Below are 56,880 nucleotides of genomic sequence, written 5' to 3'. Positions count from 1 at the left end.
TCGGCAGCCGGGGCCGGATACTGCTGCGGCAGTGAATCACTCGTATTCGGACCGGCGGGCGGAGCTCCCGGACCACGCTGCGGCGGTGCGCCAGCACCCGGCTGCGGCGGCGGGCCAACGGGACCCGGCGGGCGGCCACGATCCCCCGGCCCCTGAGGTGGCGCGCCACCCGGTCCCTGCCCCGCTCCGCCCGGACCTCTCGCAGGTCCACCCGGACCTTGCGGCGGCCCGCCCGGACCTTGCGGCCGCTGTGGCGCACCGGGATATCACGGACTCGACGGATACGGATCCTGCGGATGCCCCGGACCCCGAGGCCCCTGCGGGTACGGCGCACCCCCCGGACCCTGTGGCCCCGATGGACCTCCCAGCCCCTGGGGACCGTGCGGGCCGCCCGGGCCCTGGGGTCCGCCAGGGCCCCCTTGCGGCCCACCACCTGGACCCTGGGGCCGACCGGGCCCCTGCGGGTTTCGCGGCCCGCCCGGATGCTGCGGTTGTCCCGGCCCACCCGCCTGCCGAGCCTGCCCGGCATCACTGGAATGCTGCGGTGGCAGGTCCGGGCCGCCCGAGATCCGGATCTGCCCCGGATCGCCGAGACCGCGCGGATACGGCGCGTCGCCAGGCCCCGGAACGGAATTCGACCGCGGGTTGTCCGCGCCCGGACGCCGCTGTTCATTGGGCGGGTACATGTTCGCGGGCTCCCCCCGGGTCGATTGACGGTCTCTCGCATTCTGTCCTCGCCACGCGCGCGACGCCACTCTGTTGGCCCCCACCTGGTCGAAGTCCGATGGTTTTCCGCTCCGAGTAGGCTCGCCCGCAATGACCGAGAGCGCTCTCGCACCCGACTTCGACGCCGCGATCGTCTACGCCATTCCGCTGCGAACCCGGTTCCGCGGGATCATGGTTCGCGAGGGCATGCTCATACCCGGCCCGAACGGCTGGGGCGAGTTCTGCGCCTTTCCCGAATACGACGACCGCGAGGCCGCCGCCTGGCTGGCGACCGCCGTCGAGCAGGCAACCGTCGGCTGGCCGGAACCGGTGCGGGATCGAGTACCCGTCAACTGCATCGTCCCCGCCGTCGGCCCCGAACGCGCCCGAGAGATCGTCACCGCCTCGGGCTGCCGCACCGCCAAGGTGAAGGTCGCCGACCACCCCGATTCGCTGTCCGAGGACCTCGACCGGGTGGCGGCCGTGCGCGAGGCCCTCGGCCCCGACGGCGCGGTCCGGGTCGACGCCAATGCGGTCTGGGATGTGGACACCGCCGTCGAACGAATCAAGCAGATCGACAGGGCCGCAGGCGGTTTGGAATACTTCGAGCAACCCTGCCGAACGATCGAGGAACTGGCCGCCGTCCGCCGCCGCGTGGACGTCCGCATCGCCGCCGACGAATCCATCCGCCGCGCAGAGGATCCGCTCCGCGTCGCGGTAGCGGGCGCGGCCGACGTCGCGGTCCTGAAATGCACTCCCCTCGGTGGCGTCCGCCGTGCACTTCAAGTCGCCGAAGCCGCCGGTCTCCCCTGCATCGTCTCCTCCGCCCTCGAATCGAGCGTCGGCCTCGCGGCCCAGATCGCCCTGGCCGGGACGCTGCCGGAACTCGACTTTGCCTGCGGCCTGGACACTTTGTCCCTGTTCACCGGCGATCTGGTGACCGACCCGCTACGTCCGACGAACGGCTACCTCGAAGTCCCCCGACATTCGCCGATGCCCGCCCCGGAACTGCTCGACCGCTACCGCCACCCAAACCCGGACCGCATCACCTGGTGGCACAACCGCCTCACCCGAGTCCGCGCCCTCCTCCCCCGATAACGCGCGTGGAATGTACTGGTGCAGGCCACTTCTCGGCGTTTGCCTGCACCAGTACCTGCTCGCTCAGTCCACGACGAGGGTGGTGCGGTTGGGGGCGGTATGTTCGCGTTGGCGGCGGATGAGGTAGCGGCCGGGGGCTATGCCGCTGCCGCCGTGTTCGGGGTGGAGGAGGTAGGCGATGGCGGTGGTGTCGAGGCAGTCTAGGGACAGGCCCTGTGGATCGCGGACTCTCGTTGTCCAGCGGCAGCTGCCTGGATCGGCGACCAGGACATGCGGATTCGCACCGCTACCGCCGCGGATGATCTCGATTCCGGCTGGGGGCACCTCGGTCCAGCGCCCATTGTGGGGGCTTACCTGGGGAACTTGCTCGAGAGGTATGACGATCAGGTCACCCTGGGCCTGCATGCCCGCGATGACCGGTATACCGGCCTCGCGGTCGACATGGTCGAGGACGTCCACACCGGTTCGGGCGGTGAGATCGGCGACGGTCGGGGACATGAATGTTGAAGTCACGGTAATCACCTTGGGTAGGTCGATGTTTCGGGTTCAGGTGCGGCGCTGCAATTGCGCGTACTGCGGGCCGGTGAGTCCGTAGGTCCAGCCCGCGGCCGCGAGGGCGTCGTCGGCGCTATGGGGGACATTGAGGCCGTAGCGGCGGCGGGCGCCGTCGCGCTCGCGGGAGCCGTTGACCACCAGCAGGAGTCGAGTCGCGCCTCGCCAGCCCCGGTCGGGAGATTCGTAGAGTCGCAGTTCGGCACCCGGATTGCCGGGGTCGGGAGCCTGTGACAGCAGGGTGAGTCCGGTCTGTTCGATATAGGAATCCCAGCCGATGCGTTCGATGGCGGCGCGCCGGACTTCGATATTGGGCGTATCCCGAATTCTTTCGACGGTCGGTTCCGTGATCACCCATTCGGGCACCGGAGTTCCGTGCAGCACGAATATGCCCGCCCCGTCGGAGTATTCGATTGCCCGCCGATGCTCGTGATGCAACCGGGTCTCACCGAACATCGCACCGGCCTGCGGCTCGGTATGCACGGCGGCGGGACGCTCGACCATGACGCACCGGCGTGGTCCCGGCCACCACCAACCGGCGGTCCGGCCGAGAGCGGCCCATTGTTCCAATTGATGCGCGTCGTCACGCCGGTAACCGAAAATTCCGGCAGCCTGGACGATATCGAAGAATGCGGTCGCCCAGGTGTCGTACCGCTCGTACCCCAGCGGGCCGCCATTGCGCCCTTCGTCGCCGAGGAATTCGATCCGCTGCGGCCGATACACGCCGTCGAACAGGGACTCCCGCAATGGACGCTGCAATACGGTCTCCAGCACCCGCCGGACGGATGCACCGGCGGTGACCATCTCGCGCGGTGTCATGGTGGCCAGCTCGCCCAGTGACACGCCCGCACCGTGCGGCGCCCACTCGCGCTCCCGCTCGATGCGCGCGGTAATGCGATGTCGCATACCAGATTTCAGGGCGGCGAGCCGCTGCAGCAGTGGCCATTGCCGCACCGGTTTGTCACTGTCCGGCAGCCCCAGCCCATCCGGCGGTCCATCCGGGTCCGACCGCAGCACGTCGACGGCAGCCGCAGGTGAGGGAACCCATTCGAATGCTGGTGGCGATTCGCCGAGTAACCGGTACAACTCGATGACCGCGCTTTTGGCGGCGTCCCGATCGGCCGGTTCTGTGGATAGTCCGATGCGCAGCCATTCATCCCGAAATCGACATGCGGTTTCGACTCGATCGGCCAGAGGAATCCCGCGGGCCTTGCGCCGCTGCGGGGATGACACGGGGGTCACCGCTTCGAGGCGGTGGCCGCCTTTCCGTTGAAGGAGATCATGTTTTCGATCATGACATCGGAATCGAATTCACGCAATCCGCGTCAGGCGATGCGCACGCCGCAGGAGTACATGGTGGTGCGCAACAGCAGCGCCGCTTCGGGGCCGATGATGCCGTCCACCAGATCCAGGTAGCGGGCGCAGAATTCGGGGCCGTGCGGGGCATTCTCGGAGCGGGCGGGTTCGAGGTGGTGCGCGAGTTCGTGCAGCACCACCAATTCGCGCAGGGCCCACGCATTTCGGCGGTGCACGACGCTGTCCGCGCGATTGTTCCGGCGCAGCGGCACGGCCAGCACCGCGCCCTCGACCTCGTAGTGCGCGGCATAGGTCCCGGCGCGGGCGCGGACCGTGACCGGCTCGACGGCCCGATCCCATTGCGCGCGTATCCAATTCAGCGCCAGCACCCGATCGACATAGGTCTGCACCGACTCCACCGAACCGAACCGGCGCTCGATCGGCAGCGTCAGATTCGACCCGTGCAACTCGACGGTGCGCGCACCGAACTCGTCGGCCCGGTCGAACATGCGCCGCACCAGCTGTTCGGCGTCGTAGACCCGCGCCCGCTGAGAATCCCTGGGGCTCATACCGATGCCGCCCGGTTCTCCCGCACGGTCAGCCGCCCGCGCCGCGCGGGAGCTGGCCGCGCGCACCGCCCAATTCGGCGGAATCGCTGAGGCGGGCGGCGCGGCCCGCGCGGTCGCCCGCCCGGCGGGCGGCGGCGGAGTATCCGGCGGATTCCTGCGGGCCTCGCCAGGTGCCGCGCGCCTCGGACGTGCTGCTGTGGAAGTCGACGAGCTCCAACTCCTTGTTGCGCAGGGCCAATGCGGTGCCGGTCGTGGACGCGGTGTCGGTGCGCACGGCTTCAGCCTCCACCTCCGCCTTCACCTCGGCGAGGCGGCGGCCGATGCGGTCGGCGAAGGCCATCTGGAAGTTGAGACGGGCGGTGACGGCCGCGACGGGAGCCTGCACCTTGCGCTGGACCTTCCGGCCCCAACGGGATTCGACCACGATCTTCTCGGTGGTGGCCGTCCGGTACGACCCGGACTTGATGTACTGGTCGGAGGCCCGCACCATCTGCACCAGCAGGCTGGCGTACAGCGACTCGCAGGTGTCGAGATCGGTGTCGAAACCGTAGGCGTACACCGTGGTCGAGGTGCGGGTCACATCACAGCGCACATCATTGGCGGTGGCGATGGCGACGAACAGTTGCACATAGGTGCGCAGCCCGCGCTTACCGGCCTCGCCGATGGGGACGACCCGCTGCACGGGCGTGGGCCGCCGCTCCCGGCTCGCGATATGGGCCCGCGCCACCGTCAGATCGATGGCCGAGCGAGTCGCCAGCTTCTGCGCCGCCGCGAGGAAGGCCCCGGCTTCGTGTGCGTTGTCGGTGGATTCGGCCTGCCGCAGCAATCCGCCGATTCGGGTGAGGAGTTTGTCCTGGGAAGCCATCGGCACCCAGCCTAGCTGGGCCGATACGCGCTTACTGTGCGGCGAAGTACGAGGTAGTACCGGCGCGGGGAACCTCCACCATGTATCTTCCCTTGTGCAACCGGCTGAGTGTGCCCCCGCTCACGTCTCGATCTGGAGTGTCCGCGATGGTTTTGAAGAAGGTGTCGTCCCTACGATCGTCGCTCGTGCCACGTGCCGCCATAACGGTCGCGTCGGCGGCGCTGCTGACGGCGACATTCGCCGCCGGCTGCTCCAGCGACAGCGGGAGCAGTCCCACCTCGCAGAACCTCACCGGCCGCGGGCCCATCACCTATGTCGAGGGCAAGGACACCACCGAGACCGGTGCGGTCAAACAGCTCATCGAGCGCTGGAACGCCACGCATCCCGATGAGAAGGTGACGTTCAAGGAGCAGTCCAACGACGCCTCCCAGCAGTACGACGATCTGGTCCAGCATCTGCAGGCCAAGTCGGCGGACTACGACGTCATCGCCATGGACGTGCCGTGGACCGCGGAGTTCGCCGCCAAGGGCTGGATCCAGCCGCTGAAGGACTCCTTCGCCATCGACACCTCGACGCTGCTGTCGCCGCCGGTCGCCTCGGCCACCTACAACGGCACCCTCTACGCCGCGCCGCGCAATACCAATGGCGGCCTGCTGTTCTACCGCAAGGACCTGGTGCCCGAGCCGCCGAAGACCTGGACGGAGATGCTGTCGCACTGCCCGCAGGCCAAGGCCGAGGGCATCGGCTGCTACGCCGGGCAGTTCGCGCCCTACGAGGGTCTGACCGTGAACACCGCCGAGGTCATCAATGCCTTCGGCGGAAGCTTCGTGGGCCCGGACGGCAAGTCGCCCACCGTGAACAGCCCGCAGGCCCGCGCCGGTCTGCAGACCCTGGTCGACTCCTACAAGAACGGCGACATCCCGAAGGAAGCCATCTCCTTCAAGGAGCCGGAGTCCCAGCAGGCCTTCGTGACCGGCAAGCTCATGTTCATGCGCGGCTGGCCGTCCTCCTACGGTGACGCCGGTTCGGACGCCTCGGCCGTGAAGGACAAGTTCGGTGTCGCCCCACTGCCCGGCAAGGACGGCATCGGCGCCTCGACCCTGGGTGGCTACAACGCCGCCATCAGCTCCTTCTCCAAGAACAAGGCCACCGCGCTGGACTTCCTGCGCTTCCTGATCAGCGAGGACGCCCAGCACATCGTGGCTTCCGGTGCGCTGCCGTCGGTCCGCGCCTCGGTCTACGACGATCCGGCGCTCATCGCCAAGATGCCGTACCTGCCCGCGCTCAAGGAGTCCATCGCCTCCGCCGTGCCGCGGCCGGTGACCCCGTTCTACACCGCGGTGTCGAAGGCCGTGCAGGACAACGCCTATGCTGCCCTGACTGGAACAAAGTCCGTCGACGACGCGATCATCGGCATGCAGAAGGGCATCGAGACCGACGGGTCGTAGTCCGGATCTGCCCCGACGGTCTGTCGCCAGCAGGAGAAGAGAAAAGGTGTCACGTCCTTCGGGAGCGGCCGATGTCGAGCCGCCCGGCATGACCAAGCCGTCCGCGAAACCCGAACGATCGCAGCGCAAGCGCCGAGCCGCCATGGGCGACTCGGCCAAGGCGTGGCTGTTCGTCACCCCCGTGCTCATCGCGCTGGCGGTGGTGATCGGCTATCCGGTCGCCCGCGCCCTGTACATGTCCTTCCAGAAGGACTCCGGGCTCGATCCCGCGACCGGCATGTTCGTGGAGGGCGGCAACGCCGGGTTCAGCAACTACACGCACTGGCTGCTGCAGCAGTGCACCAACAGCCTCGGTGAGACGGTCAGCTGCCCGACCGGCAATCTCGGCTCGCAGTTCTGGCTCGCCATCGGCGTCACCCTGTTCTTCACCGTGGTGACGGTCACGCTGGAGGCCACCATCGGCCTGGGCATGGCCGTCATCATGGGCAAGACCTTCAAGGGCCGCGCCCTGCTGCGCGCCGCCGTGCTGATTCCGTGGGCCATCCCGACCGCCGTCACGGCGCGGTTGTGGGAGTTCATGTTCCAGTACGACGGCGTGGTGAACCGGGTGCTGGGCACCCACATCCTGTGGACCGCCGATGCCTGGCCCGCGCGGTTCGCCGTCATCATCGCCGATGTGTGGAAGACCACGCCGTTCATGGCGCTGCTGATTCTGGCGGGCCTGCAGGTCATTCCGGAGGACGTCTACGAGGCCGCCCGGGTGGACGGCGCCTCGGCCTGGCAGCGGTTCGTGCACATCACGCTGCCGCTGCTCAAACCCGCACTGCTGGTGGCGATTCTGTTCCGCACCATGGACGGGCTGCGGCTGTACGACCTGCCCGCCATCATGACCAACAACCTCCCGGCCACCCGCCCGATCTCGGCGCTGGTGGTGGATCAGGTGCGGGTCGGCGCGAACAGCGCCTCGGCCTTGTCGGTGATCACCTTCTTCCTGATATTCGCGGTGGCCTTCCTGCTGGTGAAGGTGCTGGGCGCCAATGCGGTTCGCACCCAGGAAGCACAGCGGGAGGCGCACTGATGAGTATCGACATGGCTAAGGGACCCGGCGTTCCGAGTGCGAAAGCCCGCGTGCCGCAGCCGGTTCCGTGGACCAAGAAACTCGCCAACGGGCGGGTCTACCTGGGCGCGCTGATCGTCCTGATCTGGGGCCTGGGCCCGTTCTACTGGATGGTCGTGACCGCGCTGCGCGATCCGGTCTACCAGTTCGACAACACGCCGTGGCCGACCCACATCACACTGGACAACTTCCGCGACGCCTTCGACACCAGCCGCGGCAACAACTTCGGGCGCGCGCTGGGCAACAGCGTGATCATCGGATCCATCACCACGGTGGTGGCGCTCATCATCGGCGTCATGGCGGCGTACGCGCTGGCGCGGCTCACCTTCAAGGGCAAGTACGTGGTGTCCGGGCTCATCCTGAGCGCGTCCATGTTCCCCGTGGTGGTGCTGGTGACGCCGCTGTTCCAGCTGTTCACCAATATCGGCTGGATCGGCGAGTACCAGGCCATGATCATCCCGAACATCTCGTTCGTGCTGCCCATGACGGTCTACATCCTGGCGTCGTTCTTCACCGAGCTGCCCTGGGAGCTGGAGGAGGCCGCGCGCATCGACGGCGCGTCGCGCTTCCAGGCCTTCCGCCTGATCATGCTGCCGCTGGCCGCCCCGGCGGTGTTCACCACCGCCATCCTGGCGTTCATCGCCGCGGTCAACGAATACCTGCTGGCGCGACTGCTTTCCAGCGATGCCACCGAGCCGGTGACGGTGGCCGTGGCCCGGTTCTCCGGTAACAACCCGCAGGTGCAGCCGTACGCGGCCATCATGGCGGCGGGCACCATCGTCACCATCCCCCTGGTGATCATGGTGCTCATGTTCCAGTGCCGCATCATCTCCGGTCTGACCGCCGGTGGCGTGAAGAGCTGACGGGCCGTCGTCGGGCCGTAGGGGTCCCGGAGCTTTTGCTCCGGGACCCTTTCAATTCCCCGGACACCGTCGGTGTGTCGTCTAGCATGGGTCGCGCCGCACGGTGATTCGCGGCGTCCTGAAGCAAAGCAAGCTTTTTCGACGCTCCGAAAGGGGATGCTCGTGAGCTCGTCCCGCAAGCGGCGCCGCGGCGAACCGGCGCCGTACGCCACCATGGCAGGGTGGAACGAGCTGGCGACACAGGCATCGAGGCGACCGGCCGCGCACAGTAAGCCGCGGCAGCGGCCCAAACCACCCAAACAGCCCGCGTCGGCGCTGCGGCCGGGGAAGACGCGCGGGCAACGCGTGCGGCGAGTGCTGGTGGCGCTGTTCTGCATCTTCTTCCTGATGCCCGCGCTATTGCTGGGGCTGGCCTACTGGAGTGCCGAGATTCCGGATCCGGAGGCGGTGCAGACCAATCAGATCGCCACCATCCTCACCTCGGACGGGCAGTCGGTCATTGCCAAAGTCGTTCCGCCGGACGGCAATCGCACGCCGGTACCGCTGAAGGACGTGCCCGAGCACATGCGGCTGGCCATGCTCTCGGCCGAGGACCGCAACTTCTACACCAATCCCGGCTATTCCGCCTCGGCCTTCGTGCGCGCGGCCCGGGACAATGTCATGGGCAAGGAGGACGCGGGCGGCGGCTCCACCATTACCCAGCAATACGTGAAGAACGCCTTCCTCAGTTCCGAACGGACGCTGAGCCGCAAGATGCGCGAGCTCATCATCTCCGCCAAGATGGCGCGCCAATGGTCCAAGGACGACATTCTGGCCGCCTACCTGAACACCATCTACTACGGTCGCGGCGCGCACGGCATCGCGGCCGCCGCCAAGGCGTACTTCGCCAAACCGGTCCCCGAACTCACCCTCGCCGAGAGCGCCATCCTGGCCGCCGTGGTGCGCACCCCGTCCATTCTGGATCCGGAAACCCATCTCGAGCAGTTGCGCGCCCGCTGGGTGTACGTGCTGGACGGCATGGTGGAAATGGGCGTGCTGAACCGGAACGAGCGGGCCGCCACCGCATTCCCGGACATCGTGCCCGTCACCGAGCTCAACGACAGCATTCCGCGCGGGCCCGAGGGCCTGATCCGCGCCCAGGTGCTGCGCGAGCTGCGCGACTCGGGCATCTCCGAGTACGAGCTGAACACCGGTGCGCTCCAGATCATCACGACCATCGACGCGCGCGCCCAGCAGGCCGCCCTCGATGCCGTCGGCGGGGTGCTGGGCGGGCAGCCGGGGGAACTGCGCACCGCGGTGGTGTCCATCGATCCGCGCAGCGGCGCGGTGCGCGCCTACTACGGCGGGCCGGACGGTATCGGCTTCGATTTCGCGCAAGCCCCCTTGCAAACCGGTTCGGCATTCAAGACCTTCGCGGTGCTGGCCGCGCTGCAACAGGGCATCTCGCTCAACTACAAGATCGACAGTGAACCGCTCACCGTCAACGGTCAGAAGATCCAGAACGTCCAGGGCGAGACCTGCGGCACCTGCTCACTGGGCGAGGCCTTCAAACGCTCGCTCAACACCAGCTTCTACCGCCTCACCCAGGCCCTGTTCGAAGGCCCGAAGGCCATTGCCAATGCCGCCCACCAGGCCGGTATCCCCGAACAGATCCCGGGCGTGCCGGGCAAGACGCTCACCGAGGAGGACGGCCCGCCGCTGCCGTCCATCGTGCTCGGCGCGTATTCGGTCCGCCCCATCGACATGGCCTCGGCCTATGCCACCCTGGCCGCCTCCGGCGCCTATCGCGCCCCGTACTTCGTACAGAAGGTGATCACCGGCGACGGCCGCGTCCTGCTCGACCGCGAAGCCGATCCGCAGCGCTCCGAACAGCGCATCACCCCCGCCGTGGCCGATACCGTCGCCCAGGCCATGGGGCCGATCGCCGCCTACTCCGGGAAGCCGCTGTCCGGCGGCCGCGCCTCGGCGGCCAAGACCGGCACCACCCAGCTCGGCGAGACCGGCGACAACAAGGACGCCTGGATGGTGGGCTTCACGCCCTCGCTGTCCACCGCGGTGTGGGTGGGAACCGAACAGTCCCAGCCGATTCGGACCGCCCGCGGCGGCGCCGTCTACGGTTCGAGCCTGCCCGCCGACATCTGGAAGCAGACCATGGACGGCGCGCTGGACGGCACGCCCGCCGAAGCCTTCCCGAATCCGGAGGCCATTCCCGGCTCGCCGCCCAGCAATGCCAACTTCGACATCCTCAATCCCGGTCCGGGGGCGCAGCAGGAGCCGATCGTCATCATTCCGCCCGCTCCGCCGCCGCGTCAGGTGGAAATCTTCCCTGGCCTCAGCATCCCGGTTCCGGGTTAGATGTATTCGCCCACCCGAATTCGGGGGTGCAGGGCAGCGGCCCGCGCAGTTGATCATGAAATACAACAACGCACCCCTGTGCGCCCATCGGCGGATACTGTGGAAACCGGCCACCGGTGCCATCGACTCCGGACGACGGTGGCAGGATGCGGGTTGGAGCAGGGTGGGGTCGGAGACAGCACGAGACATAGGGGCGACGCCGGTGGATCTCAATGTCGTTGAACGCCACGAGACGCTGGTAGCCGGAACGGTGCTACGCAGCCCGGCGCTCGCGGTCGAAAGACCGCGCCGCGCCAAGGTCGAGGAAGCGTGGAAGCGCAACCTCGCCCGCAGCCTGCCCGGACCACCGGCCACCGCGTATGTCGATCACGCACCCGAGATCGGCTCCTATCTGACCCATATCGTCGGCTACCGCCTGCGCAACGGCCTGGCCGATCTGCAGCCCGGCGATGTGCTGGCCCGCATTCCGGCGGGCAAGTTCGCCCGCTTCACCCGCAGTGGTGACAATCTGGGCGACACCATCGCCTCCATCTGGCGCATGGTGTGGGATCTGGAGGCGTCGGGCACGCTGGTGCGCGCCTATACCGGGGATTTCGAGCGCTATCCGGACGTCCGGACGGTGGAGGTTTTCGTGGCGCTCGATCCGATCGTGGAGGGGTAGGGGCTGTGGACTTCGAAATCGTCACCCTGGACGCGTTCCTCGTCGGCGGGCTCACCATTCCGCTGGCCGGGCGCGAGGTGACCGCCCGCGATCTGGATCTGGTGAACTTCACCTGGGACCGCTATCTGGCGCGCGAGAAGAAGGCCGAGCGCGTCGCGGCCTACATCGGCCAGAACGATCACGCGGTCGCGGTACTGGGCTACGAACTGACCGACCTGGACGGCCTCGACATCGGCGATGTGATGACCCGCATCCCCTCGGGCCGCTACGCCAAATTCGTTGTGTCCGACAAGCCTTACGACCTGCTGCGCACCGCGTGGGCAAAGGTCGCCAAGGCCGAGAACGCGGGCACCATCACCCGCTCCCACGCCGCCGAGATCGAGCGCTACACCGGCCCGACGTCGGTCGAGGTCTACGTCTCCCTCGACTGAGGTAGGAGAAGATTCTCGGGGGCAAGCCCCCGAACCCCCGAAAGACCAAGGGCGGGTTCGCGAATCGCGAACCCGCCCTATCGGGGTTTCAAGGGCTTGCCCCTGGACTCTCCCCCTTCACGGGATTTCAGGGGTTTACCCCTGAGAGTTACGAGAGTTGTTATTCAGCCCCGATGATGAACGCCTCGAGCTGCTCGCGGGCGACGTCGTCGGCGAGCTGCTTCGGCGGGGACTTCATGAGGTAGGCCGAGGCCGGGATGACCGGTCCGCCGATGCCGCGGTCCTTGGCGATCTTCGCCGCGCGGACGGCGTCGATGATGATGCCCGCGGAGTTCGGGGAGTCCCACACCTCGAGCTTGTACTCCAGGTTCAGCGGCACGTCACCGAAGGCGCGTCCCTCGAGGCGCACGTAGGCCCACTTGCGGTCGTCCAGCCAGCCGACATGATCGGACGGGCCGATGTGCACATCGTTGGCGCCCAGTTCCTTCTTCAGGTTGCTGGTGACGGCCTGGGTCTTGGAGATCTTCTTGGACTCCAGGCGCTCGTGCTCGAGCATGTTCTTGAAGTCCATGTTGCCGCCTACGTTCAGCTGCATGGTGCGGTCCAGCTGCACGCCGCGGTCCTCGAACAGCTTGGCCATGACGCGGTGCGTAATGGTGGCGCCGACCTGCGACTTGATGTCGTCACCGACGATCGGGATGCCCGCGTCGACGAACTTCTGCGCCCACACCGGATCGGAGGCGATGAACACCGGCAGCGCGTTGACGAAGGCCACGCCCGCGTCGATGGCGCACTGCGCGTAGAACTTGTCGGCCTCCTCCGAACCCACCGGCAGGTAGGAAACCAGCACGTCGACCTTGGCGTCCTTCAGGGCCTTGACCACGTCGACCGGCTCGGCATCGGACAGCTCGATGGTCTGCGCGTAGTACTTGCCGATGCCGTCGAGGGTCGGGCCGCGCAGCACGGGCACACCGGACGGCGGCACGTCGGAGATCTTGATGGTGTTGTTCTCGCTCGCGAAGATCGCGTCGGAGAGATCGAAGCCGACCTTCTTCGCGTCCACGTCGAACGCGGCGACGAACTTCACATCGCGCACGTGGTAGGGACCGAACTTGACGTGCATGAGGCCGGGAACGGTGGAATTCTCGTCCGCGTCCTTGTAGTACTGCACGCCCTGAACCAGCGACGAGGCGCAGTTACCCACACCGACAATGGCCACGCGAACTTCGGTGGCGCCCTCAGCCGTGTTGATTTCACTCATGGCCGATATTTCCCTCTTTCTGTGGTGCCGCCTTCGTCGATTGCTCCGCAGCAATCAACTCGTTGAGCCAGCGCACTTCGCGCTCGCTTGATTCGAGACCGAGTTGATGGAGCTGGCGGGTGTAGCGATCCAGTTGCCCGCTGGCGCGTTTGATCGCTTCCCGCAGTCCTTCTCGGCGCTCCTCGACCTGCCTCCGCCGCCCCTCCAGGATCCGCATCCGCGCTTCCGCGGGGGTGCGGCTGAAGAAGGCCAGATGAACGCCGAAGCCGTCGTCGGTGTAGTTCTGTGGTCCGGTATCGGCCAGCAGTTCGGCGAACCGCTCCCGTCCGATGTCAGTCAGTTGGTAAACCCGCCGGGCTCGCCGTGTCGCCAACCCGAGTGGGGTCTCTTCCGCGATGAGGCCGTCGGTCTGCATGCGCCGCAGGGTCGGATACAGCGACCCGTAGGAGAAGGCCCGGAACGGGCCCAGCAGACCGGTCAATCGCTTGCGCAGCTCATAGCCGTGCATGGGCGATTCGAGGAGCAGCCCGAGGATTGCCAACTCGAGCACCGGGCCTCACCTCCCTGACTGTTGTCTTCAGATCTAACCGATGGATGCGATTCCAAACTATATCGCGCCGATATAGTTGCGCTACTTGTCTGGCGGGACGGGCGGGGCGCAATGGAGACAGAACGACTCCGTGAGAACCCTGAGAGTCGATCGGGGGCGTGCGGGGGTCGTACCCCCGCAAGTACTCTGGGTCGCGTGCGAATACAGCGGCAGGTAGTGGACTATGCGCTTCGGCGCCGGTCGCTGCTGGCCGACGTCTATGCGGGGCGGGTGGACGTCGCCGAAGTCTGCGATGCCAATCCCTATCTGTTGCGTGCGGCCAAATTCCATGGGCGGGGGAGCGAGGTCACATGCCCCATCTGCAGGAAAGAGCAGCTCACCCTCGTAAGCTGGGTCTACGGCGACGGGCTGGGACCGGTCGTCGGCTCTGCCCGCACACCGGAGGAACTGGTGCGGCTGGCCGAGACTCGCGAGGAGTTCTCGGTGCACGTCGTGGAGGTGTGCCGGACCTGCAGTTGGAATCATCTGGTGCAGTCCTATGTGCTGGGCATGGCCCCGGCACCGACCGGACGCCGCCGGGTCGGCACGCGCCGCACGGCCGCCGAATGAAAGGCCACGTCGACTGCTGATCCGCGGGCACGCACGACGTGCCCGCCGCGGTGTACGTGACCGCATCGAGCCCACAGGACCGTATTTCGAGTAGTTATTGGAGATCCAGGCTGTGACATCGCCCTATGACGACGGACCGCACGGCGGCCGCCCCCAGCGTGGCGGTTCGCACTCCGGCCCCGGCGGCTACCCGTCGCCTCGACCGGCAGGTCCGCCGCCCGGGGCGCGGCAGCCAATGGGTCATCCAGGGCAGGGTCCGGGTGCGCCCGGTCGCGGTCCGGCGCAGGGGCCAGGCGGGGTGCCGCCGCGCGCGCCCAACGGGCAGCCGCCGCGGGGGCCGGTGCCGCCGCAGGGTGGTCAGCCGCGCCGTCCCGTACCGCCGCCGCCCGCGCAGCGCGCGAGCAATCCGGACGCGACGCGCAAGCTACCCCACCCCAATTCCGATGCCACACAAAAGGTGAACACGGGAGCGCGACAGGCCGTGCCGGATCATATTCAGCGCGCCGCCGCCTCCGATCGCTCGCAGCGCGCCGCGGATCGCAGTGTGCGCGCGGCCGGTACCGGTACGCGTCCGCGTCCCGCCGACGATCGCACCCGCCCGCCGACGGGACCCAATACGGCCGCGCGCCGGGCACAGGCCGCGGCGCCCGGCGGCCCGCCGCCGCGCCGCCCCGGGGGCGGTAACGGCTCCGGCAGGTCCGGCCGGGGTGGGCGTCCCGCGGGCACGCCGAAGAAGCGGTCGTGGTGGCGGATTCTGCGGCGCGTCTGCTACGTCGGGCTGGCGCTGTTCATCGTGGTGCCCAGCACCGCGTTCCTGATCGCGTACTCGACGGCCAGCGTGCCGCAGCCCGGTGACCTGAAGACCAATCAGGTGGCCACCATCTACATGTCCGACGGCACCTCGGTGCTGTCCAAAGTCGTTCCGCCGGAAGGCAACCGGACCGACGTCTCGATCGACCAGATTCCGCCGGCGGTGCGCCAGGCGGTGATCGCGGCCGAGGACCGGGACTTCTACACCAATCCGGGCTTCTCCATCTCCGGCTTCGCGCGCGCCCTGCGCGACAATGTGCTGGGCAAGGCCAGCGCCGGTGGTGGTTCCACGATCACCCAGCAGTACGTGAAGAACGCGCTGGTCGGCAATGAGCGCTCGCTGACGCGAAAGCTCAAGGAGCTGGTGATCTCCGCCAAGATGGCGCGCGAGTGGTCCAAGGACGACATTCTCACCGCGTACCTGAACACCATCTACTTCGGTCGCGGCGCCTACGGCATCGACGCGGCCGCCAAGGCCTACTTCGGCAAGCCGGTGGGCGAACTGAGCGTGACCGAGGGCGCGGTGCTGGCGGCCACCATTCAGCAGCCGTCCAATCTGGATCCGGAGAAGAATCCGACCGGCGCCAAGACGCGCTGGGAGTACGTGCTCGACGGCATGGTGAAGGCGGGCAATATCTCCGCCGCCGACCGGGCGGGCATGCAGTATCCAGAGGTGATTCCGGCCTCGCAGGCCGCGGGCGACAAGACCCTGGACAGCGGGCCGGAGGGCCTGATCAAGACGCAGGTGCTCAGCGAGCTGTCGGCGGCCGGGATCAGCGAGCACGAGCTGAACACCGAGGGTCTACAGATCACCACGACCATCGATCCCAAGGTGCAGAGCGCCGCGGTCGACGCCGCCACCAGCAACATGCAGGGTGAGCCGGACAATCTGCGCACGGCGGTGGTGTCCATCGATCCGCGCACCGGTGCGGTGCTCGGCTACTACGGCGGCACCGACGGCCAGGGCTTCGACTTCGCGAATGCCGGTCTGCCCGCGGGCTCCTCGTTCAAGGTGTTCGGCCTGGCGGAGAATCTGGAGCTCGGCAAGTCGCTGTCCACGCTGTACGACTCCGCGCCGGTCACGGTGAACGGCATCAAGATCACCAACGTCGAGGGTGAGCAGTGCGGCAACTGCACCATCGCCGAGGCGCTCAAGCGGTCGCTGAACACCAGCTTCTACCGCATGATGCTGGACATGCCGGGCAACGGCCCGCAGAAGATCGCCGATATGGCGCACAAGCTCGGCATCCCGGAATCCATTCCGGGCGTGGGCAAGACGCTCACCGAACCGGACGGCAACGGCCCCAACAACGGTGTGGTGCTGGGTCAGTACCAGGTGCGGCCGCTGGATATGGCCTCCGCCTACGCGACGCTGGCGGCCTCGGGCATGTACCACGCGCCGCACTTCGTGCAGAAGGTCGTGACCTCCGACGGCACCGCCCTGCTGGATCGCGGCGAGGTCGCCGGTGAGCAGCGCGTCTCGGCCGCCGTGGCGGACAATGTGACCGCCGCCATGAAGCCCATCGCCGCCTGGTCGCGCAACCATCAGCTGGCCAACGGCCGCGAATCCGCTTCCAAGACCGGCACCCACCAGCTCGGCGACACCGGCCAGAACCGGGACGCCTGGATGGTCGGCTACACCCCGTCGCTGTCCACCGCGGTCTGGGTCGGCACCGAACAGGGCGATCCGCTGCGCGGCACCAGCGGCATGATCTACGGCTCCGGCCTGCCGTCCGACATTTGGAAGGACACCATGGACGGCGCGCTGCAGGGCTCGCCGAAGGAGGACTTCCCGAAGCCGGGCGCCATTGCCGGTCAGGCGGGTGTGCCGTCCTGGTCCGCGCCGTACACGCCGAACTCGACCACGAACGCGCCGCTGGCGCCGCCGGTGATCACGCAGTCGCAGGTGGAGATCCTGCCGGGCATCACGATTCCGGTGCCGGGGCTGGCCCCGAATCCGCAGAATCAGCGGGCCCAGGAGCCGCAGCAGGACACGCAGGAGGGCGGTCCGCTGCCCGGCCAGCCGGTGCAACCGTCCGATGGGGCGCCGCTGACCACGGTGCCGACGACGCCGAACGGAAACGGGGGAACCGGTAATGGGAACGGCACCGGTAACGGCAACGGACGCAATCGATAGCCTGCACCTGTGATCGAGCAGGAACTGGTGAACCGGCCGACGGCCCCCGGGGCGTCGGCCGGTCGCGCACCACAACCGGATAGTGTTGCGGAACTGTATGTTTCGCCCGCGCCGCTGGCCGCCGATCTGCGCTCCGCGGACGACCGGGACAAGCCCAGCCGCACCGATGCGCTGACCTCGCAGCTCGCCGATGTGATCGGCGGACCGGTCGGCGATCACGCCGTCATCGGGCGGGTCCGGTTCTGGACGCCCATGCGCGTGCTGCTGGCCTTCGCCGTGGTGTTCCTGGCGCTGAGCTGGTTCGGCAAGGCGGGCTGCATTCAGCAGACCAGCACCGACGGCGCGCTGGGGCTGGACTGGAACGACGGCCGCCAGTACACGGCCATGTGCTATTCGGACACGGTGCCGCTCTACGGTGCGGAGCACCTGAACGAGGGCGCGTTCCCGTACAAGAAGAAGTGGACCGAATTCGACGGCAATGGGCGCCCGCAGGTCCGGTACATGGAGTATCCGGTGCTGTCGGGCCTGTTCCAGTACGGGGCCATGGGAATCGCCAAGGCGTGGAAGCAATCTCCGCTGCCGAGCGCGCTGGAGTTGGTCATCTACTTCAATGTGGTGGCGGTGCTGCTGTCCATGGCCTGGCTGGTCACCATCTGGGCCTCGGCGCGGCTGGCGGGCGGGCGCCGGGTGTGGGATGCCGCGCTCATCGCGCTCTCGCCGCTGGTGCTGGTGCACGCGTTCACCAATTTCGACGCGCTCGCAACGGCTTTCGCCGCGGGCGGGCTGCTGGCGTGGGCGCGGCGGCGGCCGGTGCTGGCGGGCATTCTGCTGGGCTTGGGCGGGGCCGCCAAGCTGTATCCCCTGCTGCTGCTGGGCCCGATCCTCATCCTGTGCCTGCGCGCCGAGCGCCGCGGCGAGGATGCGGAGGTCTTCGGCGGATTCGGCCCGCTGCGCGCCGGTGGGGCGACGGCCGCGGCCGCGGTCATCACCTGGCTCACGGTCAACGCGCCCATCGCCGTGCTGTACCCGAACGGGTGGCGAGAGTTCTTCCGGCTCAATACCGAACGCCACGCCGACCCGGACTCCATCCACAACGTGATCACCTCGTTCACCGGCTGGACAGGCTTCGACGGCGTGCTGAAACCCGGTGAGGCCCCGTCCATCCTGAACGTGATCTCACTCCTGCTGTTCGCCGCGGCCTGCGCAGGCATCGGCTGGATCGGCCTCACCGCCGCCCGCCGCCCCCGCCTGGCCCAACTGGCCTTCCTCGTCGTAGCGGCCTTCCTCCTCACCAACAAGGTATGGAGCCCCCAGTACTCCCTCTGGCTGGTCCCCCTGGCCGTCCTGGCCCTCCCCCAACGCCGAATCCTCCTGGCCTGGATGACAATCGACGCCCTGGTCTGGGTCCCCCGCATGTACTACTACCTAGGCACCGACAAAAAGGGCCTCCCCGAGCAATGGTTCACCGGCACCGTAATCCTCCGCGACCTAGCGGTAATAGCCCTGTGCGCCTTGGTAATCCGCCAGATCTACCGCCCCGCCGAAGACCCCGTCCGCCGCGACGGCATTGACGACCCCTCCGGCGGCATCCTCAACCGCGCCCCAGACCCCACACTCCCCTGGCTGCCGCCCCTCCTCCGCCCCCGCACCCCGGTTCCAGTGAGCTGAAACAACTCTCGTAACTCTCAGGGGCAAGCCCCTGAAACCCCAAGGGGCAGAGGCAGGGCGAGTCCCGCCCCCAAGGGACAGACGCTGGGCAGCCCCGACACCCCAAGCGGCAGAGGCTGGGCGAGTCCCGCCCCCAAGGGACAGACGCTGGACCAGCGCCGACACCCTCGAGGGGCAGAGGGTGGGCAAGCCCTGATACCCCGAAGTGTGAGAGGAGCCCCGCGCCTTCGGGCGCGGGGCTCCTCTTATCCGGGGGTTCGGGGGTGAAGCCCCTGAGAGTTACGAGAGTTGTTGTCCTACATTCCGAGGAAGCGGCCTAGTTGGGGGACAGCTTCGCCGGGGTGTTTGGCTTGGAAGCCTTCGCCTATGGCTTCCATTTTCCAGTCGTTGGTGCCGCCAGCGCGGTAGACCTTGGCCATGGCCATGGCGGTGAAGGGCATGCCGCCCGCGAGGGTGTAGCGGGCCAGTTCGGCGTTGTTGGTGCCGTCGATCAGGCGGCAGAAGGCGTTGGCGACCTGTTCGAAGGTGTGGCCCTTGTAGGAGGTGACGATGAACAGGAGGGTGGTGATGTGCTGGGGGATGCGGGTGAGGTCGACCTGGATGACCTCGTCGTCGCCCGCGCCTTCGCCGGTGAGGTTGTCGCCGGAATGGCGGACGGAGCCGTCCTTGGAGGAGAGGCTGCCGTAGTAGACGACATCGGCGGGGTTCATGTCCGCGAAGAGGATGACGGAGGCGTCGAGGTCGATATCGACGGCGCGGCTGCCGAACATGCCGCCGCGCTTCACCGGATCCCAGCCGAGGCCCATCTTCACGAAGGTGAGCGCCGCGCCGCCCTCCTTGCGGAGGTTGACGCGCTGGCCCTTGACCAGGCTGACCGGACGATCCTTGGACAGGTTGATATCGCCGGAGGGCGCGGCCTGCTGACCGGGCGGGGGCGCGTAGCCGCCACCCTGCGGCGGCGGATAACCCTGGCCGGGCTGCGGGAAGCCCTGGCCCTGGGGCGGAAAGCCTTGTCCCGGCGGCGGATAGCCGCCGCCCTGCGGCGGGTAGTCGGGGGCGGGCGGCGGATAGCCCTGGGTCGGCGGGGGATAGCCACCGGCGGGCGCGAACTGTTCGGTCGGCGGCGGGTATCCGCCCGTGGGCTGCGCGGGCGGCGGGTAACTCGCGGGCGCGGGAGGCGGCGGCGGGGGAGCGGCCTGCGTCTGCGGCGCCTCGTTCACCGTCACGCCGTGATCGGTGACCAGCGCCGCGAATCCGCCCGCATAGCCCTGCCCGACCGCGCGCACCTTCCAGCTGCCCTGGCGCCGGTACAGTTCCAGCGCGATCACGATGGATTCGCTGCTGAGCCCCTCGATCCGGTACTCGAACAACGGATTTCCGCCCGCATCGGAGACGAAGACGCTGGGCGCGCTGATGCGCCCGAAGCTGTTGCCGGGATCGTCGAGGGTGATGACCGCCCGGACCTGCTGAATGTCGGCGGGCACAGCGCCCAGCGACACCAGCAGCGAGGCGGGCTGCCCGCCCGGTCCGGGCTGCAGGTTCACCCCCGGCCCGCTGGGCTGGTTGAAGAACACGAAATCGGCGTCCGACCGGACCTTGCCGCTCTCGGTGACCAGCAGTGCGGAGAGATCGGCGGGCGCGGCGATCTGCATGCTGATCACCACGTCATTGACATTCAGAGGGCCGTTCTGGCCCTTCACCAGTGCTGCGGACAAGGTCGACCCTTCGCTTGTCGGTGCGTTCGCTGCCACTCTACGAGAAATCGGGGGCACCAGCCGCCGACCGATCGGTTAGGGTGGCGGCACAGTTCGGAATACGGGGCGGTCGATGGCGCAGCTGTTCGAAAAATCGAAGAAGGTGATCGAGGCTCATCTCGCCGGAACGAGTATCCGTGCGATTTCGGGGTCGATGGTCGCCTATGAGGGCAATGTCCAGTTCAAGAGCGCCGGTTTCGGCGGGGGCGACGGAGTGATCGCGGGCCTGAAACGCCGCGCCACCGGCGAATCCCTCTCGCTCATGGAGTGCACCGGCAACGGCCGGGTGTTCTTCGCGGTGAACGGTCAGCATGTCACGGTGGTGAACCTGAACAACGAGACGCTGCAGGTGGAATCACAGCAGCTGCTCGCCTTCGCCGGAAACCTGCGCACCGATGTGTCTTTCGCGGGCCTGCGCGGCGCGTCGACCGGACAGGGCCTGTTCACCACCACGGTGAGCGGCGTCGGTCAGGTGGCCTTGCTGTCGGCGGGCGGTCCGCTCATTCATCTGGAGGTCTCGCCGCAATATCCGCTGGTGGTGGATCCGGATGCGTTCGTGGCCGCGCGCGGGCAGCTCAATCAGTCGTTCATCACCGATGTCGGCTGGCGGTCCGTAATGAGGCAGGGCGGCGGAGAGGCCTTCTCGCTGCGCTGGGACGGGCAGGGCGCGGTGTTGATCCAGCCCGCCGAGCGGTGAGGTAGAGCGAATGTTCGAGCAGGTCAACGGAAAAGTCGTCAAGGTCAATGTGGCGCAGGCCGGGGGCGTGGTCGCGCGCACCGGCGCCATGCTGTTCTACACCGGCGATGTGTCCTTCTCCCCGCATCAGGTGCCCGGCGCGGGCCAGATGGGCGGTATGGGCGGGCTCATGGGTATGGCCGGGCGCATGATGGCCGGTGAGCACGAGCGCACCATGATGGCGCAGGGGCACGGCGAAGTGCATTACGGCTTCGCGGGTCTGGAGACCCATATCGTGCACATGCAGCCAGGAGCGGTGCTGCGCGTGGAAGCCTCACGGCTTCTTGCCAATACCGCAGGCTTGCAGAGTTCGGTTGTGTCCGTGGCGAGTTCGGGCGGCGGGCAGGGCGGCGGCCGTGGCGGCGGGCTGATGGGCGCGCTGCGCGGTGCGGCGGCCGGGGTGCTCACCGGCCAGGGCATGTTCACCACGCAGATCTCCGGGCAGGGCAGCGCGGTGCTGCTCGGGCACGGCGGGTTCATCGAATTGCCGGTGGGCGGCCAGTATCCGGTGTCGTGGATCCGCAGGCGTTCGTGGCCGCGTACGGCAATGTGCAGACGGAATTGAAGTCGACCATGAGCTGGCGGGATGCGGTCGGGCGCGGCGCGGGTGAGGCCATGCAGTTGCACTGCGTCGGCCAGGGCGTCGTGTATGTGCAAGCCTCGGAACAGAAGCTGTGAGTGTGCGATGAGCCAGATCCTGAACCCGATGAATCTCGGTGAGAGCGACAATATTCCGGGCAACGACTACGCCTTCTGTATTGATCTGCGCAAGCCATGGTTCATGCGCAAGGGCGCCATGATCGCCTACTACGGGCAGATGCAGTTCCAGGCGCTCACCCACGGCCTCCAGGGCGGGCTGATCCACATGGTGTCGCAGCAGTTCTCGGCGCCGCTGTTCACCAATGACTATGTGGTGGCCGAGGGCCAGGGCAAGCTGGTGATCGGCGATCGCGGCTACAACATCAACTCGTTCGACCTGGACAATGGCAATCTGACGGTGCGCGCGGCCAATCTGCTGGCCTTCGAACCGGAGTTGTCGCTGAACCAGTCCATCGTGCCGGGCTTCCTGACGCTCATCGGCACCGGTAAGTTCCTGGCCTCCTCCAACGGCCCGGTCATGTTCGCCGAACCGCCGTTGCGGGTGGATCCGGAATCCCTCGTCGGCTGGGCGGACTGCCCGTCGCCGAGCCATCACTACGACCAGCGCTGGGTGTCGAGCTTCCTGACGGCGGGTGCGGCACGGTTCGGGGTGAACTCCGGTGAGGAGCGGCAGTTCGATTTCACCGGCGCGGGCACCGTGCTGATCCAGTCCAGTGAGAAGGTCATGGACGATTCGCATCTGGTGCGGTCCATCGAGGGCCAGCTGCAGAGCGGGATCACGCCCAATGGCCTGCAGCGGCTGCAGGCCACCATCATGCAGCAGCTGGGCGGGCAGCAGAACTACTGAGGACCACCACCGACCAGGGCACGCTGAGTATTTGCTGTACTTGCGATGGTCGGTCGCTCACCCTTGGCAGGATCGAGCGATTGAGCGACGGTGGACCCGTGGACACGCACGAACAGTACCTCCGGGCCTTCCGGCATCCGGCCGTGTCCCGCGCCCAGCTCGAGGATCTCCTCGACGCGGTGAACGGCTTCCTGGACTCGGTCACGCCCAAGGACGGGGAGTTCGTGCCGCAGGGCGGCTGGGCGCCGGAATCCACCGCCATGGCCTTCCAGATCGGGCGCGCCGTCGAGCAGGTGCTCTCCGAACGCGAGGACGCCGAACGGGAAGTAGTGCGCCGCCGCGATATTCGCGACCGTCTGGTGGCCGCGCTGGACGCGGTGCTGGACTGCCTGCGCACCCTGCCCGATCTGGCCGAGGCCGAGGTCTCGCTGGGCACGACCGCGGTCAACGAGGGCTTCCAGGTATACGAGGACGGCTCGGTGCGCACCACGCCGCAGCAGGAGTCCTTCGCCGACTTGGGCGCGCTGGAACTGCGCCGCGCCGAACTCGACGAGCAGATGACCACCGCGGTCGCGCGCCGCGCCGGGTTGATCGACGACACCCTGGATCTGGTGCGCGAACGCCTGGGGGTTGCCGAGGTCGGTATTCCGTGGGTCATCCTGGCCGCCACCCAGGGCGGCCTGGACGTCTCCGAGCCGTTCGAGTTCGCCGCGCACCATCTGCCGGACTGTGAGCTGCGCGATCTCATGGTGCAACTGGTAACCGATATCGAGCTGGCCCGATCACTAGAGGAGGGTGCTCCCGAATAGCCCGAAACCGGCACCACAGCCGGGTCCGGAGTGCCACGCTGACCGGAGGGGATCCGAACCGGCCTTCGCAGAGGAGATTTCGGTGAAGAAGCTGATCAACGACCCGGTCGAGGTGGTCGACGCCGCGCTGGCCGGTATGGCCGCCGCGCACCCGGAGCTGCGCGTGGACGCCAAGGCGCGAATCGTGGTGCGCGCTGACGCGCCGGTTGCGGGCAAGGTGGGCCTGGTGTCCGGCGGCGGCTCCGGCCACGAACCGCTGCACGCCGGTTTCGTCGGGCTCGGCATGCTCGACGCCGCCTGTCCGGGCGAGATATTCACCTCGCCGGTGCCGGATCAGATCCTGGCCGCCACCACCGCCGTGGACGGCGGGGCCGGGGTGCTGCACATCGTGAAGAACTACACCGGCGATGTCATGAACTTCGAGATGGCCGCTGAACTGGCGGCCGACACCGAGGTGCTGGCGGTGGTGGTGAACGACGATGTGGCGGTGCAGGACAGCACGTACACGGCCGGGCGGCGCGGGGTCGGGGCGACGGTGATCCTGGAGAAGATGGCGGGCGCGGCCGCCGAGGCGGGCCGCCCGCTGGCGGAGGTGGCGCGTATCGCCGAAGCCGTGAACGCCAACTCCCGCAGTATGGGCATGGCGCTCACCTCGTGCACGGTGCCCGCGGTCGGCCGCCCCACCTTCGATCTGGGTGAGGGCGAAATGGAGATCGGCATCGGCATCCACGGCGAACCGGGTCGATTACGCGTGCCGGTGGCCCCGGCCAAGGATGTCGCGGAGATGCTGGTCGAACCGATCCTCGCCGATCTGCCGTTCACCGCCGGTGATCGGGTGCTCTGCTTCCTCAACAGCATGGGCGGGACGCCGCTCATCGAGCTGTATCTCATGTTCGACGAGGTGATGCGAATTCTGCGCGGGCACGGCGTGGAGATCGCGCGGTCGCTGGTCGGCCCGTACATCACCTCGCTCGAAATGGCGGGCTGCTCGGTCACTCTGACCAAACTCGACGATGAACTCACCGCGCTGTGGGACGCGCCCGTTCGCACGCCGTCGCTGCGGTGGGGAATCTGATGACGGCCGTCGACGCGGCGGCGTGGGTGCGCGCCTTCGCCGCCCTCGTCGAGGAGCACGCCGCCGAACTCACCGATCTCGACGCCGCCATCGGCGATGCCGATCACGGGACGAACATGCAGCGCGGTATGGCCGCCGCCGTTGCCGCCCTGGATGATTCGGCCACGGACGCCGAGACGTGCAAGCAGACCGCCATGGTGCTCATCCGCACCATCGGCGGCGCGAGCGGGCCGCTCTACGGCACGTTCTTCCTACGCTTCGCCGGGGCCGTCGAAACCGGTTCGGATATCACCGATTTCGCGCGCGCCTTCCGCGCGGGTCTGGATGGCGTCATTGCCCGCGGTAAGGCGGAGCTCGGCGACAAGACCATGGTCGACGCCCTCGCCCCCGCCGCCGACGCCCTCGACCAGCAGGTCACGGCCCGCGCGACGGTGGCCCTCGATGCGGCGGTCCATGCGGCCGAAGCGGGTCGCGATGCCACGATCCCCCTGGTAGCTCGCAAGGGACGAGCCTCCTATCTCGGCGAACGCAGTGCGGGACATCAGGATCCGGGCGCGACCAGCGCGGCTCTGCTGGTCCGCGCCGCGCGCGAGGCCCTGCGGTGATCGGACTGGTGGTCGTCTCCCACAGCCGCGCCCTCGCCCGCGCCGCCGTCGAGCTCGCGACGGAAATCCTTCCCGATCAACAGGTCCGCATCGAAATCGCCGCGGGCCTCGACGAGAACACCTTCGGCACCGACGCCGTGGCCGTGGCCGACGCCATTACCGCCGCCGATACCGGCGACGGCGTCCTGGTTCTCATGGACCTCGGCAGCGCCGTCCTGTCCGCCGAAACCGCCCTCGAATTCGTCCCCTCCCCCGGCCAGGTCCGATTGAGCGGCGCTCCCCTGGTCGAGGGCCTGGTCACCGCCGTGGCCGCGGCGGGCGGCGGCGCCACCCTCGATTCGGTCGCCTGGGAGGCCGACCACGCCCTCGCCGGAAAACACCTCCAACTCGACCAATCCCCCTCCCCAGCACACCGATACCCCGATCCCCCACCCCCCGGCGCCCCACCCCCGCCCGCCCTGCACCGCGAGGCCCTCATCCTCGTCACCAACCCCCACGGCCTGCACGCCCGCCCGGCAGCCGCCCTGGTAGCCGCCCTCCGCGCCCTCGACGCCGAAGTAGACCTCCGCAACGCCACCACCGGCACCGGCCCCGTCCCCGCCGACAGCCTCACCCGCGTCCTCACCCTCGGCCTCCTCCCCGGCCACCACCTCGCGGTCACCGCCTCCGGCCCCGAAGCCGCCCGCGCCATCCAACTGATCCGCGACCTAGCCACCGGCGAAGCCACCACATAGGCGGGACGAACTCCTTTCGCACCGTGCGCCGATGGAGCAGGATCGGTGGCATGACGTTGAAGGAGAAGGCCGAAGTATTTCTGGGACTGCACAAGCCGGGGGATCCGGTGATTCTGCCGACGGTGTGGGATGCGTGGTCGGCGAAGCTGGTGCAGGAGGGCGGGTTCGCGGCGATCACGGTGGGGAGTCACCCGCTGGCGGACTCGGTGGGTAAGGGGGACGGGGAGGGAATGGATTTCGCCGATGTGACTCGGCGGGTTCGGGAAATCACTGCTGCCGTGGATATTCCGGTGTCGGTGGATCTGGAGTCGGGGTACGGGCTGAAGCCGGGTGACCTCATCGAGGGGCTGCTGGAAGCCGGTGCGGTGGGGTTCAACATCGAGGACACCGTGCACCGTGAGGGGAAGCGGCTGCGCGCCCCGCAGGAGCATGCCGACCTCATCGCGGAGCTGCGGCAGGCGGCCGACGGCACCGGGGTGCACGTGGTGATCAATGCTCGGACGGATGTGATCATGCGTCCCGACGTCACCGGCGACAAGATCGAGGAAGCCCTTTCCCGCCTGCGCCTGTGCGCCACGGCCGGGGCCGATGTCCTCTACCCGGTCGGCGTCCACAATGCCGAGACCCAGCGCCGCCTGTGCTCGGAGCTGCCCCTCCCGGTCAATGCGATCGACTTCCCGGAGAAGGCTTCCCGCGCCCAGTACGCCGAGTTGGGAGCCGCCCGAGTGAGTTTCGGCCCCTTCCTCCAGCGCGCCCTCACCACCGAGGCGACCCGCCTCTTCGAGGCCTGGCGCTGATCTGAAACGACGTCGACCGGGACATGGTGGCGGGGGCTACTCGCGAAATGCCGCCACCAGTTCCCGGTCGATGGTGTTTCAGTCTTGGGGTGGGGCGGATTTGATGAACCAGTTGATGATTTCCTCGCCCGCGAGGATGCCGGTGGCGCGGGTGATGGTGAGGTTGGGGTGGGTCCAGGCGAGGTGTTCCAGTTCGCCGTGGCGGGGGCGGATGGCGGAGTCGGCGGCGCGGAGCATTTCGGCGTCGAGGGCGCCGTCGCCCGCCGCCAGCAGGCGGGCCTCGGGGGAGAGTTCGCCGGAGTCGGTCAGGCGGCGGCGGACTTCGGCCACGGCGCGGCTCTTGCAGACGGCCAGGGGCATGGTGTAGATCTTGCGGCCCTGTTGAGAGGCGGACCAGCCGCGGGGGCGGCACCAGGCGTCCCATTCGGCGAGGAAGCCGTCGGGGAGGTGTTTGGGTTTGACGACCAGGTAGCAGAAGAGGTGGTCGGCCACGCGGAACTTGGTGACGAAGGAATCGTCTATGCGGGAACGGAGTTCGGCATTGACCTCGGAGAGGGTGGCGCTGGTGGCGCGGACCTCGGCGTCGAGGTCGATGCGCCAGCGCATATCGGGGACGCCGTTTTCCAGGATATTGCCGCCATTGGTGGTGATGGCGTAGCGCCAGGGGGCGCCGGGGAGGCGAATGCGGTTGAACTGCTTGATAGTTCGGGTGGTGGTGGGGATGACCGCGGCGGGTTCGGTGAGCGTGCGCATGCGGTCGGCGGCGATAATGGTCATGAAGGACAGCGGCGCGCCCTCCAGGTGTTCCACACAGACCGTGGACAACTCGGGCGTCGCGTCGAAGGCGTTGCGGGAATAGATCATGGTGCGATCGAGATCGGTCGCGATCAGAGTTCTTCTGCGGGATAGTCGTCTTCGGTCCACGATTACTTCTTTACATCCTTGATCAGGCCCATGCAGGCGTAGGCGAGATCGGGCACGACCTCGACGGGTACGCCGCGGGCGGCGGCGAGCATGCGGATGTGCGCGTGTTCGGGGGCGTCGGCCTCGCGGACCAGCACCCGCCACGGGACGCGGCGCAGCAGTACCCGAGTCGTCTCGCCCACACCGGGTTTCACGAAATTCACGCTGGAGATGCCGTAGGTCTCGCGCACCTTCTCCACCGAGGCCCAGCCCGCCCAGGTGGGTGTGCGGTCGGAGTCCAGGACGGCCGCGACATGCTCGGCGACCCGGGGGCGCACGGCGTCGAAGGCGGCGGACACCATATCGAGCAGTCGGCCGGAGACATCGTCGGCGGCGAGCTCTCGATAGAACTTCGCGCCGTGGAAATCGCGCTGTCCGATGAGCTCGGCATTCAGAACCGTGCGTGAAACCAGCCCGGAGACGGTGGAATTCAGGCACGCCGAGGCAATGAGGAAGTCGTCGCGGGTGCCGTAGACGCGCACGCAGGCGCCGGGATCTGCGAGCACGGCGAGTTCGTCGTTGAAGCGCGCGCCGCCCGCCGCGTGATAGGCGTCGAGGGCCTCGGTGAGCTCCCGCGTGATGGCGCCCTTGCCGGTCCACCCGTCGACGAACACGACGTTCGCCGGATCATGATGCCGCGCAAGGTAGTCCAGCGCCACCGCATCGATGCCCCGGTCGCGCACGATGGACACCGCGTAGTGCGGCGCCTCGATCCCGCGCGTCGCCAGCCAGCGCCGCATGAGAATCCCCACCGGCGTACCGGCCCGCGCCAGCGATACGAGCACGACATCCTCGCCCCGCTCGGCCACCACCAGCTCCGCCACCGTGGCCACGGCCAGCGCGAGCCGCTCCGCACTCTCGGCGAGCACCTTGTCGAACAGCTCGCGATAGGCGGCATCCGGCTGATATTCGACCGGCAGCGATTCCGCGTAATGCGCCACCCCGGCCTGAATGCGCTGCTCGCGCTCGGCCACATCGGCTTCCAGATCCACGGTGGAAAGATCCTTCAGCAGCCACGTCACCTCGTCGGCGGCATAGGACCCGAACTCGGGCCCGCGCAAAGGCTCCGGCAGTCCATCATCGAGCTTCCGCGACATGACATTCTCCGAACGGGTGGCGGCCAGTACGCGGGGGTCGGCGGCGGGCAGGACGGCCAGGACGACGTCGGCGCCGGAGGCGGTCAGGACGTCGATGACGCCGCCGGGGGCGGTGAGCTGGTCGGTGTCGGCGGGATCGTCGACGACGACGAGCAGGATCGGTGCGGCGTCGGCGGGTCCCGGCCAGTGCGCGTTGTAGAGGTAGCGCGGGGCTTCGGCGTCGGGTTCCGGTGCGGTGAAGCGGAATCCGCGGCGCAGGGGGTAGCCGGGTTCGTCGAGGACGTAGGCGGGGGAGCGGGTGGTGGTCTGGTAGCAGACGGGGATGCCGTCCTCGGCCAGGGCCGCGGCCAGCCGCAGCGGGAGGTACATGAGTTCTTCGTGGCCGAGCACGATGACCGGGCGCAGGGCGGCGGCCCGGTCGGGGGCGGCGTCGGCGGCAGTGGCCCAGGGCAGGGCGTCGAGTTCGCGCCAGAGCACCTCGGCGGCACGGGTCAGCGCTGCTTCGAAGGGCGCGGTATCGGAGCCGAGGATGCCGTGCCGTCCGCCCTCGGGAACCGTATTCGGCCAGGGGAGTTCGACGCGGGCGAATTCGCCGCGTACGGCGGCGACCGGGTTGAGTTCCGGATCCGGCAGGGCGGCAACGGAATCGACCAGGTCGTCGGGGAGCAGGGTGGCGCCGGAGGCCAGGCAGACGGTGTCGATGCGGGCGCCCAGGTCGGCGGCGGCTTTCTCGAAGGCCGCCCTGTCGGCGTCGGTGCGCATGTCGACCAGCGACGCGAGGATGTAGTGGGAGCGGGGGGTGAACTCGTGCAGGGCGCGGATCGCATCGATGGCGGTTGCGCCGGTGGAGATTTCGTCGTCGACCAGCACCATGGGCAGGTCGTTCATGAAGATCCCGGCGGGCGCGGGCTGGAGCAGATGCGAGGTGGCGTGGGAGTGGCCCTCTTCGAATCCGGTGAGCGTCTCGGCGGTCGGCACATCGCGCCGGGTCGAGTGCAGATAGCAGTCGGCGGCGTTGCGGACGGCCACGCAGTGGCCCAGACCTGTTGCGGTTTCGGCGAATCCGAGCACCACGGCGGGCTGCTCGCCGAGCACCTCGCGCACCAGGTCGCCGAGCCGGTTGCCCGCGTCGATCACCCGGTGCGGATCGGTCGGCAGGTGCTTGCCGAGCACGGTGGAGACCAGCAGGTGCGCGCGCCGCGGATTGCGGCGCAGCCCGGGTTCGATGAGCGCGGGGATCTCCCACCGATCCGGCACGTAGGAGTTCTCGTGCCGCAGCCGCAGGCCCAGTTCCCGGGTCGCCCAGGGCCCGGAACTCACGAGGCCACCAGCGCTTTCAGCAGATCCACGAACGACACTCCCTTATTGGTCACCCCGAACACCCGCGCGCGCAGCATGGTCTGATGCGCCCAGCTGCGGTGCGGTTTCATCTCGTTCATCTTGTTGCGGTACTCCGAGGCCGCGACACCGCCGGAGTCCCGGCCCAGAATGTCGAGCACGTCGGAGTACTCCTCGTGCGTCACCACCGCCAGCGCGTGCACGACGGCCACGTGCGAGGGGTGGATGACGGTCTTGCCCTGGATGCCATTGGTCCGGTCCAGCACGATCTCGCGCAGCAGGCCGTCCAGATCCCGGCTGACCAGGTATTCCCGGAACAGCACCGCGTCCACCTCGGCGAAGGGCGAGGTGCGCAGCAGCGGCCGGAACATGCGGGCGTGATCGGCGAAGTACTCCCAGACCGGGCCGGTGATGATGAAACCGGTGCCGTCGGTGCGCCCGAGGTAGTTGACGATATCGGCGATGACATCGGCCACCACCCGCACGTCGTAGATGGTCAGATCGCGATCGCGGCGAATGCCGAAGGTGGAGCACATATCCGTGGCCCCGATGCGCACCGCGAGCACGCGCTCGCGATGTTCGGTGAGCATGGCCTGGATGCGATGCAGTTCGCTGTCGCGGGTCTGGCGGTGAACCAGTGACGGCGATTCCAGTACGGGCATGCCGAAGATGGTGCGGCCCAGGCGTTCCGACGCGTCGGCGATGGCGTCGAGGTATTTGGTCCCCGAGGCGCTGTCGAACTTGGGGAATACGAAGCCCGTGAGCACCCGCGCGCCCGGTCCGAGCCGTTCCACGATCTCGCCGATGGTGTCGGCATCGCGCACCCGCACGAACAGCAGCGGATACAGATCGGTGCCCGCGCCGAGCTCGTCGAGGGTGGCGACGGCCTGTTTCTTGCCGAATTCCAGGTCGTCGTCGGCGACGGCGTCCTCCAGGTCGATGACCATGGAGATGACCCCGCGTTCGGCGCGCCGCGCGATGGTGGCGGTGAGGTCGGCGCGGGTCGCGGGGACATACAGCGTGGCGCCCAGGGCCATGGCCAGTACGTCGCGGTCGGTGCAGTCGCCGAAGGCCTCGGGCAGCTGATGGAACAGCAGCCGTAGCTCGGGCCCGGGTACCTGCCGGAAGTGCCGCATGGGTTGGCGCTTGTGCAGGGATACGGGGGCGACGTCCGGGCAGGTGGTGATAATCGCGGTCATCGGCCCCCATTTCCTCCTACTAGTCGGTCGGTTCAGCTATCGGTATTTCTCATTCGATCGACAACACCCGCGATGAACGTCGAGATGGCATCGAGTTCGGACACATACGCCCAGTAGTCGGGATGTCGCCCGGTAAGACTGCCCGAGACCCGGTCCAGGCGATCGGACTGGGCGTCGAGCACGGTTCCCCAGCGGTCGACCAAACCGTTGTTCACCGCCAGCATCTGCGCGTCACGCAGCTTGAACCGGACGGCCTTGGCCTTGTCTTGTGGTTGGGCGCGCACCTCACGTAGTAGTGCCAACCGGTCGGTGACGGCGTCGGCCTGTTCCTCGGCGGCGGCGAGTTGCGCGCGGGCGGATGTGGTCAGCTCAAGGGTTTGCTCCGGGTCGTTGTTCTGCAATGCGGCCCGGGCTCGTGACAGTTCCGCGTCGGCGGCGTCGATGGCTCGGTGGGCTTCCCGTTCATTGTTGGCCAAATCCGCCGAACTCGCAGCATGGAACTCCCGGAGCAGCGCGGACACGGCGGGGGGAATGCGCTCGGCGCGATGCCGGGCCGCGGCCAGCCGGGTCGCGGCCGAGGCGAGGGCGGTGGTCGCCGAATGCTGTTTGCCCGGTGCGTCTTCCAGGGCCCTTGACAGGGTTCGGGTATCCGCCTCCAAGCGCGTCGCGGCCTCACGCGCCACACCCGCACCGGAGCCGCCCGCCGCCTCGAGTGTGACCAGACCCTCATCCACCGCGGCCGCGGCGCGGCGCACCGACGGGTATCCGGCATACGGCGAGGCGGCGGCCGCCTCCCGCGCCTGCCGCGCGGCCGCCCGCACCTGGGTCACCAATTGCGGCACCGTGCCGTGCACGGCGACGGCGTGCTCGAGATGGGCCTGCTGGGCGCGATAGAACTCGTCCACGCCCCGCGCGGCCTCGGCCAGGGTGCGCACCTGCGCGTCGAGTTCGGCCTGCGGGATCCGGACGCCGTCGCGTTCGGCCTGGTCGAGCCGTTCGCTGAGAGCCAAATAGCTGCCCGCGGCCTCGTAGCAGCGCGCCCGCACCGGTTCCCACAGCTGCGCCAGCCCGCGTTCCGGGAAGAGCTGCGCCGAGGCCGCCACGCCGGAGTCGGCAATGCTCTGGCGGCGATCCATGTCCAGGAAGGCGGCCGTCAGCGCCTGCCGGGCCTGTTGAACCCATTCATTGTCCCGAGAGGTGCGGAACCATCCCCGCCTACGGCCTGCCACGCCCCGATGGTAGGCAACCGTTCACACCGTCGGCGAGTATCACGATCTGTACAGGGACATGTCGCGAGACAGGGTTGTCACGCATGATGTCCTCGGTTTGTTCATGCACAGACCCGCCGAAAGCTACTACTGTCGTACTGGCGGACACCGGCAATTCGGACATGCCGCAATACAAACAACGCTAGAAACACATTCCAACGGAAGGGATTCCCCGCATGGGTGTCAGTTTGTCCAAGGGCGGCAATGTTTCGCTGACGAAGCAGGCTCCGAATCTGACCGCCGTGTCGGTCGGCCTGGTCTGGGATGTGCGAACCACCACCGGGACCGACTTCGACCTGGACGCGAGCGCCATCGCGACCGGCGCCGACAAGAAGGTCGTTTCGGACAAGCACTTCGTCTTCTTCAACAACCTGTCCTCCCCCGAAGGCGCCATCGTGCACGCCGGCGACAACCGCACCGGTGAGGGCGAGGGCGACGACGAGGTCATCAATGTCGACCTGGCCGCGACCCCGCCGACCATCGAGTCCATCTTCTTCCCGGTCTCGATCTACGAAGCCGACTCGCGCAGCCAGTCCTTCGGCCAGGTCCGCAACGCCTACATCCGCGTCGTCGACCGCGCCAACGGCACCGAGCTGGCCCGCTACGACCTGAGCGAGGACGCCTCCACCGAGACCGCCATGGTCTTCGGCGAGCTGTACCGCAATGGCGCCGAGTGGAAGTTCCGCGCCATCGGCCAGGGCTACGCCTCCGGCCTGTCGGGCATCGCCCGCGACTACGGCGTCAACGTCTGATCGAATAACCGACGCACCAGGGGGGCTCGGGCGTGCGAGCCCTCCCTCGTGCGACGATCCTCGGCGCAAGCCGAAGATAGAACCGAGCCCCGAGCGATTCGCGGCACAACCCGAAAGGCCCCCTCGCGGTGCGCATATTTGGCCTCTCCATCATCGTCACGGTGCTGTCCCTCGCGGTGGCATTCGTGTACGGCGGACCGACAGCACTGGCACTGTGCGCCATTCTGGGTATCCTCGAGGTGTCGCTGTCGTTCGACAACGCCGTCATCAACGCCACCGTCCTGCAGCGGATGAGCGAGTTCTGGCAGAAGATCTTCCTAACCGTCGGCATTCTGATCGCCGTCTTCGGTATGCGCCTGGTGTTCCCGCTGGCGATCGTGTGGATCACCGCGGGTCTCAACCCGGTCGAGGCCTTCGACCTGGCGCTGAATCCGCCGCCGAACGACGCGCTCACCTTCCCGGACGGCAGCCCCAGCTACGAGAAGCTGCTGACCGACGCGCACCCGCAGATCGCCTCCTTCGGCGGCGCGTTCCTGCTGCTGCTGTTCCTGAACTTCATTCTCGAGGAGCGCGATATCGTGTGGCTCGGCTGGCTGGAGCGGCCGCTGGCCAAGCTCGGCAAGCTGGACATGCTCGCGGTCGTGCTGGCCCTGGTCGGCGTGGTGCTGGCCGCGGAGTTCGCCGCCGACGAGGCGCACCGCTCCACCGTGCTGCTGGGCGGCATTCTCGGCATCGTGACCTACATCGTGGTGGACGGCCTCGGTTCCATGTTCCACACCGAGGAGATGGTCGAGGAGGCCGAGCACTCCGGGCCGTCCGGACTGGTCAAGGCCACCGGCAAGGCGGGCTTCTTCCTGTTCCTCTACCTGGAGGTCCTCGACGCCTCGTTCTCCTTCGACGGTGTCATCGGCGCGTTCGCCATCACCTCGGACCCGATCCTCATCGCACTGGGCCTGGGTCTGATCGGCGCCATGTTCGTCCGGTCCATCACCGTGTACCTGGTGCGCAAGGGCACGCTGTCGGAGTACGTGTACCTTGAGCACGGTGCGCACTGGGCCATCGGCGCGCTGGCGGTCATCCTGCTGGTGTCGATCGGCGTGCACATCAACGAGCTGCTCACCGGCATGATCGGCGTCGCCTTCATCGGCGCGGCGTTCATCACCAGCATTATTCGCAATCGCCGCGAGGGCGGCGACGAGCCGGAAAGCGTGAGCGACAAGGAAGCCACGCCGGTAGGCTGAGCGGATAATCCGCGAACTCCCGCGCCCGTCACGCGATTTCGCGTGACGGGCGCGGTGCGTTTCATGAAGATCCCTGAGGGGGGATGGTATTCATGACGTCTCAGCAGCCCGGTTCCGGCGGCGTCAACCTCGGCAAAGTCACCCTGTCCAAGACCACCCCGTCGGTGAAGCTCACCAAACCCGGTGACAGCCACGGCGTCATGCGGGTGAATCTGAACTGGTCACAAGGCAAGAAGCGGGGGCTGTTCCGGCGGTCGGGCGCCGTCGATCTCGATCTGGCCTGTCTCTACGAGCTCGCCGACGGCCGCAAGGGCGTCGTGCAGGCGCTGGGCAACAACTTCGGCGCGCTGCACGCCGCGCCGTTCATCTTCCTCGACGGCGACGATCGCAGCGGGGAGGCGACCGGCGGCGAGAACATGCACGTGAATCTGGAGCGGCCCGAGATCTTCAAGCGCGTGCTCATCTTCGCCTACATCTATGAGGGCGTTGCCAATTGGGCCGCCGCCGACGGCGTGGTGATACTGTTCCTGACCGTGGGCCCGCAGATCGAGGTGCGGCTGGACTCGCCGGTGGACGGGGCGCGCTCCTGCGCCATCGCGCTGTTGCGGAACAGCGGCGGCGAGCTGACGGTGCAGCGGGAAGTCCGGTACATCAATGGAAATCAGCGCGCCATCGACGAGGCCTACGGGTGGGGCATGAACTGGGCGCCCGCGCGGAAGTAGCCGATCACAGCATGCGGCGGGGCAAGGCCATCGACTTGGCCCGCCGCACCGAGATCCGCGACCAGACCGCCTGCTGGAAGGCCAGCGTCGCCCAACCCGCCGCAGCCATGCCCGCAATATTCACGAACAGCTGCAGGGTGCTGCCCCAGATCGCCGAGCCGACGCCGAATGCCGTTCCGAGCGCGATATTTCCGGCGGCCGGAATGGTGGTGACGGAGATGAAGACGCCGGACAGACCACCCGCCTTCGAGGAGGTCAGCGCGAGCACGCCCGCGGCGCCCGCCACCACGGCCACGATGAACGACCATTTGTCCGGGGTGTAGATGAAGGCGGTACTCGGGCGCGGGCCGGTGACATCGTCGATGGTGATCCAGCCGAGCGCGCGCCCGATGAGGGTCAGCACGATGGTGATCAGGATGGCGGCGACGAAGCCCAGCCCCAGCGTGCGAATCGCCAGGCGCCCCAACACCCAGCGCCGCCGCACCAGGGCGACGCCCAGGGCGGCGATGGCGCCGAATTCGGGACCTAGCACCATGGCGCCGATGACCAGGATCTGCGAATCCAGCACGATGGCGATGGTGGCGATGACGGTGGCCAGGGTCATGAAACTCAAGAACGTCCAGTTGAGTTCGCTCTCCTCGTAGGAGCGCTGCGCCACCTCCGCCCACACCACGGCATCGGCGCTGCTGCCCGGTGTGCGAATCTCGGCCTCGAACCCCTTGCGCGACAACCAGGTTCCCACCGGCTCCAATTCGATGGAGCCGACGTGGTGCACCCGCAGGGCGCGCAGGTTCTGCACGATGTCGTTGGCGCCCTCCCGGGCCACCTGCGCCATGATCAGATCGCCGGGCGGGCGCACGGCCGCGCCGCGGAAGACGGCCAATCCACTGACGGCCTCGTCCTTGTCGAGCAGCGCGACGATCTCGTCGGTCATACCGTCCGGAGCCATGACACGCAGGTGCAGCATGGGGATCAGTCTGCCCTGCCAGCGGCTTTACGGCCTCTTATCGGTGTGAAACCGCCAGCGGTGTCGCCGGTTCCGGCAGCGGCGCGGGCCGCACCGCCCGGCGGGTGGCCAGCACCATGCCCACCAGCCCGGCGCTCAGCCCGGCAATGGTCAACGGGCCCACCCGCTGATCGATGAGCCACCAGGCCAGCAGTGCGGTCACCGCGGGGGTCGCGAACAGGAAGCGGCCGACGCGCGTGTTGTCCCAGCGCAACAGCAGGTGGTTGAACAGCAGGAAGGCGGCCATGGAATTGATCAGCACCATCCACGCCATGGCGGAGGCGAAACGGCCCGGATCGGAGATGTGGAAGTCGTTGCCGAGCAGGGCCAGCAGACCGGCGAACGGAGCGCTGACGGTGACGTGCAGGGCGGTGGCGGCGCGCGGATCGATGCCGGGGGTGAAGCGCTTCTGGTACACGGTGCCGAGGCTGAGTCCGGCCAGGCCAAGCACGCAGAGCAGCAGGCCGGTCACCGTGAAGGTGGATTGGTCCACGACCGCCAATCCGACTCCGAGACCGCCGATTCCGAAGCCGAGCCATTGGCGCGGGGTGACGGTTTCACCGAGAACGCCCGCGAAGACGGCGATCACGACCGGGCTCAGGCCCTGGACGAGCGCGATGACGGCGGCGCTGACGTGCTGGCTCATGGCGGTGTAGAAGCCGCCGAACTGGACGATCTGCATGAGCAGGCCCGCTACGAGGGTGTGCCCGAGCAGTCGCCCGCGGGGCCAGACGGCGCGTGCGAGGAGTCCGTAGCCGAGCAGGAGTGCGCCCGCCACCGCGAAGCGGGTGAACAGCACCAGCATGGGCGGGGCCGCGCCGACGCCGATGATGCCCGCGATGAAGGCGCTGCTCCACATGAGGATCAGGGCCGGTGGCGCGGTGAGTTCGAACAGCCGGTTATCCACGAGACCTCCTACCGAGTAACCACCCAAGACGGTTATTACCGTGGCATCGCGCTCGGTAACCTGTCAAAGCGGTTACTATGAGGAGGTGTTCACTTTCGTCAGCGGCAATCTCACGCTGGACTTCATCGGCACGGTGAAGGGTCGGCGCAGCTACGCGGCCGATCTGCTGGAAACGCCCGCCGATCTGGGGAGCTGGACCATCGCGGCGGGGCTGCTGGATCGCGAACCGGACTGCGATGCGGCCACCCTGAAGCAGGGCGTGCGGCTCCGGGAGGCGGTCTATCGCATGGCCCTGGCGGCCATGGGCGGCCCGGCCGTCGCCGATGCCGATCGCGCACTGGTCAATTCGCTCGCGCACGGCCCTCTACCGGAGATCACGCTGCGCGCCGACGGCGGCGTGCGGCGCATCGGCGACGCGGACAGCGCACTGGCCGAAATCGCCCGCAGCGCGGTCGAATTGTTCGGCGGACCGGATCGCGATCGGATCAAGGAATGCGGGCGACCGGAATGCACCCGGCTCTATATCGACACCTCACGCGGCGGTTCGCGCCGTTGGTGCGATATGACCGTATGCGGAAACCGGGCCAAGAGCGCGGCCTTCCGCGCCCGGCATACCGAATCGGCCTAGCTGCCGCGGGCGCGCCGACACGAAGGCGAAGAAGAACGCCACCAGCAGCACCGCGCGACCCCAGACGCCGAATTGCACTATGTGCTCGGAGAATTCGGCCGGACGACCGGAACCCAGGGCATAGAAGTAGCGGAATACGCCGATGCCGATGGCGGCGTCGGCCAGCAGATAGACGCCGATCAGCGACCAGCGGACCTCGAGCAGCACCAGGAACGGGATCAGCCACAGCGTGTACTGCGGGGAATGCACCTTGTGGAACAACAGGAATCCACACAGCATGGCCCCGCTCACGCCGATCCACGGGAAGACGCCGGTGAGCACCTGACGGCGCATCCCCAGCCAGACCGCCAGCCCGAAGGATGCCAGCACCAGCAGCGGCGAGGCCGTCGACACCACATCTTGGAAGGTGGCCTCGGAATCGGCGGAAGCGCCGAACATGGGCCGCAGACCCCAGTACCAGATGGAGTTCGTGGTGATGTCGGCCTGGCGCAATTGCTGGAAGGTGATCGACGCGCGCCAACCCTCGTAACCGGCCAGCGCGAACGGCAGGTTGATCAGCACCACCGTGGTGATCGCCGCCCCGGCCACGGCAATCGCGCCGCGCACGTCGTAGCGCCGCGGCTGCCAATAATCGGTGCTGTCCGGCTCGCCCAGCAGCACGTGAATCAGCAACGGCAGCACGAAGATTCCCGGATACAACTTCAGGCAGAATCCGATGCCCAGCAGTACGGCCGCCACGATTCCCCTGGCCCGCAACGAATATCGGGTCATGGTCGTCACCACGTAGATCGCGGCGACGGCGGTGAACACCACCGGCAATTCCCAATTGTGGAAGGCGTAGAGCACCAGCGGCGGCCCGGCCGCCCACAATAGCGCCGCCCGACCGCCCAGTTTGGCCAGCATATACGCGGTCAGCAGCGCGAACGGCGCCAGCAGCAAGGCCGAATGCCGCAGGAACGCGGCATCATCGTGCGCGCCGAGCGCGCCCAGCCACATGAGCAGCCCGCTCAGCACCGGATATTCGACGACACCGCCGGTGAGCGCCCCGTCCGCGGTGATACCGCCGGACAGATATGGGAAGACGTGCTCATTGATATCGCGCCCCAGCCACAGCAGCTGGATATCCGAATAACAGACGTCCCGGTCCTTGTAGATATCGAAGATCGTGCTGCGCCCCGAACCGTCGAACGGCGCACCCGCGCACCGCGCCTTGTTGAAATAGGCGAGCAGCAATGTGACACCGCACACCAGCACCGAGGTGAGGGCGATCACCGAGCCCGCCGCACGCCCGGTAACCCGATCGGCAGTGACAGGTCGGTTCGACATGGGCACCACCCTAGGCGGAGCGACCCGCCGACCGCTCGTTTTGCCCGGGCGACCGGGCTCTTCGGTGGTTCTCGGAACGTGACGACTGATCTCGTGAGGTCCGGGTAACTCCCGGGGTACGCCCACAGTCGGGTCGGCTCCCAACCGCCGGCACGCGTGCCCGACGGTCAACGGCTCCCAGCCTGGCGCTAAAGGCTCGGGGAGGCGGTGCTAGCCTTGTCGGGTTGCTGACGCAACGAACCCTCCTGCCATGGAAAGTCCATGGCCGTTCACAGTCCGCAGGAGGTGATGAGGTCCGTGCGTCATTATGAAGTGATGGTTATTCTCGATCCGAGCCTGGACGAGCGCACCGTTGGCCCGAACCTGAACACGATGCTCGGCGTCGTTGGTCAGGAAGGTGGCAAGGTCGACAACGTCGATATCTGGGGCCGCCGTCGTCTGGCTTACGAAATCGGCAAGCAGAGCGAAGGCATTTACGCGGTCGTCACCCTGACCGCCGAATCCGCCACCGTGAGCGAGCTCGACCGCCAGCTGGGGCTGAACGAGTCGGTGCTGCGCACCAAGGTGCTGCGCCTCGACAAGAAGTAGCCCGTCCTCCCGCACGTGCACTCGTAACCGTCGGTGCCTATCTCTAGGCTGACTGGCAACAGCGCGAGTGCAATTGCGGACTGCACCGGAAAGCAGGAGGAACCATGGCAGCAGGCGACACGGTCATTACCGTCATCGGAAACCTGACGGCTGACCCCGAGCTTCGATTCACGCCCGCGGGAGCGGCCGTCGCGAACTTCACCGTCGCGTCGACTCCCCGTGTGTTCGACCGTAATACCAATGAATGGAAAGACGGCGAAGCGCTTTTCCTGCGCTGCAACATCTGGCGTGAAGCTGCGGAGAATGTCGCCGAGAGCCTGACCCGAGGCTCACGAGTGATCGTGAGCGGACGACTCAAGCAGCGCTCCTATGAAACCCGCGAGGGTGAGAAGCGCACGGTCGTCGAACTCGAGGTCGACGAGGTCGGTCCTTCCCTGAAGTACGCGACCGCGAAGATCAACAAGACCACCCGTGGCGGTGGTGGCGGAGGCTTCAGCGGTGGCGGCGGCCAGGGTGGCGGCGGCGGGTTCTCCGGTGGTGGCAGTGGCGGCGGTCGTGGCGGCCAGCAGAGTGCTGGCGACGACCCGTGGGGCAGTGCGCCCGCGGCCGGCTCCTTCGGGGGCGGCCAGAGGGATGACGAACCGCCGTTCTAAGGAACGGCTTTCAGACTTGGAGTAAAGACAATGGCCAAAGCACCGGCACGCGAAAAGGTGCTCAAGAAGAAGGCCTGCTCCTTCTGCAAGGAAGACAAAGCAGGCAAGAAGAACAGCACCGCTGGTGCCAAGATCGATTACAAGGACACCGCGCTGCTGCGCAAGTACGTGTCCGATCGCGGCAAGATCCGCGCGCGCCGGGTGACCGGCAACTGCGTGCAGCACCAGCGCGATATCGCTGTCGCCGTCAAGAACTCGCGTGAGGTGGCCCTGCTGCCTTACGTGTCCACGGCTCGCTGAGAAGGGAAGGCACAGCAATGAAGTTGATTCTGACTGCTGATGTGGATCACCTCGGTGCGCCCGGCGACACCGTTGAGGTCAAGGACGGCTACGGCCGCAACTACCTGCTGCCCCGCGGCCTGGCGATCGTCGCCACTCGTGCTGCGGAGAAGCAGGTCGAGGGCATCCGCCGGGCGCAGGACGCCCGCAAGGTGCGCGACCTGGACCACGCCAACGAGCTGAAGCAGGCCATCGAGGGCCTGGCCGCCGTGACGCTGTCGGTGAAGACCGCCGGCACCGGCAAGCTCTTCGGTTCGGTCACCGCCGCCGATGTCGCCGCCGCCATCAAGGCCGCCGGTGGCCCGGTGGTCGACAAGCGCAGCATCGAGCTGCCGAAGGCTCACATCAAGAGCACCGGCAAGCACGGCGTCGTGGTGCACCTGCACCCGAACGTCGCCGCCAAGTTCGACCTGCAGGTCAACGCCGCCGAATAACACCCACCCGCCGCCCCGCGTACTTAGCGCACGGCTGAGAGCCGTAGCCAGTCGAGTACGCGTGGCGGCGGTTTGGTGCGTGGCTCGATTCTGGGCGTACCCGGTGAGTTACCCGCACCCTACGAGATCAGTTGTCACCTTTGGCGACTGATCGATCTGTGTTTGCCAGGTAGTGCTTCCGGGTTGCCCGGGAGTCGCTTTTTGGTGTCTCGGGCGGTGGTGGCGGGTCCTCGATCCGCATGACTGGCAGCGTTTGCCCGGGGTGTGGATTACTAAGCAAACCAACCATTCTCGTTGTGTGTCAGGTCACAAGCTGGGCATACGTTGTTCACCCAACACGCCCGGACGCCGTCGTCCAGCGACACGCCGCACAGTTTTGATCCACAGTTGCGCACCTCGAGAAATAGGTCACTACCTGCACGTTGACCAATCCGACCCACTGTTGTCCCCAAGTAATACACAGGGGGTGCACAACAGCGGGTGAACAACCCCCACCTTGTCCACAGTTGTGTGCACAGCTCGGTTTGGCACCTGCCCATCCGGTCGCCTAGGTTCGCATCCATTGTCGTGACCACAGCCCCGGGGACGGCACGATTCCTCACCCCAGCACCCGGCACCAAGGGTTTGCCGACGCGCGCCCGCGACTCGCCCGAGCCGCCCGCGAGCCTGCCGAAACCTGTCGGTGTACAGGCGTACAACGGGTGATCGAGGGATATCGAATCCGGGCCGAGGAGAGAGGACTGTCGATCTGATGGCAGTCATCGACGATCGCGGCCACGATGATCACGGGCCCTCCGACTACCAGGACACCCCCGGCGAAGACTTCGGCCGCCAGCCGCCCCACGACATGGCCGCCGAACAGTCCGTCCTGGGCGGCATGCTCCTCTCCAAGGACGCCATCGCCGACGTGGTGGAAGTAATCCGCCCCGGCGACTTCTACCGCCCCGCCCACCAAGCCGTCTACGACGCCGTCCTCGACCTCTACGGCCGCGGCGAACCCGCCGACCCGGTAACCGTCGCCGCAACCCTGGACCGCCGCGGCGACCTGAAGCGCATCGGCGGCGCCCCCTACCTCGTCACCCTCACCCAAACCGTCCCCACCGCCGCCAACGCGGGCTACTACGCCGAAATCGTTGCGGAAAAAGCCATCCTGCGCCGCCTGGTCGAAGCCGGTACCCGCATCGTCCAATACGGCTACGCGGGCGCCGACGGTCAAGACGTAGCCGAGGTAGTAGACCGAGCCCAAGCCGAACTCTACGACGTAACCGAACGCCGCTCCAGCGAAGACTTCATGCCCCTGGAGGAACTCCTCCAGCCCACCATGGACGAAATCGACTCCATCGCCAGCCGCGGCGGCATCTCCCTCGGCGTCCCCACCGGCTTCACCGAACTCGACGAACTAACCAACGGATTGCACCCGGGCCAGATGATCATCGTCGCGGCCCGACCTGGTGTAGGCAAGGCCCTCGCCCTCGACACCCCGCTGCCCACGCCAACCGGCTGGACCACCATGGGCGAGGTCAAGGCCGGTGACGAGCTACTGGACGCCCACGGCCGCCCCACCCGCGTCGTGGCCACCACCGAGGTCATGATCGGTCGTCCCTGCTACGAGGTCGAATTCTCCGACGGCACAGTCATTGTCGCGGACGAGCAGCACCAATGGCTGACCGAGACCCGGGCCTCGCGCCGCTCCGCACAACAGGCGGCGACCGGGTACAACCGCTACCGCAATCAAGCCACCTTCGCCGAAGTCCGCACGACCGCGGAGATCGCCGCGACCGTCCGCTGCGCCACCGCCGACCGCCGAATCAACCACTCGGTGATCAATACCGAGCCATTGCAGCTCCCCGAGCGCGAGCTGCTCGTTCCGCCGTATACCTTGGGCGCCTGGCTGGGCGACGGAACCTCCGCATGTGCCCAACTGACCACCGCCGATCCCGAAATCCTTGGTCGCATAGAGGATGAGGGGATCGCGACGGTGCAATCCGAGGCGGCCGCACTCCGCTACAGCTTGCGGCTGCCCGCCGAGGATTCGACTCCGCCGCGGAACTGCGTGGTCTGCGGCACCGAATTCATCCCATTCACAAGCGAAGTCCGCACCTGCGGGCGGTCCTGCGGCGGCAGGGCACGTTTCATTTCCGCACCGGTGCCCGCTCCGACGTGTTCCCAGTGCGGTGGTCCGTCGATCGGCCTGCGCATGTGCCAGACCTGCCGCAATGCCATCGGCTCGGTCCAAGCACGGTTGCGCACGATCGGCGTCCTCGCCAACAAACACATTCCCACCGAGTATCTGCGCGCGTCCGAGCGGCAGCGGCGCGCGGTGCTCGCCGGTCTGCTCGACACCGATGGCACGGAGACCCAGGGCGGATCCGTTCAGTTCGCGGTGACCAATGAGCGCCTGGCCCGGGATGCCGAAGAACTGATCGTCAGCCTCGGCTATCGCTGCCAACTGTCGACGAAGCGTGTCCGAGGCCGCACCGAGGCATCCTCGACGGCCTACACCCTGACCTTCGCCACCGAAGACGAAGTCTTCGGCCTGAGCCGAAAAGAACTGCTGCACAAGAAGCGTCGCGGCGCCACCAATACCTCCCGCTCCGGATCCCGCTTCATCGTCGATGTCCGCCCCATCGACAGCGTCCCCGTCCGCTGCGTAGAGGTGGACAACCCCGACCACCTCTACCTCGCCGGTCGCGCGATGATCCCCACCCACAATTCGACCCTGGGCATGGACTTCATGCGCAGCTGCTCCATCAAACACGGCCTCGCCAGCGTCATCTTCTCCTTGGAAATGAGCCGCACCGAAATCGTCATGCGCCTCCTATCCGCCGAAGCGAAAATCAAACTCGGCGATATGCGTTCGGGCCGTATGAGCGACGACGACTGGACCAAACTGGCCCGCCGCATGAGTGAAATCAGCGAAGCGCCACTATTCGTGGACGATTCGCCCAACCTCACCATGATGGAGATCCGCGCCAAGGCCCGCCGCCTCAAGCAGCGCCACGACCTCCGACTAGTCGTCGTGGACTACCTCCAGCTGATGACCTCGGGCAAGAAGGTCGAGTCCCGCCAGCAGGAAGTCTCCGAATTCTCCCGTAGCCTGAAGCTTTTGGCGAAAGAGCTGGAAGTTCCGGTGATCGCTATCAGTCAGCTGAACCGCGGTCCGGAACAGCGAACGGATAAGCGCCCGATGGTGTCCGATTTGCGCGAATCGGGAAGTTTGGAGCAAGATGCCGATATGGTCATTTTGTTACATAGGCCCGATGCCTTCGAGCGAGATGACCCACGCGGCGGCGAAGCGGACCTGATCGTCGGTAAACACCGAAATGGACCAACCGCAACGATTACCGTCGCACATCAGCTGCATTTGAGCCGTTTCGTCGATATGGCACGCGGCTAACGCGCCAAATAGGACAAGTTCCGCATGTCCGGCGACATAGTGGAACTTATTGGCGCGTCGGCCATTTCACGCTTTCGTGTCACGTTTCGCATACCTAGCCTCGAACGCCTGAGCGAGCGGGTGAGGTCAGTCGAGGATGGCGTGGGCCTCTACTTCGACGAGGACGTCGGGTTCGAAGAGGTAGTCGACGCCGATTGCTGATAGGGGCGGGAGGGGTTGGGGGAGGGCGAGTTCTTCGGCGACGGCGTTGATGCCTGCGATGAAGTCGTTGTATTTGTCTGGGGTCCAGTGGGTTACGAAGAATCGTAGGCGGACTACGTCGGCGAAGGTGGCTCCTGCGCCTGATAGGCCGCGGGCCGTGTTGCGCAGAGCTTGGGCCAGCTGACCGGCCAGGTCATCCGGGGCGACGGGGTTGCCTTCCCCGTCGCGGGCGATTTGACCTGCCACGTGGATGTGGCGGGTGCCGGTGCTGATGGAGACGTGGTGGTAGGGGACGGGGGTGAACATGCCTTCGGGGGTCAGGAGCTGCACGGTCATGGAGGGGCCCTTCGGGTTCGAGTAGGTATCCGATGTATATCTGGTACTCGAAGGGAACTTCAACGAGACTAGGTGTCGTGATGGAAACTGCTGCAGCGGGTTCGGGTGGTCAACAGCTGACCGAGAGGCATCGGGAGTTGCTTGATCAGATGATGGACAAGTGGTCGCTTCAGGTGCTGGATGCGCTGTGTGAGAATCCGTTGCGGTTCAACGAGCTTCGGCGGGCGATACCGGTTGTGACGCAGAAGTCGCTGACGGCGACGCTGCGGCGGCTGGAGCGGAATGGGATGGTCGAGCGGGTGGTGACGAGTACGCGGCCGGTGGCGGTGGAGTATCGGGTCGCGGCGCTCGGGAGGACGTTGCAGGACCTTATTGATGCGCTGTTGCACTGGTCGACTGTTGCGCTGCCGGAGGTGGAGGTCGCGCGGGCGCGGTTCGACGAGCGGGAGGCCGCGGGGGGACTCTAGGAGTTCGGCCGGGCGGGCGCGCGGGTGGAGAGGGAGTGGATGATGCGGCGTTCCATGGCATAGCGGGACCGCATGTAGGCGGAGACCATTTGCCGGAACATTGCTATACCCTTCGTCGTCGTCATTGCGGGGAGAACGGTAGCAGTGGACGGCGGGGGGATGGAACTGATTTTTTCGGTGAGTCAGGGGCGGGTGGAACCGGTGGACGAGCCGGAGACCAGCATGGACATCACCCAGGTGAAGGCTTGGCCGAGGTTGGTCATCCAGTCGCCGACATTGAAGGAACCCATGGGACGGCCTTTCGGGGAGGGTTAGCGGGCGGCGTCGGGGCGGACTTCGTCGCCGGTGGCGGTGAGGTCGCAGGAGGTGTCGTCGCTCAAATTGCCGCCGGTCGAAATGATTTGGGCGAAGACCGTTTTGCAGTTCTGGTCGCCGAGGTTCGAGGTGTTGGCGGTAATGGTGGTGCCGCGCAGGACGAGGGTGCCCATGGCCGGATTGAAGGCGTCGGTGAGCTGGTAGGGGAGGGTGTCGAGGTAGGCGGGGGCGATATTGATGCCGCCACCGCCGTCGGTCGCCGAATTGCGGGTGACCAGCGAGTCCATGAGGACCACCTGGCCGATGCCGCGAATATCGAGGCCGCCGCCACGCCCGGCGAAGCCGCCGGGGCGGTACCAGCGCAGGGGGTTGACGACCCGATTGTCGGAGATCTCGGTGCGGGTGAAGGTGCAGATGTTGTCGCAGCGGATGCCGCCCGCTTCACCGGAGGCATTGTGGGTGACGAGGCTGTCGGTCATGGTGAGGTCGGCGACCGGGATATTGAAGATGCCGCCGCCGTAGTCGGCCGCATTACCGGTGACCGTGACGTGGTCGAGCCGCAGTTTGCCCGAGTTGGCTATGCCGCCGCCTCCGGTGTCGTACAAGGGGATTTCGCGCTGGGCGGTATTGCCGCCGGTGATGGTCAGCCCCGTGATGGAGATGCGGGCGGTGGTGAGCATGACGCGGTCGATGTGGGCGGCGTCGATGACCGTCTCGTCCTGCCCGGCCCCGAGCACGGTGGTGTCGGCGGTGAGGTCGAGATCGCCGGTGGTGGGATCGATGAAGGGGCCGTTGATATTCAGCGGGTTCGGGGGGATGGTCAGCCGGTAGTGCCCGGCCGGGATGACGATCGTGCTGCCGGGGCGAGCATTGGCCGCTTGTACGGCCGCGCGCAGCGTGCACTCCCCGGTGCGCGCGCGGCACTGACCGTCGAAGGGGTTGGCGGCCGCGCCGTCCGCGGTGGTGTCCACCGTGAACGTGGCCGAGCCCGCGACCGTCTCCGGTTCCGCCGCAGCGGGATTCGTGACCAGGCAGAGGCTGCCCAGCAGGGCGGTGCCGAGAACGGCTGCGAATGAGGTCCTCATCGACGTGCTCCCCACGAAGAATGACGGTGCACCTATACCGGTCGTTCTACGCGCCCCGACCTGCGCTGCGCGGGGAAATCGCGGATTGTCGTCAGCCTTCCCAAAGCGGTTGTGCAGCAGGCACAAAGCCGCCCGGCGGCCCGGGATGGCCGCGCCCGACGAGCGGCCGTCCCCGGTCAGGCCGGGCTGGGACGGTAGGCCAGGACCACCGCGCCGGAGCTGAAGGTCTGGGTGGCGGACAGGCGCCAGATGGTGGGGGTGACGCCCGCGTGGAAGAGGCGGCGGCCGGTGCCCACGACGGCCGGGTGGATACAGAGGCGGAGTTCGTCGACCAGGTTGTGGGCGATGAGGTGGTTGACGAGGGTGATTCCCCCGTAGGTGAGGAGGTCGGGGCCCGGTTCGGATTTGATTTTGGTGATCTGGGCGGTGAGGTCGCCGTCGAGGACGATGGTGTTCCAGCCGGGGCGGTCGAGGGTGCGCGACACCACGTACTTGGGGATCTTGTCGAGCCGGGCGAGGAAGGCGTCGGAAACGTTGCGGGCGGGCCACATTCGGGGTAGCTGCTGATAGGTAACCCTGCCGAGGAGCAGGGCGCGGCTCTCCATGAGGTGGCCGTGCTGGTACCTGGCGTGGTCGTCGTTCCAGAAGGGCGCTGTCCAGGAGGGATTCTCGACCACTCCGTCCACCGACATGTCCATCGCGACGACGACCCTGCTCACCTGAATCCCTCCGTTCCGGCCTTTGCATTCATCCTCAGAGCAGTTGCAATACCTTCCAGACTGGGCGGATTCGGGGCAGCGGACAAGATCGAAATCTGGCACGCTGTGTTGAGCGCGACTTCATGATGTGAGGGATGGACATGCTGGAACGGATGGAGTTGGAGGCCTTCCTCACTCTCGCCGAGGAGTTGCACTTCGGCCGGACTGCGGAGCGTTTGCACGTGACGACCAGCCGGGTCAGTCAGACCATCCGCCAGCTCGAAAGACGCATCGGGGCACCGCTGTTCGAGCGGAACAGCCGCGCGGTGGCGCTCACGCCGGTGGGCAGGCAGTTGCGCGACGATCTGCGCCCGGCCTACGAGTTGATCGCGGCGGGTGTGACGGCGGCCAGCCGCGGCAACAGTGTGAAGCTGATGATCACGGTGGGCTTCTCCGCCCCGTGGTGCGGCAATCTCATCGTGAAGGCCACCGACCTGTTCCGAATCCGCTATCCGGAGAGCATCGTGAACGTGGAGGAGATCCAGCTGGTCGATCCGCTCGGCCGGATGCGGTCCGGCGCGGTGGATCTGCAGCTCACCGAGTTCCCGATCGCCGAACCCGATATCACCACCGGTCCGGTCCTGTTCTCCGAGCCGCGGGCGCTGATGGTCCCGGAGGGGCATCCGTTCGCGAGCATGGACTCGGTCTCGCTGGAGGATCTGGCGGACACCACGCTGGTCACCATTTCCGACGAGCGCGTTCCCCGGTACTGGATGGACCGCTATTTCCCGCGCCGCACCCCCTCGGGCCGCCGGATCCCACAGGGCCCCGCCACCAACTTCTGGCCGGAAGTCCTGGTCCACGTCAGCAGTGGCGTGGGCGTCAGCACGGTCTCCGCGCGCGCCGAGCGTTTCCACTCCCGCCCCGGCATGGTCTGGGTCCCCTTCCACGACGCCCCGCCGATCGACTACGGCCTGATGTGGCCGAGCGCGGGCCGAAACCCGTTGGTACAGCCGTTCATCGAGATGATCCAGCAGGCGGCGGCGGACGTGTAGCCGCCATCGTTGACCGTCGCTACACGGTCCGTTCCGAAAACCGTTCTTGTTGCGCTCTCGCCGACCGGCGATGCTCGGTCAGGTCGACTTCCGACGGCACCGATGAGTTCTGCACTCGGGCGCCGTCTTGATTTTCGACCGGGAAAACGGACGAGAGAGATCGGTTCATGGAATCCATTACCACCCCTGCGGGAAACACCCTCGCCTACGATCGCTATGTGGGCGGCGACGCCAGTACGGTGATTCTGGTCGGCGGCGCGTTCAGCTTCCGGAAGTTTCCGAAAATGGTTGAGCTGGCCCAGCAATTGGCCGATCGGTATCGGCTCACGGTTATCAATTACGACCGCCGCGGACGTGGTGACAGTAGTGATTCGCCGGGCGTGTACGACGTCGAGAACGAGATCGACGATATTGCCGCGCTGATCGAGGCGACGGGCGGTTCGGCCGCGCTGTTCGGGTGGTCCTCGGGCGCCGGGCTGGCGCTGCGGGCGGCCGCTTCGGGCCGGGCGCCGGGTATCACCCGGGTGATCGCGTTCGAGCCGCCGTTCGTGGTGAATCGCGAAAACTTCGTTCCACCAGCTGATTTGCATGTGTGGCTGCATGAGCTGATCGCGGCGGATCGGCGGGCGGAGGTGGTGCGGTTCTATATGACGCAGGGCATGGGCATGCCGCGGGCCATGGTCGCGGTCATGCGGTTCACGCCATTCTGGAAGAACCTGCTGGCGACCGCGCCCGCCACCGCCCACGATTGGGCGATCATGGGTTCGCATATGCGCGGCGAGCCATTGCGCGCGGCGGACTGGTCGGGCGTGAAGGTTCCGACCCTCGTCATTTCCGGCGGTAAGAGCGGCGCTCTGCTCCGCACTGCGGCGCGCGCCATTACCGAGGCGCTGCCGGATGCGCGGCATATCGAACTGGCGAAGCTGAGTCACAATCCGAATATCGCCTTGCTGACCCCGCCCGCCGGTGAATTCCTCACCGAAACCGCGTGATTCGCGGTCCGAGCACATAACTATCAGGAGCAAATTCGATGCGTAAACTCACCGCGGGACTGTTCATTTCGCTCGACGGCGTGGTCGGCGAACCGCAGGACTGGCACTTCCCCTACTTCAACGACGAGATGGGCGCGGCCGTGGGCGCGCAACTCGCCACCGCCGACACCCTGCTGCTCGGCCGCGTGACCTATGACAGTTTCGCGGGCGCCTGGCCGGAGCGGGAGGCCGCCGGGGCCGAGGACGCGGTCATGGCGAAGGCGCTCGGTAACGCCCGCAAGATCGTCGTCTCCCATCGGGAGCTCGAATTCACCTGGCGCAACTCCGAACAGCTGCGGGGCGATCTGGTGCGGGCCGTCACGGAACTCAAGGCGCAGCCCGGTGCGACGGATATCGCCATGAGCGGTTCCCCCTCGATCGTGCGGCAGCTGCTGGCGGCGGGTCTCATCGATGAACTGCACCTGCTGGTGCACCCCATCGCCCTGGGTAGCGGGCAACGCCTGTTCGACCAGGACACGCCGATTCCGCTGCGGCTGATCTCCGCGCAGCCGTTCACCACCGGCGTCCTGCACCTGATCTACACCTCCGACAGCACTCGTTCCGGCGACTACGACGACGCCAAAGTCCATCTCCCCCAAGCCGATCAGCGCTCCTGACGGCTGCACACAGACAGCGAAGCTCATGAAGACTTTCGACAAGCCGGTGTACGCGGCTGCCGCCGCGGCCCTGTCGGCCCTGCTCCTGACCGCATGCGGCACCGGCGCCGCCACCGACGCCGACCGGGCGAGCACCTCGATCACGGCCGCGCCCGTCGCCGACAAGCCGAGCGCCGACGGCAAGGGCTTCTACGCGCCCGTCAACGGTTTGCAGCTCTACTACGAGGTGCACGGCACGGGTACACCGCTGGTGCTGGTGCACGGCGGTCTCAGCGACGGCGAATCCAGTTTCGGCGCACTGCTTCCCGAACTGGCCAAGACCCGCAAGGTCATTACCGTCGATCTGCAGGCGCACGGCCGCACCGCCGATATCGACCGCCCCCTGCGCTTCGAGACGCTGGCCGACGATATCGCCGCCCTGATCGGCCACAAGGCCGATGTGCTCGGCTACTCGCTGGGCGGCGGCGTGGCCTTCCAACTCACCGCCCGCACACCGGATCTGGTGAACAAGGTGATCATCACCTCGTCCCCCTACCGCTACGACGGCTGGAAGCCGGACACGCTGGCGGGCATGGCGGCCATGAACCCGGACAACATGCTCGAAACCCCGATGCACGCCCTGTACGCCAAGGTCGCCCCGAACCCCACCGCATGGTCGTCCCTGGTCACCAAGACCCGCACCCTGCTCACCGAACCCTACGACTGGACACCGCAACTCGCGGCCGTCAAGGCCCACGTCCTCCTCGTAACGGCCGAAGACGACGCCCTCCACCCCGCCCACGCGGAAGAGTTCATCACCCGCCTGGGCGGCAGCAAGACCGATCCCACGGCCACCTCGCGCCTGGCCGTGGTCCCCGGCACCACCCATTACGACATCATGTATCGCGCCGACCTGCTGCTCCCCGTCATCACCCCCTTCCTCGGCACCTCCGCCTGATCCCGAACCGATCCGGCTCAGCCCCGTTCCGCCAGCGCGGCGAGCCGGTCGACGGAGACCAGCAGCCGATCGAAGCACCCCTGGGGCGCGAACGGAGTTAGTGTCGCTGGGTGGGTTTCGAAGTTCGGGTGGACACTGCGGGGGCGGTCGAGATCGTCAGGGCTGCCCTGGAGTTCAAGTGGAAATGGAATTCGCGGGATATCGGCGGATTCGCGCGGCGCGTGGGGTGGAGTGCGCCCGAGGCGGTGGGGACCATGCGGCGGGGGGCCGTGTTTTCGCGGACCGGGCTGGGGGTTTGGTGGGATTCGGCCATGTTCTGGGGGAGCCCGCGGGTGCTGGGGTATGTGCGGGTGACCGTTTCGGATTGCCCGGCCGGTGGGGGGTTCGGGAATGCGGAGCTGTTGCGCGATGCGCTCGGGCGGTTGCGCGGGGCATTCAGCGAGCGGTGGGGGGAACCCGAGAACGGGGCGGGACCGGAGGACGGGCCCGGGTGGGTTTTCCCGAATCTGGTTGTGGGACTGGCCATCGGGGACAATACGGTCGATGTGCTGCTAGTGAATCCGGCCGAACAGCTGTTTTGGATGGAGCGCAGGCACGAGGGGGCGCGGCGGCGGGCGGAGTTGGGCGGGTGGGGGCGGCTGGCGGAGGATCTGGCCGGATTCCTGGAGACCCTGACACCGGACGCGCGGCTGGTCGTGAGTGCGCCCGGCGGGCGGTATATGCAGGTCAGCGTGTCGGGGGAGGAGCTATACGCGGAGCTGAGCCGGAGTGAATTCGTCGACCCCACGTGGCGATACGGTCCGGAGGTGGAGCAGCGGCTGATCGCCGACGGGTGGGGTGCGCCGGGGGAGGCCAACTGGTGGCGGCGGCTGCCGCGCAAGGCGGGCACCCTGGCGGTGAGCCGATTCGCGACTCGGCTGGTCGACGGGCTGCAGACCCTGGCGGTGCGCGCGACCACCGATCTCGTCGCCGACGCCTGAGTGGAGGGCGGCGAGGATCTGGATATCGCGCCGCTGGGCATACCGCCGCACCCGACCTCACGGTCGCAGCGCGCCGAATTCCTGCGCCAGCACGCCATCTCGGCCTTCGATACCGGACCGCTCACCGTGGATATCGCGGGCGGAATCGAGATCGCCGCCGCGGCACGCGCATTCGACTGGACCTGGACGCGCGCCGATCTCGACCGATTCACCCGCGCGACCGGATGGCGCCTGGAGGGCGATCCGGGCACGGCCGACCGCACGGTCTGGGCGAAGACGCCCCTGCACCTGGATGTGGCCCGCGCCCGATTCAACTGTGACGGTGAGCGACTCGAATCCATCCGCGTCACCCTCAGCGACAGCATCGAATCCCAGCTCTTCGACGAGGGCCTGCCCGCGGAGGTCCGCGATCAGCTGACGGCCGCCTTCAGCCGCGCCCTCGACGGCTTCCGCGCCGAACTCGGCGCACCCGTGCACGGCGTCCTCGGCCCGGCGCACGGCCCGGTGTGGGCCACGCCCGCGCTGTCACTGGGGCTGGTGACCGATGACGACACCGTCGGCCTGTTCCTGGTGAACCCGGCCGAGCGCACCCGCAGGCTGGTCCTGGAACAACAGCATCACGGTCAGCGCGCGGCCGGTCGCGAATGGACCCAGTTCTTCGACGATCTGGCCGGTCTGGTCATCGAGACCCCCGAGGACACCGAGGTGACCGTCGATGCGGGCACCCGCGGTTCCACCCATCTGGTGCGCACCCCGGACGCCCTGCTGGTGTACCTGGACACCGATGCCGCCCTGGGCCTGACCCCGCGCGTCACCGATCTCATGCTCGGCAACGGCTGGCAGCCTCCGGGCGTCGACCGCGCGTCCTGGCGGCACAGCATGCGTCTGCCCGCCCTGTTCCGCGATCACCGCCACTTCGTGGAGTTCGCGCTGTGGCCGTTGCGCACCCGCATGACCCCCGACACCACCTGGTCGGTCCGCATCGCGGGCATGGATCAGGGCCTGCGCTCACCGTCGACGGGCGCCACCGGCTCCTGAGTACGGTTGTGGCGTGACCGAAGTCGACGATGTGCGGGCCACCCGGGATGCGTATAACGGTGTGGCCGAGCTGTACACCAGCATGTTCAGGGATCATCTGGCGACGAGCCCCTTCGATCGGGCCATGCTCGAGGTATTCGCCGCGCACATCCGCGAGGGCGCGCCGGGACCGGTCGCCGATCTCGGCTGCGGTCCGGGCAGGCTCACCACGTATCTGCGCGATCTCGGGCTCGAGGTATTCGGCCTCGACCTCTCCCCGGAGATGATCCGGCTGGCCCGCATCGACCATCCCGGCATTCGTTTCGATGTGGGCTCCATGGAGCAGCTGGACCTCGACGATGCCGCCTTGAGCGGAATCGTGGCCTGGTACTCCATCATTCACACGCCGCCGGAACGGGTACCCGCCGTCCTGACCGAGTTCGCCCGCGTGCTGCGGCCCGGCGGGCACATCCTGTTCGGCTTCCAGGCCCCCGACGCACGCGACGGTGTGCAGCAGTTCGACCACAAGGTGACCCCCGGCTACCGCTGGGCGCCGGACACGCTCGCGGAAACCCTGAACGGCACTGGATTCCGCACCATTGCCCGGCTCATTCGGGAACCGCGCCCGGACGAACGCTTCCAGCAGGCGTGCCTGCTGGCCGTCAGGGATTGACCGGTTCCACCGTGCGCGCCGCCAGCTCGTCGAATCGGGCGCGCGCGGTGGTGATTTCGTCGACATTGCGCAGCGCCCACTGCCCCATGGCATGGGTGAGCCGACCCAGGTCCTCCCCGAGCGGCGTCAGCGAATATTCCACGCGCGGCGGGACCGTCGGGTAGACGGACCGGCGCACCAAGCCGTCGCGCTCCAGTTCGCGCAGCGTCCGAGTGAGCATCTTCTGTGTGATCCCGTCGAGTCGGCGGCGCAGTTCATTGAAGCGAACCGGCCCTTCGCTCGCCCGCAGCACGCCCATGACCAGCGGCACCCATTTGTCGGCGAGCACCCCCAGCACCTCGCGGGCCGGGCACCGCTGGAGGTAGTCCTCCACCAGATTGGGGGATCGCCCCTCGTCGCAGCCGGTATACATCGGGAACCTCGGGATCATGAAAGTGCCTTCTTTCCAACAGATACCACCTTCCGAAGAATCGTGGACATGAAGGCGATCAGTCAGCGAACCCTCGGCGGACCGGATGTGCTCGAGACCGTGGAGGTGGAGATCCCGCAACCCGGACCCGGTGACGTGCTGGTGCGCGTCGCCGCCGCCTCGGTGAATGCCGCGGACCGGAAACTGCGTTCGGGCGCCATCGACAAGATCGGCCCGCCACCGTTCACCCTCGGCCTGGACGTCTCCGGGGTGGTCGCCGCGGTGGGCTCGCGGGTCACACGCTTCCGGCCGGGGGACGCGGTCTTCGGCATGGTGCTGAGCCGCTCGGGCGCGTACGCCGAATACACCGTCACCCCCGCCGATTTCCTCGCCGCCAAGCCCGCGACCCTCGGCCATGTGCACGCCGCCGACCTGGCGAGCGCCGCCTTGACCGCGTGGCAGGCGCTGGCCGGAGTGGGCCCGGGGCAGCGAGTCCTGGTGCATGCCGCCGCGGGCGGCGTGGGGCATCTCGCGGTGCAGATCGCCAAGGCCCGCGGGGCGCACGTGATCGGCACGGCCCGAACGGCCAATCACGAATTCCTGCGCGCGCTGGGCGCGGACGAGCTGATCGATTACTCCACAACCGATTTCGCCGCATCCCTCGAACCGGTCGATGTGGTGCTGGACCTGGTCGGCGGCGATTACACCGCGCGCTCGCTGACCATCCTGCGCCCCGAGGGCCGTCTCGTCGACGCCCAGGGCGAGGACGCCATCGACGATCCGCGCTATCATCGCTTCTATGTCCAGCCCGCGGCCGCGGACCTGCGCGAGCTGGCCGATCTGGTCGAACGCGGACAGCTGCGCGTCGAAGTGCAGCGGGTCCTGTCGCTGGCCGATGTCGTCGAGGCGCACAAGCTCGGCGAATCCGGGCGCCTGCGCGGCAAACTCGTGCTCGTGCCGTGGGCGGACGCGTAGCAGAGGCGGGTGCGCGCCGCCGCGTTCTCCTGGCCAGCGGGACTTCGGGTGCGCGCCTTCGGCTCCGCACCTACCGTCGAGCGCGGGGGCGAGAGCAGGAGTTGCGGTGACGGTCTGGAACGAAGAGGTCGATGTCCTGGTCGCCGGGTCGGGCGGCGGCCTGGCCGGGGCGTATACGGCGGCCCGCGAGGGATTGACGGTGGCGCTGGTGGAGGCCACCGACAAATTCGGGGGGACGACGTCGTACTCCAATGGCGGCGGCATGTGGTTCCCGTGCAATCCGGTGCTGCGGCGTGCGGGCGTGGACGACACCCTCGAGGATGCGCTGACCTACTTCCACGCCGTGGTCGGTGACCGCACCCCGGCCGAGCTGCAGGAGGCATTCGTCCGCGGCGGGGCGGCGGTCATCGAATACCTCGAACAAGATACTGATCTGTCGTTCCAGATGTTCCCGTGGCCGGACTACTTCGGCAAGGCACCCAAGGCCCGGTTGGACGGTAGGCGGCACATTATTCCGACGCCGCTGCCCGCCGCCGAACTCGGCGAGCTGAGCGACGCGATTCGCGGGCCGCTGGGCGCCGATCGCTACGGGGATCCGCGACCGGATCTGCTCATCGGCGGCCGCGCGCTGGTGGGCCGGTTCCTGCGGGCGCTGGCCAAGTATCCCGGCGCTGCCCTGCACCTGAACTCGCCGCTGGTGGAACTGGTGACCGAGGACGGCGCGGTGACCGGCGCCGTCGTCGAACGCGACGGGCAGCGCATCGCCATCCGGGCCCGCCGGGGAGTCCTGTTGGCGGCGGGCGGTTTCGAAGGCAACGACGAACTGCGGCAGCGCTACGGCGTTCCCGGCGCGGCCCGGGACACCATGGGGCCGTGGGGCAATCAGGGCAGGGCCCACGAGGCCGGAATGGCGGCCGGTGCGGCCACCGATCTCATGGATCAGGCCTGGTGGTCGCCGGGGCTGATCCATCCCGACGGCCGCGCGGCCTTCGCGCTGTGGTTCACCGGCCGGATCTTCGTCAATCAGGCGGGTACCCGGTTCGTCAATGAATCCGCGCCCTACGACCGGCTCGGCCGCGACATCATCGAGCAGTTGCGCGACGGCACGATGTCGCTGCCGTTCTGGATGATCTACGACGATGCCGAGGGCCCGGTGCCGCCGGTGAAGGCCGCCAATGTGCCGCTCCAGCCGACCGAGAAGTACGTCGAGGCGGGTCTGTGGCGCACCGCCGACACGCTGGCGGAACTCGCGGAACTGATCGGCGTCCCCGCCG

55 protein-coding genes and 1 pseudogene are annotated in these 56,880 nt (G+C 67.5%); 37 read left to right on the top strand and 19 right to left on the bottom strand.

The features are described 5' to 3' along the window. Nucleotides 1-816 precede the first annotated feature (816 nt). The gene (locus NC4_RS05020) at nt 817-1,803 is read left to right on the top strand and encodes an o-succinylbenzoate synthase (RefSeq protein WP_067532934.1); all 987 of its coding nucleotides are present in this window, start codon (nt 817-819) and stop codon (nt 1,801-1,803) included. A 63-nt stretch (nt 1,804-1,866) separates the two neighbouring features. Here NC4_RS05020 and NC4_RS05015 read toward each other — a convergent pair whose 3' ends face one another. The 4 genes from NC4_RS05015 to NC4_RS05000 all read right to left on the bottom strand — a co-directional run bounded on the left by NC4_RS05015 (nt 1,867) and on the right by NC4_RS05000 (nt 5,085). Next, nucleotides 1,867-2,301, bottom strand: coding sequence for a DUF8820 family protein (locus tag NC4_RS05015; RefSeq protein WP_067532931.1), 435 nt, complete (start codon nt 2,299-2,301; stop codon nt 1,867-1,869). Between the two features lie 48 nt (nt 2,302-2,349). Then, nucleotides 2,350-3,309 carry a DUF6745 domain-containing protein gene (locus NC4_RS05010; RefSeq protein ID WP_218020914.1) on the bottom strand — a complete coding sequence of 320 codons (960 nt, stop codon included), beginning with the start codon at nt 3,307-3,309 and terminating at the stop codon, nt 2,350-2,352. A 371-nt stretch (nt 3,310-3,680) separates the two neighbouring features. Next, nucleotides 3,681-4,220, bottom strand: a complete 540-nt coding sequence (locus NC4_RS05005; RefSeq protein ID WP_067533238.1) for a TIGR04338 family metallohydrolase — start codon at nt 4,218-4,220, stop codon at nt 3,681-3,683. A gap of 28 nt (nt 4,221-4,248) precedes the next feature. After that, complete coding sequence (locus tag NC4_RS05000; RefSeq protein WP_067532925.1) at nt 4,249-5,085, bottom strand: DUF2786 domain-containing protein; 837 nt, start codon at nt 5,083-5,085, stop codon at nt 4,249-4,251. 146 nt (nt 5,086-5,231) lie between these two features. Here NC4_RS05000 and NC4_RS04995 point away from each other — a divergent pair, with 146 nt between their 5' ends. The 6 genes from NC4_RS04995 (at nt 5,232) to NC4_RS04970 (ending at nt 11,960) form a co-directional block, all read left to right on the top strand. Then, nucleotides 5,232-6,533: an ABC transporter substrate-binding protein gene (locus NC4_RS04995; protein ID WP_067532922.1), complete on the top strand. Its 1,302-nt coding sequence runs from the start codon at nt 5,232-5,234 to the stop codon at nt 6,531-6,533. A 142-nt stretch (nt 6,534-6,675) separates the two neighbouring features. Beyond that, entirely contained in the window at nt 6,676-7,611 is a 936-nt protein-coding gene (locus tag NC4_RS04990; RefSeq protein ID WP_245721504.1) for a carbohydrate ABC transporter permease, read from the top strand. 11 nt (nt 7,612-7,622) lie between these two features. Further along, the gene (locus tag NC4_RS04985) at nt 7,623-8,513 is read left to right on the top strand and encodes a carbohydrate ABC transporter permease (protein WP_157554288.1); all 891 of its coding nucleotides are present in this window, start codon (nt 7,623-7,625) and stop codon (nt 8,511-8,513) included. Between the two features lie 156 nt (nt 8,514-8,669). Beyond that, entirely contained in the window at nt 8,670-10,868 is a 2,199-nt protein-coding gene (locus NC4_RS04980) for a transglycosylase domain-containing protein (protein ID WP_084528506.1), read from the top strand. A 202-nt stretch (nt 10,869-11,070) separates the two neighbouring features. Beyond that, on the top strand, nt 11,071-11,529 hold the full coding sequence (locus NC4_RS04975) for a GyrI-like domain-containing protein (protein WP_067532916.1): 459 nt from the start codon (nt 11,071-11,073) through the stop codon (nt 11,527-11,529). Nucleotides 11,530-11,534: 5 nt separating this feature from the next. After that, nucleotides 11,535-11,960 (top strand): GyrI-like domain-containing protein, encoded by a 426-nt coding sequence (locus NC4_RS04970; RefSeq protein ID WP_067532913.1) that lies wholly within the window; start codon nt 11,535-11,537, stop codon nt 11,958-11,960. A 160-nt stretch (nt 11,961-12,120) separates the two neighbouring features. Here the strand turns inward: NC4_RS04970 and NC4_RS04965 are convergent, their stop codons facing one another. Both NC4_RS04965 and NC4_RS04960 read right to left on the bottom strand, forming a co-directional pair. After that, nucleotides 12,121-13,221, bottom strand: a complete 1,101-nt coding sequence (locus NC4_RS04965; RefSeq protein WP_067532910.1) for an inositol-3-phosphate synthase — start codon at nt 13,219-13,221, stop codon at nt 12,121-12,123. Continuing rightward, the gene (locus NC4_RS04960; protein ID WP_067532907.1) at nt 13,214-13,771 is read right to left on the bottom strand and encodes a PadR family transcriptional regulator; all 558 of its coding nucleotides are present in this window, start codon (nt 13,769-13,771) and stop codon (nt 13,214-13,216) included. The genes NC4_RS04965 and NC4_RS04960 overlap by 8 nt, the downstream gene beginning before the upstream one ends. Nucleotides 13,772-13,966: 195 nt before the next feature. Here NC4_RS04960 and NC4_RS04955 point away from each other — a divergent pair, with 195 nt between their 5' ends. The 3 genes from NC4_RS04955 (at nt 13,967) to NC4_RS04945 (ending at nt 18,995) form a co-directional block, all read left to right on the top strand. Continuing rightward, nucleotides 13,967-14,380: a DUF5318 domain-containing protein gene (locus tag NC4_RS04955; protein WP_084528500.1), complete on the top strand. Its 414-nt coding sequence runs from the start codon at nt 13,967-13,969 to the stop codon at nt 14,378-14,380. 481 nt (nt 14,381-14,861) lie between these two features. Next, nucleotides 14,862-17,327, top strand: coding sequence for a transglycosylase domain-containing protein (locus tag NC4_RS04950; protein ID WP_245721496.1), 2,466 nt, complete (start codon nt 14,862-14,864; stop codon nt 17,325-17,327). A gap of 93 nt (nt 17,328-17,420) precedes the next feature. Next, entirely contained in the window at nt 17,421-18,995 is a 1,575-nt protein-coding gene (locus tag NC4_RS04945) for a glycosyltransferase family 87 protein (protein ID WP_067533226.1), read from the top strand. A gap of 296 nt (nt 18,996-19,291) precedes the next feature. Here NC4_RS04945 and NC4_RS04940 read toward each other — a convergent pair whose 3' ends face one another. Beyond that, entirely contained in the window at nt 19,292-20,710 is a 1,419-nt protein-coding gene (locus NC4_RS04940) for a TerD family protein (protein WP_067532901.1), read from the bottom strand. Nucleotides 20,711-20,822: 112 nt separating this feature from the next. Here NC4_RS04940 and NC4_RS04935 point away from each other — a divergent pair, with 112 nt between their 5' ends. From NC4_RS04935 to NC4_RS04900, 8 genes and pseudogenes are all read left to right on the top strand, one after another. Then, the gene (locus NC4_RS04935) at nt 20,823-21,446 is read left to right on the top strand and encodes an AIM24 family protein (protein ID WP_067532898.1); all 624 of its coding nucleotides are present in this window, start codon (nt 20,823-20,825) and stop codon (nt 21,444-21,446) included. Between the two features lie 10 nt (nt 21,447-21,456). Next, nucleotides 21,457-22,163 (top strand): annotated as a pseudogene (locus NC4_RS04930) (AIM24 family protein). Nucleotides 22,164-22,170: 7 nt separating this feature from the next. After that, nucleotides 22,171-22,932, top strand: coding sequence for an AIM24 family protein (locus tag NC4_RS04925; RefSeq protein WP_067532895.1), 762 nt, complete (start codon nt 22,171-22,173; stop codon nt 22,930-22,932). Between the two features lie 98 nt (nt 22,933-23,030). Beyond that, the gene (locus NC4_RS04920; RefSeq protein ID WP_067532892.1) at nt 23,031-23,741 is read left to right on the top strand and encodes a hypothetical protein; all 711 of its coding nucleotides are present in this window, start codon (nt 23,031-23,033) and stop codon (nt 23,739-23,741) included. 82 nt (nt 23,742-23,823) lie between these two features. After that, entirely contained in the window at nt 23,824-24,816 is a 993-nt protein-coding gene (gene dhaK, locus NC4_RS04915) for a dihydroxyacetone kinase subunit DhaK (RefSeq protein WP_067532889.1), read from the top strand. Next, nucleotides 24,816-25,421 (top strand): dihydroxyacetone kinase subunit DhaL, encoded by a 606-nt coding sequence (dhaL, locus tag NC4_RS04910; protein WP_067532886.1) that lies wholly within the window; start codon nt 24,816-24,818, stop codon nt 25,419-25,421. The genes dhaK and dhaL overlap by 1 nt, the downstream gene beginning before the upstream one ends. Continuing rightward, nucleotides 25,418-26,155 carry a dihydroxyacetone kinase phosphoryl donor subunit DhaM gene (dhaM, locus tag NC4_RS04905; RefSeq protein ID WP_067532883.1) on the top strand — a complete coding sequence of 246 codons (738 nt, stop codon included), beginning with the start codon at nt 25,418-25,420 and terminating at the stop codon, nt 26,153-26,155. The genes dhaL and dhaM overlap by 4 nt, the downstream gene beginning before the upstream one ends. Before the next feature lie 50 nt (nt 26,156-26,205). Continuing rightward, nucleotides 26,206-26,952, top strand: a complete 747-nt coding sequence (locus tag NC4_RS04900) for an isocitrate lyase/PEP mutase family protein (RefSeq protein WP_067532880.1) — start codon at nt 26,206-26,208, stop codon at nt 26,950-26,952. A 78-nt stretch (nt 26,953-27,030) separates the two neighbouring features. Here the strand turns inward: NC4_RS04900 and NC4_RS04895 are convergent, their stop codons facing one another. The 4 genes from NC4_RS04895 to NC4_RS04880 form a co-directional block, all read right to left on the bottom strand. Next, nucleotides 27,031-27,816 (bottom strand): HAD family hydrolase, encoded by a 786-nt coding sequence (locus tag NC4_RS04895; RefSeq protein WP_067532877.1) that lies wholly within the window; start codon nt 27,814-27,816, stop codon nt 27,031-27,033. A gap of 62 nt (nt 27,817-27,878) precedes the next feature. Further along, nucleotides 27,879-30,332: a phosphoribosyltransferase gene (locus NC4_RS04890; RefSeq protein WP_084528496.1), complete on the bottom strand. Its 2,454-nt coding sequence runs from the start codon at nt 30,330-30,332 to the stop codon at nt 27,879-27,881. Continuing rightward, nucleotides 30,329-31,486, bottom strand: a complete 1,158-nt coding sequence (locus tag NC4_RS04885) for an HpcH/HpaI aldolase/citrate lyase family protein (protein WP_067533220.1) — start codon at nt 31,484-31,486, stop codon at nt 30,329-30,331. Before NC4_RS04885 ends, NC4_RS04890 begins: the two co-directional genes overlap by 4 nt. Nucleotides 31,487-31,581: 95 nt before the next feature. After that, nucleotides 31,582-32,778 (bottom strand): hypothetical protein, encoded by a 1,197-nt coding sequence (locus tag NC4_RS04880; protein ID WP_067532874.1) that lies wholly within the window; start codon nt 32,776-32,778, stop codon nt 31,582-31,584. A gap of 215 nt (nt 32,779-32,993) precedes the next feature. Between NC4_RS04880 and NC4_RS04875 the strand changes: the two genes are divergently transcribed. The 3 genes from NC4_RS04875 to NC4_RS04865 all read left to right on the top strand — a co-directional run bounded on the left by NC4_RS04875 (nt 32,994) and on the right by NC4_RS04865 (nt 35,532). Beyond that, nucleotides 32,994-33,569: a TerD family protein gene (locus tag NC4_RS04875; protein ID WP_067532871.1), complete on the top strand. Its 576-nt coding sequence runs from the start codon at nt 32,994-32,996 to the stop codon at nt 33,567-33,569. A 128-nt stretch (nt 33,570-33,697) separates the two neighbouring features. Beyond that, nucleotides 33,698-34,810 (top strand): DUF475 domain-containing protein, encoded by a 1,113-nt coding sequence (locus tag NC4_RS04870; protein WP_067532868.1) that lies wholly within the window; start codon nt 33,698-33,700, stop codon nt 34,808-34,810. A gap of 92 nt (nt 34,811-34,902) precedes the next feature. Continuing rightward, nucleotides 34,903-35,532, top strand: a complete 630-nt coding sequence (locus NC4_RS04865; protein WP_157554286.1) for a TerD family protein — start codon at nt 34,903-34,905, stop codon at nt 35,530-35,532. Nucleotides 35,533-35,536: 4 nt separating this feature from the next. Here NC4_RS04865 and NC4_RS04860 read toward each other — a convergent pair whose 3' ends face one another. Together NC4_RS04860 and NC4_RS04855 are read right to left on the bottom strand one after the other, a co-directional pair. Next, nucleotides 35,537-36,499: a DUF389 domain-containing protein gene (locus NC4_RS04860; protein ID WP_067532863.1), complete on the bottom strand. Its 963-nt coding sequence runs from the start codon at nt 36,497-36,499 to the stop codon at nt 35,537-35,539. 37 nt (nt 36,500-36,536) lie between these two features. Continuing rightward, on the bottom strand, nt 36,537-37,445 hold the full coding sequence (locus NC4_RS04855; protein WP_245721495.1) for a DMT family transporter: 909 nt from the start codon (nt 37,443-37,445) through the stop codon (nt 36,537-36,539). An 85-nt stretch (nt 37,446-37,530) separates the two neighbouring features. Here NC4_RS04855 and NC4_RS04850 point away from each other — a divergent pair, with 85 nt between their 5' ends. After that, nucleotides 37,531-38,073, top strand: coding sequence for a CGNR zinc finger domain-containing protein (locus NC4_RS04850; protein WP_067532861.1), 543 nt, complete (start codon nt 37,531-37,533; stop codon nt 38,071-38,073). On the opposite strand, the gene NC4_RS04845 is transcribed toward NC4_RS04850, so the two are convergent. After that, nucleotides 37,978-39,399 carry a glycosyltransferase family 87 protein gene (locus tag NC4_RS04845; protein WP_084528494.1) on the bottom strand — a complete coding sequence of 474 codons (1,422 nt, stop codon included), beginning with the start codon at nt 39,397-39,399 and terminating at the stop codon, nt 37,978-37,980. The two genes, NC4_RS04850 and NC4_RS04845, sit on opposite strands and share 96 nt — an antisense overlap. A 297-nt stretch (nt 39,400-39,696) precedes the next feature. Here NC4_RS04845 and rpsF point away from each other — a divergent pair, with 297 nt between their 5' ends. The 5 genes from rpsF to dnaB all read left to right on the top strand — a co-directional run bounded on the left by rpsF (nt 39,697) and on the right by dnaB (nt 44,810). After that, nucleotides 39,697-39,987: a 30S ribosomal protein S6 gene (gene rpsF, locus NC4_RS04840; protein ID WP_067533214.1), complete on the top strand. Its 291-nt coding sequence runs from the start codon at nt 39,697-39,699 to the stop codon at nt 39,985-39,987. Between the two features lie 104 nt (nt 39,988-40,091). Beyond that, nucleotides 40,092-40,640, top strand: a complete 549-nt coding sequence (locus NC4_RS04835; protein ID WP_067532858.1) for a single-stranded DNA-binding protein — start codon at nt 40,092-40,094, stop codon at nt 40,638-40,640. Between the two features lie 30 nt (nt 40,641-40,670). Beyond that, nucleotides 40,671-40,940 carry a 30S ribosomal protein S18 gene (gene rpsR / locus NC4_RS04830; RefSeq protein ID WP_067532855.1) on the top strand — a complete coding sequence of 90 codons (270 nt, stop codon included), beginning with the start codon at nt 40,671-40,673 and terminating at the stop codon, nt 40,938-40,940. Between the two features lie 17 nt (nt 40,941-40,957). After that, nucleotides 40,958-41,413, top strand: coding sequence for a 50S ribosomal protein L9 (gene rplI, locus NC4_RS04825; protein WP_067532852.1), 456 nt, complete (start codon nt 40,958-40,960; stop codon nt 41,411-41,413). Between the two features lie 751 nt (nt 41,414-42,164). Continuing rightward, complete coding sequence (gene dnaB / locus NC4_RS04820; RefSeq protein WP_067532849.1) at nt 42,165-44,810, top strand: replicative DNA helicase; 2,646 nt, start codon at nt 42,165-42,167, stop codon at nt 44,808-44,810. Nucleotides 44,811-44,936: 126 nt separating this feature from the next. Here dnaB and NC4_RS04815 read toward each other — a convergent pair whose 3' ends face one another. After that, the gene (locus NC4_RS04815; RefSeq protein WP_067532846.1) at nt 44,937-45,347 is read right to left on the bottom strand and encodes a Rid family hydrolase; all 411 of its coding nucleotides are present in this window, start codon (nt 45,345-45,347) and stop codon (nt 44,937-44,939) included. Nucleotides 45,348-45,424: 77 nt separating this feature from the next. Here NC4_RS04815 and NC4_RS04810 point away from each other — a divergent pair, with 77 nt between their 5' ends. Beyond that, nucleotides 45,425-45,814: a winged helix-turn-helix transcriptional regulator gene (locus NC4_RS04810; RefSeq protein ID WP_439957480.1), complete on the top strand. Its 390-nt coding sequence runs from the start codon at nt 45,425-45,427 to the stop codon at nt 45,812-45,814. On the opposite strand, the gene NC4_RS43830 is transcribed toward NC4_RS04810, so the two are convergent. The 3 genes from NC4_RS43830 to NC4_RS04800 form a co-directional block, all read right to left on the bottom strand. Beyond that, the gene (locus NC4_RS43830) at nt 45,811-45,939 is read right to left on the bottom strand and encodes a hypothetical protein (protein ID WP_281186225.1); all 129 of its coding nucleotides are present in this window, start codon (nt 45,937-45,939) and stop codon (nt 45,811-45,813) included. The genes NC4_RS04810 and NC4_RS43830 overlap by 4 nt on opposite strands. Nucleotides 45,940-46,125: 186 nt before the next feature. Next, nucleotides 46,126-47,214: a CSLREA domain-containing protein gene (locus NC4_RS04805; protein ID WP_067532843.1), complete on the bottom strand. Its 1,089-nt coding sequence runs from the start codon at nt 47,212-47,214 to the stop codon at nt 46,126-46,128. 176 nt (nt 47,215-47,390) lie between these two features. Continuing rightward, entirely contained in the window at nt 47,391-47,933 is a 543-nt protein-coding gene (locus tag NC4_RS04800; RefSeq protein WP_067532840.1) for a dihydrofolate reductase family protein, read from the bottom strand. 134 nt (nt 47,934-48,067) lie between these two features. On the opposite strand from NC4_RS04800, the gene NC4_RS04795 reads away from it, so the two are divergent. The 7 genes from NC4_RS04795 (at nt 48,068) to NC4_RS04765 (ending at nt 54,222) form a co-directional block, all read left to right on the top strand. Further along, nucleotides 48,068-48,967 carry a LysR family transcriptional regulator gene (locus NC4_RS04795; RefSeq protein ID WP_245721494.1) on the top strand — a complete coding sequence of 300 codons (900 nt, stop codon included), beginning with the start codon at nt 48,068-48,070 and terminating at the stop codon, nt 48,965-48,967. 167 nt (nt 48,968-49,134) lie between these two features. Continuing rightward, complete coding sequence (locus tag NC4_RS04790; RefSeq protein WP_067532837.1) at nt 49,135-49,959, top strand: alpha/beta fold hydrolase; 825 nt, start codon at nt 49,135-49,137, stop codon at nt 49,957-49,959. A gap of 38 nt (nt 49,960-49,997) precedes the next feature. Further along, nucleotides 49,998-50,615, top strand: a complete 618-nt coding sequence (locus NC4_RS04785; protein WP_067532834.1) for a dihydrofolate reductase family protein — start codon at nt 49,998-50,000, stop codon at nt 50,613-50,615. Between the two features lie 25 nt (nt 50,616-50,640). After that, on the top strand, nt 50,641-51,552 hold the full coding sequence (locus NC4_RS04780) for an alpha/beta fold hydrolase (protein WP_084528492.1): 912 nt from the start codon (nt 50,641-50,643) through the stop codon (nt 51,550-51,552). Nucleotides 51,553-51,662: 110 nt separating this feature from the next. Continuing rightward, entirely contained in the window at nt 51,663-52,532 is an 870-nt protein-coding gene (locus NC4_RS04775; RefSeq protein ID WP_157554284.1) for a DUF6301 family protein, read from the top strand. After that, nucleotides 52,533-53,570, top strand: a complete 1,038-nt coding sequence (locus NC4_RS04770; RefSeq protein WP_067532828.1) for a DUF6301 family protein — start codon at nt 52,533-52,535, stop codon at nt 53,568-53,570. A 13-nt stretch (nt 53,571-53,583) separates the two neighbouring features. Continuing rightward, nucleotides 53,584-54,222, top strand: coding sequence for a class I SAM-dependent methyltransferase (locus NC4_RS04765; protein WP_067532825.1), 639 nt, complete (start codon nt 53,584-53,586; stop codon nt 54,220-54,222). Here the strand turns inward: NC4_RS04765 and NC4_RS04760 are convergent. Further along, the gene (locus NC4_RS04760) at nt 54,212-54,634 is read right to left on the bottom strand and encodes a winged helix-turn-helix transcriptional regulator (protein ID WP_067533202.1); all 423 of its coding nucleotides are present in this window, start codon (nt 54,632-54,634) and stop codon (nt 54,212-54,214) included. The genes NC4_RS04765 and NC4_RS04760 overlap by 11 nt on opposite strands. A gap of 66 nt (nt 54,635-54,700) precedes the next feature. Here NC4_RS04760 and NC4_RS04755 point away from each other — a divergent pair, with 66 nt between their 5' ends. Together NC4_RS04755 and NC4_RS04750 are read left to right on the top strand one after the other, a co-directional pair. Continuing rightward, a complete protein-coding gene (locus NC4_RS04755) occupies nt 54,701-55,606 on the top strand; it encodes an NADP-dependent oxidoreductase (RefSeq protein ID WP_067532822.1) in 906 nt (301 codons plus the stop codon). Nucleotides 55,607-55,712: 106 nt separating this feature from the next. Beyond that, a partial coding sequence (locus NC4_RS04750; protein WP_067532819.1) for an FAD-binding protein occupies nt 55,713-56,880 on the top strand: 1,168 nt, incomplete at its 3' end.

The sequence above is a fragment of the Nocardia crassostreae genome, from assembly GCF_001613405.1.
Classification (GTDB): Bacteria; Actinomycetota; Actinomycetes; order Mycobacteriales; family Mycobacteriaceae; genus Nocardia; species Nocardia crassostreae.
Note: the sequence above shows the minus strand (reverse complement) of the source record. Positions and strands in the feature narration are given on the sequence as shown.

Bases quoted from the DNA above. Each gene is read 5' to 3' on its own strand.
- NC4_RS04900 (WP_067532880.1), top strand. From the start codon at position 26,206: ATGACGTTGAAGGAGAAGGCCGAAGTATTTCTGGGACTGCACAAGCCG.
- NC4_RS04865 (WP_157554286.1), top strand. From the start codon at position 34,903: ATGACGTCTCAGCAGCCCGGTTCCGGCGGCGTCAACCTCGGCAAAGTC.
- NC4_RS04985 (WP_157554288.1), top strand. From the start codon at position 7,623: ATGGCTAAGGGACCCGGCGTTCCGAGTGCGAAAGCCCGCGTGCCGCAG.
- NC4_RS04875 (WP_067532871.1), top strand. From the start codon at position 32,994: ATGGGTGTCAGTTTGTCCAAGGGCGGCAATGTTTCGCTGACGAAGCAG.
- NC4_RS04760 (WP_067533202.1), bottom strand. From the start codon at position 54,634: ATGTATACCGGCTGCGACGAGGGGCGATCCCCCAATCTGGTGGAGGAC.
- NC4_RS04785 (WP_067532834.1), top strand. From the start codon at position 49,998: ATGCGTAAACTCACCGCGGGACTGTTCATTTCGCTCGACGGCGTGGTC.
- NC4_RS04965 (WP_067532910.1), bottom strand. From the start codon at position 13,221: ATGAGTGAAATCAACACGGCTGAGGGCGCCACCGAAGTTCGCGTGGCC.
- NC4_RS04805 (WP_067532843.1), bottom strand. From the start codon at position 47,214: ATGAGGACCTCATTCGCAGCCGTTCTCGGCACCGCCCTGCTGGGCAGC.
- NC4_RS04990 (WP_245721504.1), top strand. From the start codon at position 6,676: ATGGGCGACTCGGCCAAGGCGTGGCTGTTCGTCACCCCCGTGCTCATC.
- NC4_RS04980 (WP_084528506.1), top strand. From the start codon at position 8,670: ATGCTCGTGAGCTCGTCCCGCAAGCGGCGCCGCGGCGAACCGGCGCCG.
- NC4_RS04795 (WP_245721494.1), top strand. From the start codon at position 48,068: ATGGACATGCTGGAACGGATGGAGTTGGAGGCCTTCCTCACTCTCGCC.
- rplI (WP_067532852.1), top strand. From the start codon at position 40,958: ATGAAGTTGATTCTGACTGCTGATGTGGATCACCTCGGTGCGCCCGGC.
- NC4_RS04780 (WP_084528492.1), top strand. From the start codon at position 50,641: ATGAAGACTTTCGACAAGCCGGTGTACGCGGCTGCCGCCGCGGCCCTG.
- rpsR (WP_067532855.1), top strand. From the start codon at position 40,671: ATGGCCAAAGCACCGGCACGCGAAAAGGTGCTCAAGAAGAAGGCCTGC.
- NC4_RS05005 (WP_067533238.1), bottom strand. From the start codon at position 4,220: ATGAGCCCCAGGGATTCTCAGCGGGCGCGGGTCTACGACGCCGAACAG.
- NC4_RS04860 (WP_067532863.1), bottom strand. From the start codon at position 36,499: ATGCTGCACCTGCGTGTCATGGCTCCGGACGGTATGACCGACGAGATC.
- NC4_RS05015 (WP_067532931.1), bottom strand. From the start codon at position 2,301: ATGTCCCCGACCGTCGCCGATCTCACCGCCCGAACCGGTGTGGACGTC.
- NC4_RS04815 (WP_067532846.1), bottom strand. From the start codon at position 45,347: ATGACCGTGCAGCTCCTGACCCCCGAAGGCATGTTCACCCCCGTCCCC.
- NC4_RS05020 (WP_067532934.1), top strand. From the start codon at position 817: ATGACCGAGAGCGCTCTCGCACCCGACTTCGACGCCGCGATCGTCTAC.
- NC4_RS04895 (WP_067532877.1), bottom strand. From the start codon at position 27,816: ATGATCTATTCCCGCAACGCCTTCGACGCGACGCCCGAGTTGTCCACG.
- NC4_RS04790 (WP_067532837.1), top strand. From the start codon at position 49,135: ATGGAATCCATTACCACCCCTGCGGGAAACACCCTCGCCTACGATCGC.
- dnaB (WP_067532849.1), top strand. From the start codon at position 42,165: ATGGCAGTCATCGACGATCGCGGCCACGATGATCACGGGCCCTCCGAC.
- NC4_RS04885 (WP_067533220.1), bottom strand. From the start codon at position 31,486: ATGCGGCACTTCCGGCAGGTACCCGGGCCCGAGCTACGGCTGCTGTTC.
- NC4_RS04845 (WP_084528494.1), bottom strand. From the start codon at position 39,399: ATGTCGAACCGACCTGTCACTGCCGATCGGGTTACCGGGCGTGCGGCG.
- NC4_RS05000 (WP_067532925.1), bottom strand. From the start codon at position 5,085: ATGGCTTCCCAGGACAAACTCCTCACCCGAATCGGCGGATTGCTGCGG.
- NC4_RS04935 (WP_067532898.1), top strand. From the start codon at position 20,823: ATGGCGCAGCTGTTCGAAAAATCGAAGAAGGTGATCGAGGCTCATCTC.
- NC4_RS43830 (WP_281186225.1), bottom strand. From the start codon at position 45,939: ATGACGACGACGAAGGGTATAGCAATGTTCCGGCAAATGGTCTCCGCC.
- NC4_RS04755 (WP_067532822.1), top strand. From the start codon at position 54,701: ATGAAGGCGATCAGTCAGCGAACCCTCGGCGGACCGGATGTGCTCGAG.
- dhaL (WP_067532886.1), top strand. From the start codon at position 24,816: ATGACGGCCGTCGACGCGGCGGCGTGGGTGCGCGCCTTCGCCGCCCTC.
- NC4_RS04995 (WP_067532922.1), top strand. From the start codon at position 5,232: ATGGTTTTGAAGAAGGTGTCGTCCCTACGATCGTCGCTCGTGCCACGT.
- NC4_RS04925 (WP_067532895.1), top strand. From the start codon at position 22,171: ATGAGCCAGATCCTGAACCCGATGAATCTCGGTGAGAGCGACAATATT.
- NC4_RS04835 (WP_067532858.1), top strand. From the start codon at position 40,092: ATGGCAGCAGGCGACACGGTCATTACCGTCATCGGAAACCTGACGGCT.